The following is a 56631-nucleotide window of genomic DNA, read 5'->3' as shown; positions in this document are numbered from 1 at the left end:
ATCTCCGTCATGGGGCTGCAGCTCGGCTATCTTCTCGGCGGCTCGATCCTGATCGAGACAGTCTTTTCCTGGCCCGGCACCGGTTTCCTGCTGAACGGCGCGATCTTTACCCGTGACCTGCCGATCCTGCAGGGCACTATCCTCGTGCTCGCGATGTTCTTCGTCGTCGTAAACCTCGTCGTCGACGTGCTGCAAAGCGCCATCGACCCGCGCATCCAGAGGAGCTGAGCATGGCCGCCATCACTGCCGAAATCACCCCAGCCCCGATCGCCGTGCCGAAATCACCCGGTTTCTGGAGCGGTGTTCTCCGCCGTCTCTGTCGTGATCCGATAGCGCTGACGGCTCTGGCCATTCTGGTCGTCATCGTCGCAATCGCGATCCTTGCGCCCTATATCGCCCCCTACGACCCCACCAAGGGCAGCGTCATCCGGCGTCTGAAGCCGATCGGCACCTCCGGTTACCCGCTCGGCACGGATGAATTAGGGCGAGACATGCTCTCTCGCCTCATCTACGGCGCCCGCCTTTCGCTGATCATGGGCGTGATCCCGGTTCCGATCGCCTTCGTCATCGGCTCGATCATCGGCATCGTCGCCGGTTATGCCGGCGGCATCGCCAACACGCTGATCATGCGCACGGTCGATGTCTTCTACGCCTTCCCCTCTGTCCTGCTTGCCGTCGCGCTTTCCGGTGCTCTCGGTTCCGGCCTGACAAATGCGCTCGTCTCGCTCACCGTCGTCTTCATCCCGCAGATCGCCCGTGTCGCCGAAAGCGTCACGACCCAGATCCGCAACCTCGACTATGTCGATGCCGCGCGGGCATCGGGCGCGCCGGCGATGACGATCATCCGCGTGCATGTGCTCGGCAACGTGCTCGGACCAATCTTCGTCTTCGCCACCAGCCTCATCTCGGTGTCGATGATCCTCGCTTCCGGTCTCTCCTTCCTCGGCCTTGGCGTGCGTCCGCCGGATGCCGAATGGGGCCTGATGCTGAACACGCTGCGCACCGCGATCTACAACAATCCGACAGTCGCGGCCCTTCCCGGCGTGATGATCTTCGTCACCTCGATCTGCTTCAATCTTTTCTCGGACGGCCTGCGTCAGGCAATGGATGTGAAGTCATGAGAACAGTCTCGGAAACCACCATTCCCGACCTGCCGATTGGTGAACGCGGCGGCCCCGCCCAGCCACTGATATCGGCGCGCGGTCTGATCAAGCATTTCCCGGTCAAAGGCTCGGGCTTTCTGCAGCCGAAGAAGGTCGTGCGCGCCGTCGATGGCGTCGATTTCGACATATTGAAGGGCGAAACACTTGGTGTCGTGGGAGAGAGCGGCTGCGGCAAATCCACCACGGCGCGACTATTGATGCAGCTCATCATCCCCGACCAGGGCGACATCGTGTTCGACGGCGAGAAAGTGGGAGGCGCGCTGCCGCTCGCCCAATACCGCCGGCAGGTGCAGATGGTCTTCCAGGATAGCTATGCCTCGCTCAACCCGCGCCTGACGATCGAGGAATCCATCGCCTTTGCCCCGCGCGTCCACGGCGTACCGCAGGCCAAGGCGATTGCACGCGCTCACGATCTGCTCCATCGGGTCGGGCTGGAGCCTGTTCGCTTCGCAGGCCGCTATCCGCATGAGCTTTCCGGCGGCCAGCGTCAACGCGTCAACATTGCCCGCGCGCTGGCGCTCGAACCGCGGCTGGTCATTCTCGACGAAGCCGTCTCCGCCCTCGACAAATCGGTGGAGGCACAGGTCCTCAACCTGCTTCTGGATCTCAAGCGCGATTTCGGCCTGACCTACCTGTTCATCTCTCACGATCTCAACGTCGTACGATTCATGTGCGACCGGGTGATGGTCATGTATCTCGGCAAGGTGGCCGAGGTCGGCACGCGCGATGCAATCTACGACAACACGAAACACCCCTATTCCGCTGCCCTCCTCGCCTCCATGCCGAAGATGGATCCCGCCGAGCGTACCGAGGAGCCGCCACTTTCCGGTGATCCGCCGAACCCGATCGATCCGCCATCCGGCTGCCGTTTTCATACCCGCTGCAGCATGGCAGAGAGCGTCTGCTCCACCATCGCCCCGCCACTTGCCCTTGTCTCGGGAGAACAGCAGGCGGCCTGTCTGATGTCGGTTCCCGGCTCCGGGCACAGTCATGCTCCCAAACCTGCACCCGAACTCATGGAGGCCTGAGATGAGCGACGAACAAACCGTCATCGACATCCGAGATCTCTCCGTCACCTTTCATCGCGGCCGCAAGCCGGTAAAGGCCGTCAACGGCGTCAGCCTTTCGGTCAAGGCCGGTGAAGTCGTGGCACTTCTCGGCGAATCCGGTTCAGGCAAGAGTGTCACCATGCGCTCGCTGCTTCGTCTCCACCCAAAAGGCACCGATATCACCGGCGACATGGCTGTTGCCGGCCGTGATGTGATGGGATTGTCGGCACGCGAACTCGGCGAATTGCGCGGCGCCACCGTCTCGATGGTGTTCCAGGAACCGCGCCTTGCGCTCGATCCGGTCTATACGATCGGCCAGCAGATCGAAGAAACCATCATGCGACATGAGAAAGTGTCGCGGCAGGTAGCATCCGAGCGCGCACTCGCGCTGTTCCAGAAGGTGCGCATCCCCTCACCCGAACGGCGGTTGAAGAACTATCCACACGAAATGTCGGGCGGGATGCTGCAGCGCTCGATGATCGCCATGGCACTTGCCTGCAATCCGAAAGTGCTGCTCGCCGACGAACCGACGACGGCGCTCGATGCGACGGTGCAGATCCAGATCCTCCTCCTAATCCGCGAATTGCAGAAGGAATACGGGCTCTCGGTCATCTTCGTCACCCACGATATCGGTGTCGCCGCTGAAGTCGCGGACAGGATCGCCGTCATGTATGCCGGCCGTATCGTCGAGGAGGGGAAGGTCGGCGACATCATCCGCGACCCGAAGCACCCCTATACAAAAGGCCTGCTCGGCGCCCGTGTCGAACTCGCCCACGGCCGCGACCGGCTTGTGACCATTCCCGGTTCGCCACCGGATCTCGCCAACATGCCGACTGGCTGCGCTTTCGCCGCACGCTGCCCGGAAGCCTTCGATGCCTGCCGGCAGGATGTTCCGGGCCTTATTGCGGCTGAAGCGGCGAGAAAGGTTGCCTGCCTCCATTATGCCGACAGCATATAAAGAAAAAAGTGCAGAGATGCGCGCAACGAATGGGTGCCGGAGCGGCACTCCCAGCCAGTGCCCTATGACATGAAGACGATTGCCCTCATAAACCCCAATACCTCTCAGGCCACCACAGCGATGATGGTCGACATCATCAGGCGATATCTGCCACCTGAATTTTCGGTCGCAGGCCTCACTGCAACCATCGGCGTGCCGATGATCCTGGATGAGAATGCACTATCGGCATCGGCTAACGGCGTTATCGAGATGGGCATCAAGGCTGTGGCCGATAACCAGATTTCAGGCATTGTCATCGGCGCTTTCGGCGATCCGGGCATCGAGGTACTGCGAACATCGGTCGCCGTTCCGGTCGTCGGCCTTTGCGAAGCAAGCCTGCTCGAGGCCTCGCGGGACGGCAGGCGTTTCGGCATCGCCACCGTGACACCCGATCTCGTCTCAAGCTTCGCCGCCAAGGCGGAAAGCCTCGGCCTCTCGCCGCTCTTTACCGGTACGCGACTGACCCCAGGGGATCCGCTGCGCCTCGCTGGAGACCCGGCCCGCCTGCACGAGGCACTGGCCATCGCGACCCGCGAGTCGATCGAAAGAGATCGCGCGGAAGCCGTCATCATCGGCGGCGGCCCGCTCGGCCAGGCAGCGGAGAGCCTGCGCGATCTTTTTACCGTGCCGATCATTGCGCCATTGGCATCGGCGGCATCGATGCTGATGAGAGAGATCGCGACCAGGCGGGTTGTCGGGTTGGAGACGGCCGGATAAGCAGGAAATCGCGGTCTACTCGCCGCGAATGACAGACCGGGAGGCGAACCTGCCCAAGGAAAAATCCTTTCTCTTTCGTGTCCGACAGGCACTGCCGGAGCTTCGTCCAGCCGAGCGGCGGGTAGGAGAGTTTGTCTGCGATTTTCCCGGCGAGCTTGCCAGTTACTCAGCGCAAGAGCTTGCCGCCCTCGCACATGTCTCGAAAGCCACCGTGACACGCTTCATCCAGCGGATCGGCTACGAGACCTATGAGGAGGCCCGCCGTCATGCGCGGCAGGAAAAGCATACGGGCTCGCGGCTATTCCTGACAACATCGGCAGACGCCGCCGCCGTCCAATCGCTCAATTCGCATGTATCGCAGGGCGTCGCCAATATCGAGGCGACCTTCCTATCGATCTCCGACAGCCAGATCGAAGCGGCGGCCTCTGCCATGCTGAAGGCCCGCAAGGTCTGGGTGATCGGCTACCGGGTCAGCCAATCCTTCGCCTCCTATCTGCAATGGCAATTGACGCAGGTGATCGAGAATATCGTTGCCATTCCGGGCGCCGGCCAGACGATGGGCGAACATCTCGTCAGTCTCGGCAAGGACGACCTCGTTGTCTTCTTCGCTCTCAGGCGGCGCGTCGTCCAGTCGGACACAATCCTGCAGCAAGTTCAGAAATCCGGTGCCAGGCTGATCTTCATAACAGATGAAGGCGCGCCCTTCGAGAAGTCGGCCAGCTGGCATTTCCATTGCCAGACACTGGCACCCGGTCCGCTGTTCAACCATACGGCCGTGATGGCGCTTTGCCACGCGCTGATCACCCGATGCCTGGAACAGGCCGGAACCGAGGGGCGCAAGCGGCTTCGCAGCATCGAGACCTTCAATGAAAGCCTCGATGAGCTGTAGCCGTCAGTCCAGCATGACCATCTGCGATGCCACCTGTTCCTCGAAGAATTTCGAGAACGAAGCGATGCGTGGCGGCAGCGCCTGATAGGGTGGGTAATAGAGTGTCAGCCATAGATCCGGTGGCGCCCAGCCCTTGAACACATGGACGAGACGACCGGCCCGCAGATGCTCGGCGATATGGAAACCTGGAAGCATGGCGACACCGGCACCATCGGCTGCCATATCCGCCAGCACTTCGCCATTGTTGGCACTGAAGGCGCGGCCGGCCGAGATCGTCATGCTCGATCCGCCATCAGACAGAACCCAGGTTTCGCGGCGGCTTTCGCCGCTATAGGCGAGGCAATCGTCCGGCGACAGCTCGCCCGGATGCTGCATGCCGACATAGCGGCTGCCGGGGGCGGCGACCAGAATGCGCGGGACGACGCGGATCTTGCGCCAGATAGTGAACTTATCGGACGGCTGTGAGGAAATGCGGATCGCCAGATCGTAGTCATCGTCGACGATGTTGACCAATCCGTCCGACAGCGAGATCTCGAAGCTCATCTTCGGATAGCGTTCCTTGAACCCCGACAGGATCGGCGGCAGCACTGCCTTGCCGAACCATGTGGGCGCACTGATCCTCAAGCGCCCCTGATCCGCCTTGTGGGCGTTCATCACATCTTTGCGGGCATCTTCCAGCGCAGCGATCGCCGGCTGGATCTGGGCCGCGAACACCGCACCATCGGTGGTCAACGACACCTGGCGTGTGGTGCGGACGAAAAGCTGGACACCGAGATCGGCCTCAAGTGCTGCGATCGCACGCGTCACTGCGGCCGGCGTCATGTCGAGTTCGCGGGCCACCTGGGCAAAGTTGCGCTTCTCGGCGGCCAGAAGAAAGGTTTTCAGGACTTTATAGTCGTTCATCTCGATTATTTCAAAAACAGCAATTCAATCAAAATTAATATTGCAATTCCGTAAGATGATCAAGCGGCATACATCTTCGCCATCAACTACGGACAAACGCCGACAGAAAGGCCAAAGAGATGATCAAGGATATCAAAGGACTGCACCACGTCACATCGATGGCATCGGATGCACGCCAGAACAACCGGTTCTTCACCGACACGCTCGGCCTGCGCCGCGTCAAGCAGACGGTCAACTTCGACGACCCGAGTGTCTACCACCTGTACTACGGCGACGAAAACGGCTCGGCGGGCACCGTGATGACGTATTTCCCCTTCGAGCAGATGATGCGCGGCCGGGCCGGCGTCGGAGAAGTGGGCGAGACGCAGTTCTCCGTTCCCAAGGGCACACTTGCCTTCTGGCGTGAACGGCTTGTCGCACAGAATGCCGCCGGGCTGCAGGAAGATACTGTTTTCGGTGCCAAGCGTCTGCGCTTCAACGGCCCTGACGGTGATGGCTTTGCCTTGATCGAGAGCGCCGACGATGAGCGCCTCCCCTGGACCGGCAACGGCATTTCGGCAGATACCGCCATCCGCGGCTTCTCCGGCGCCCGCCTGAACCTGCATGATACGGCCGCAACCGAGGAATTGCTGGGTTTCATGGGCTACCAGAAGGCAGAGAAGGAAGGTGACGTCACTCGCTTCATCATCCCCGGTGGCAATGGTGCCGACACGATCGATCTTGCCGCGCTACCGCAGACGCCTTTTGCCCGTCAGGGTGCAGGCTCTGTCCACCACATCGCCTTTGCCGTCGAAAACCGCGAAAAGCAGTTGGAGGTCCGTAAGGCGCTGATGGATACGGGCTATCAGGTGACGCCGGTGATCGACCGCGACTATTTCTGGGCGATCTATTTCCGCACCCCAGGCGGCGTGTTGTTCGAGATCGCCACCAATGAACCTGGCTTCAATCGCGACGAGGATACCGCCCATCTCGGCGAGGTGTTGAAGCTGCCGACCCGCTACGAGCCATTCCGCGACAGGATTGAAGCAAATCTCGAACCGCTGGCAGCCTGAAGAGGGGCGACCCGTCGCAGGCCACAAACAGAAAAGGAACGCCGTGGATCTCGAAAATCACGGCGTTTCTAGTGCCTGTTCAGCGTGCGACCATATCTGTGCGCGATGTGTGCGTTGAACGCGAGCGCGACATGGATCAGAAGCCGGTCCCGAACGTCGTCCGCCATGTCGAAGAGCGGCATCAATGCGGCCCCAATGTTGCGGATGGTGCGATCTTCCGCACCTCGACAAACCATCAGATCATCGACACGCGGCTCGCCGGCCTCATCGGCCAGTTCCGCCAGATGCGCCGCCGGAATATGGAAAACGAGCGCCTCGAACCTGCCGCGAATGGCAATTGCCGCCCCCTGCCGCAGGCTGATCAGACAGATTGACCCCTTCGGATATGTCTTGAGCGCAGCAGGCGGCCGGTCAGGCCAGATATCCTGATGTTCGACATCGATCAGATAAAGCACGACCAGAAATGCATCGTCTGGCGGCAGAGACACGGGGCGATCCCCTTCGTCGTAGTGGCCCCAGAGATGGGTAATCGCAAGTTCGGCACGACGAAGCGGTCTGATGACCAGAGACCGGGCATTATCCGTGCCGAAATATTCTGCCATTCTATCGCCGGTGGCGAATCCGTCACTCACATATGTCTCACTTGTTCCCCGAGGTTCGGCCTTCGGCACTGCGCACTTTGTTAGCTAGATAGGGTCCCTCCAGCATTTTGGGAGCTACGCATAAATATTCAGGCTGCAATCTCTGCCTCGCCTGGCTTACGTCATCGCGCGGTGAACAACGCTGTTCCACATGTCTCTCTGAACTTGAATGGCAAGTCCAACTTTTTGGCATGGCGTAAATGATCGAATTGGGCAAACATATGCCGAAAGATCCGATGGCCATCTCCTCGAGTAGAATGCCGCCCTTGAACGGTTGAAAGAGAAAGTAGCCCGCCTTGATCCGTAAATCTATCCTTCAGACGATATCTTCAGCGGATCCGAGCACAGACAGTTTCGGATGCCCATTCGACAAACTGTACAAAGACCAGAGCCTGCATGGCGCCGATATAAGTTTCTTCCGTAAGGGCAGCCGGGAGAACGCAATCGAGCAGATAATCACACCGGCCAGCGACCGTGGCTTTGCCGTCGGCCTCTCGACGCAACCGGGCCACAGCCGCCGCATCTTTCATGAACATCACGCCACAACCCACGTGTTCGCCAAGGATTCACTTTACATCCGTGACCTGTCCGAGCCTTACAAGGCGGACATTACCAGCCCATTCGATTTCCTGCTGCTTGAGATCTCACCGGCATCGCTCCGCCGCATAGCACAGGAAGCGGATCTGGCTGGCGTAGCGACGCTTGAAACGAGGACTGCATCGCCCGACCCGGTACTTGCAAATCTGGTGCGGGCGTTGATCCCGGCACTCGAAAAGCCCAAGGAAGCAAGCCAGCTATTCATCGATCAGCTGGCTACGGCGATCGGCACGCATCTCGTCCAAAATTATGGTGGCGCTTCAGTCTCGCAGTCTCTGCGTCCGCGCAAGCTGTCGAGGCAGCATGAAATGCTAGCCAAGAACCTGCTCACTGAAAATCTCGACGGCGAGATATCGATTCTCGACGTCGCCCGCGCCTGCAACCTGTCACGCGGATACTTCATCCATGCCTTCCGTGAAACCACAGGCATGACACCCTATAAGTGGCTTCTCGGCGAACGGGTTGCTCGCGCGCAGGAATTGCTGAAGGCTTCGAGAACGCCACTTTCGGAAGTGGCAATTGCCTGCGGATTTGCCGACCAGAGCCATTTCACCCGGGTGTTCACCAGCTTCGTCGGCGTATCCCCCGGTAATTGGCGCCGCATGGCCTGACAGCCAAGCTTAAGTATACGCATAGGACCGGAGATCCGAAGCTTCGCCGGACTGATCCCATTTGCCGTGTGCTGAGGGTCGGCGGTATCTTGTAATTTATCAAGTCCCACCTGCATTCCTTTCAAACAATCGGACTTTAAGACAAGACCCACGGGGACAATTAAGCGATTTTCCGCACACCGAAACGGGTGGGAAAGGCGACGGCATAACGGTGACACAAGGCATTGCTGCACGCCAATTATTTCAAATTTCGCAATTCAATCGAAATTAATATTGCAATTCTTGCGAATTCCAAATCGTTCTAGATTTCCTTTCAGCAGCCAAGACGAACAGAAATGAACGGCCGCTAAACCCAGAAGACCCGGCCCAGGCCACCTGAAAGCAACACTTCCCGACGCGCGTCGCTCCCCCGGCGCACGACCGACAAACCATGCCCAATCAATCCCACCGCCTCAGCGGTGCACCCCATCCGAAAAAGGAACGCCAAATGTCGAAGCTCGAAGTCCTGACCCCGAAGAACAGCCAGCTTATCTTCATCGACCAGCAGCCGCAGATGGCCATGGGCGTCCAGTCGATCGATCGCCAGACGCTCAAGAACAACGTCGTCGGCCTCGCCAAGGGAGCGAAGATCTTCAGCGTGCCGACCACGATCACCACCGTTGAAACACTTTCCTTCTCCGGCCACACCTTCCCGGAACTGCTTGCTGTCTTCCCGGAAAACGACATTCTCGAACGCACTTCGATGAATTCCTGGGACGACCAGAATGTCCGCGATGCCCTGGACAAAAACGTGGCCGAAGGCCGGAGGAAGATCGTGGTCTCGGGTCTGTGGACGGAAGTCTGCAATACGACCTTCTCGCTGTCTGCCCTGCAGGACAGGCCCGACTATGAGATCTACATGGTTGCCGATGCCTCTGGCGGCACCTCTTCCGACGCCCATAAATACGCGATGGACCGCATGATCCAGGCTGGCGTCATTCCCGTCACCTGGCAGCAGGTCCTGCTTGAATGGCAGCGCGACTGGGCCCGCAAGGAAACCTATGACGCCGTCACCTCGCTCGCCAAGGAACATTCCGGCGCCTACGGCATGGGTATCGACTATGCCTATACGATGGTTCATGGCGCTGCCGAGCGCGTTGCCCATGGCAAGCGCATCGGCCCGAACCCGGCCAAGTAAACCTCCAGAAAATCCATGGCCCGCTTCGACAAGCGTCTGAATGTCGTCGTCGGAGCGGCGTCTCCCCCTTTGAGGACTAAAGCAATGAAACTCTATCTTCTGTCCCTGGGCGCCGGTCTTCTGGTCGGCATCGTCTACAGCCTGCTCAATGTCCGCTCGCCGGCACCGCCCGTCGTCGCGCTTGTCGGCCTGCTTGGTATCCTGGTCGGCGAGCAGATCATTCCGCTGGCAAAATCCTTCTGGAGCAAGGAGCCGGCTGCGATCTCCTGGATCAACCAGATCAAGCCGCACATGTTCGGCCATATGCCGAAAGGCATCTCGACCACCACCGATCTGGCCGCAGCCAAGCAGTCGTCGACGAAGACCGACGGCTGATGAAAGGGAGCGGGAGCATTGAGCCGCCCCCGCCTCCATCTTCCAGTATCACCCAAAACTTTTCCGTCGTCTGGAGCAAGACCATGACCGCCGACATCATCCTTCACCACGGGCTGATCACCACGCTCGACCGCACCAACCCTAATGCCACCGCAGTCGCCATCAAGGATGGAGCCTTTCTCGAAGTCGGCACCGATGCCGAAGTCATGGCCCTTGCCGGTCCCGACACGAAGATCGTCGATCTCAAAGGCAAGCGCGTTCTTCCCGGACTGATCGACAACCACACCCACGTCGTGCGCGGCGGCCTCAACTACAATATGGAGCTGCGCTGGGATGGCGTTCGCTCGCTGGCCGATGCCATGGATATGTTGAAGCGCCAGGTGGCGATCACGCCCGCGCCGCAATGGGTGCGCGTGGTCGGCGGCTTTACCGAGCACCAGTTCGTCGAAAAGCGCCTGCCGACGATCGAGGAAATCAATGCGGTCGCCCCTGACACGCCGGTCTTCCTGTTGCATCTCTATGACCGTGCGCTTTTGAACGGCGCCGCCCTGCGCGCCGTCGGCTACACCCGCGACACGCCGAACCCGCCGGGCGGCGAGATCACCCGCGATGCCAATGGCAATCCGACCGGCATGCTTCTCGCCAAGCCCAATGCCGGCATCCTCTATTCGACGCTTGCCAAGGGCCCGAAGCTGCCCTTCGACTATCAGGTCAATTCCACCCGCCATTTCATGCGCGAACTCAATCGTCTCGGCATTACCGGTGTCATAGATGCCGGTGGCGGTTTCCAGAATTATCCGGACGACTACGAGGTCATCCAGAGGCTCTCGGACGAGAACCAGCTTACCGTGCGCCTCGCCTACAATCTGTTCACCCAGAAGCCCAAGGCCGAGAAAGAGGACTTCCTCAACTGGACGTCGTCGGTCAAATACAAGCAGGGCAACGATTACTTCCGCCATAACGGTGCCGGCGAAATGCTCGTCTTCTCCGCCGCAGATTTTGAAGACTTTCGCCAGCCACGGCCGGAAATGGCACCGGAGATGGAGGGTGAACTGGAAAAGGTGGTGAGGGTTCTGGCGGAAAACCGCTGGCCCTGGCGCATGCACACCACCTACGACGAAACGATCTCCCGTTCGCTCGACGTCTTCGAAAAGGTCAATAAAGACATTCCGCTTGAGGGCCTGAACTGGTTCTTCGACCATGCCGAGACCATTTCGGAACGCTCGATCGACCGCATTGCAGCGCTTGGCGGCGGCATCGCCACCCAGCACCGCATGGCCTATCAGGGCGAATATTTCGTCGAGCGCTATGGCCATGGCGTGGCCGAGGCCACGCCTCCGATCCGTCGCATGCTCGACAAGGGCGTCAACGTCTCGGCCGGTACGGATGCCACGCGCGTTGCCTCTTACAATCCCTGGGTCTCGCTCGCCTGGATGGTGACCGGCAAGACGGTCGGTGGCATGCAGCTTTACCCGCGCGCCAACTGCCTCGACCGCGAGACGGCACTTCGCATGTGGACCGAGAAGGTCACCTGGTTCTCCAATGAGGAAGGCAAGAAGGGCCGGATCGAAAAGGGCCAGTTCGCCGATCTCGTCGTGCCGGACAAGGACTTCTTCAAATGCGCCGAGGATGAGATCACCTTCCTCACGTCCGAACTGACCATGGTCGGCGGCAAGATCGTCTATGGCGCCGGTGATTTTGCCAGCCTTGACGACAGCGATATTCCGCCGGCCATGCCTGACTGGTCGCCGGTGCGCAAATTCGGCGGCTACGCCGCCTGGGGCGAGCCGGAGGGCGCCGGACGTCACTCCCTGCGCCGCACCGCAATTGCATCCTGCGGATGTGCCAGCGATTGCGGCGTGCACGGCCATGACCATGCCGGCGCCTGGACATCGAAACTGCCGATATCGGATCTGAAGGGTTTCTTCGGCGCGCTCGGCTGCTCCTGCTGGGCCGTGTGAACCAATCGATATTCACTGCTTCCGAGGGCAACGCCAGGCGTTGCCCTTCGACATCTGATTTCACGCTCATATAATTTCGCTTTATGCAATTAATTCGAAATTATTGATGCAATTGTTGGCGACAATCATTCCGACCAATATCGCTCCATCAACCGCGACCTACACCGCCACATCCGGCGGCCAACATTGAAAGGAGCAGACATGACCGACCAAGCGTCTTCAAGACGGACGGCAGGCACATTGCTTGCAGATATCGTCACGGCACCCGCTACTCGTGCCACCGCTCTCGTGGCGCTCTGCGCTGCCTATATCCAGGGGCCGATCACCAAGATCGCAGACTTTCCCGGTGCGATCGCCGAAATGAACCATTTCTGCCTGCATCCCGCGCCTGTCTTTGCGGCCACAGTCATCGCTTTCGAACTGATCGCCTCAGCGATGGTGATCACCGGCTTCCTGCGTTCCGTCGGTGCCTTGGCGCTGGCCGGCTTCACGCTTCTCGCCACGCTTGTCGCGCTGCGCTTCTGGGAGCTTGCGCCAGGCATGGAACGGATGATGGCGGAGAACGCCTTCTTCGAACATCTCGGCCTCGCTGGCGCTTTCGTGCTTGTCGCCGCCATCGATCTCACCAAGGGAGCAGGCAAATGACCGCCGAAAAAGCCACTTCCAGATTGTCGGGCGGTAGTTTCGCCCCGCTCGCCCAGCCCGTCTTTGCCGTCCTGTGGGGGGCCACCGTGCTCGGCAATACCGGCTCCTTCATGCGTGACGTCGCCAGTTCCTGGCTGATGACCGACCTGTCGGCCTCCCCGACCGCTGTTGCACTGGTCCAGGCGGCCGGCACGCTGCCGATCTTCCTGCTCGCCATTCCGGCGGGTGTGTTGACCGATATCCTCGATCGCCGGAAATTCCTCATCGCCGTGCAGATCCTGCTGGCCGCAGTCAGCGTCACCTTCATGGTGCTCTCCCATACGGGGATGCTTTCGGTCAGCGCCCTGATCGGACTGACGTTCCTCGGCGGCATTGGTGCCGCACTGATGGGCCCGACATGGCAGGCGATCGTGCCTGAACTCGTGCCTCGCCAGGATGTCAAAAGTGCCGTGGCACTCAACTCGCTCGGCATCAACATCGCCCGTTCCATCGGACCCGCCGCCGGCGGCCTGCTGCTCGCCGCCTTCGGCGCCGGCATTACCTATGGCGCCGATGTCGCAAGCTATCTCGTCGTCATCGCAGCCCTTGTCTGGTGGCCACGCGCTAAGAATGCCGATGACGCGCTGGCCGAAGGGTTTCTCGGCGCCTTCCGTGCTGGGTTGCGCTATACCCGCGCCAGCCGTCCGCTGCATGTCGTGCTGGTTCGCGCCGCGATCTTCTTTGCCTTTGCGAGTGCAGTCTGGGCGCTCCTTCCGCTCGTCGCCCGTCAGTCACTCGGCGGTGACGCAGGCTTCTACGGCATCCTGCTCGGCGCAGTCGGTGCAGGCGCCATAGCCGGTGCCCTGGTCATGCCGAAGCTTCGTGCGCGTTTCGATGCGGACGGCCTGCTGCTGGGTGCCGCCATCGTCACCGCGCTGGTCATGGCCGCCCTTTCGCTCGCACCGCCGAAATGGCTTGCGATCGTCACCCTTCTGTTCCTCGGTGGCGCCTGGATCACAGCACTCACCACGCTTAACGGCGCAGCTCAGGCAATTCTGCCCAACTGGGTGCGCGGTCGCGGCCTTGCCGTCTATCTCACCGTCTTCAACGGAGCGATGACAGCCGGCAGCATCGGCTGGGGTGCAGTTGGCGAAGCTGCCGGCGTCTCCGGTACGCTTCTGATTGGCGCCGCAGGTCTTCTGGTTGCCGGCTTCATCATGCATCGCCTGAAACTGCCTTCCGGCGAAGCCGATCTGGTCCCCTCCAACCATTGGCCGGAACCGCTTGTTGCCGAACCTGTCGCCCATGACCGCGGTCCGGTGCTGATCCTCATCGAATATCACGTCGAAAAGCATCACCGCACAGCCTTCCTCCATGCACTCGATACGTTGTCGCAGGAACGTCGCCGTGACGGCGCTTATGGCTGGGGCGTAACCGAGGATTCCGCCGATCCGGAAAAGATCGTCGAGTGGTTCATGGTCGAATCCTGGGCCGAGCATCTGCGCCAGCACAAGCGCGTCTCCAATGCCGATGCAGATCTTCAGGGCAAGGTTCTGGCCTATCATTCCGGCGAAGAAAAGCCGGTGGTGCGCCACTTCCTGACGATCAACCGGCCGGACGCCGCCTGATCGCTCCACTTTCGGGAGGGCGGCACACCGCCCTTCCATAATTTCAATTATCGCAATTAAATCGAAACAATTGATGCAATTGTCGATTATGATGCTTTTCGACAATATCTGGGCATCAGAGACACATACCGTCGCGCCATCCCGAGACGGAGACACCGGAGCCCACAATGACCGACACGATCCTCCCCCTCACCCGCCGCGGCGCGCTCCTCACCGGCGCGGCAGCCGCTGCAAGCCTTGCGCTTTCTACCCCGTTCACCACCGCAGCCGATGCTGCATCCACCAAGCACCCCACCGAAGGAAACAAGACCATGAGCTACGTAACCACCAAGGACGGCGTTGAAATTTTCTACAAGGACTGGGGCCCTAAGGATGCCCAGCCGATCATGTTCCATCACGGCTGGCCGCTGTCGTCCGACGACTGGGATGCCCAGATGCTCTATTTCCTCTCCAAGGGCTATCGCGTCATCGCCCATGACCGCCGTGGCCATGGCCGCTCCGCACAAGTCTCCGAGGGCCACGACATGGATCACTATGCCGCCGACGCCTTTGCCGTCGTCGAGCACCTGAACCTTAAGAATGTCGTCCATATCGGCCACTCGACCGGTGGCGGCGAGGTTGCCCGTTATGTCGCCAAGCACGGCCAGCCGTCAGGTCGTGTCGCCAAGGCCGTTCTCGTCTCTGCCGTTCCGCCGATTATGCTGAAGACCGCTTCCAATCCGGGTGGCCTGCCGATCGAGGTGTTTGACGGCCTGCGCGCCGCTCTTGCCGCCAACCGCGCCCAGTTCTTCCTCGACCTTCCCACCGGCCCGTTCTACGGCTTCAACCGCGACGGTGCCAAGATCTCCCAGGGCGTGATCCAGAATTGGTGGCGCCAGGGCATGATCGGCAGCGCCAAGGCTCATTACGAAGGCATCAAGGCGTTTTCCGAGACCGACCAGACGGAAGACCTGAAGGCGATCACCGTACCGGTTCTCGTCATGCATGGTGATGACGACCAGATCGTGCCGATCGACGACGCCGGCAGGCTCTCGGTCAAGCTGGTCAAGAACGGCACGTTGAAGGTCTATCCGGGCTACCCCCACGGCATGCTCACCACCCACGCCGACGTGATCAACCCCGACCTGCTGGCCTTCATCAAGGCCTGAGGCTCGCGAAGAGACTGATTTGAGGATGCGGCGAGCGATCGCCGCATTCTTTTTTCGTATCCATTAGCCTCGACCCGTATGGTGCACCCAATGTGGCGGCAAGGCTGTGCGAACAGCCTTTGCGGCCTCAAGACCGGGCGGAGAGCTTCTCGAAAAGTGGCGCGGTAACCAGCTTGAACATCGCCGGATCGCCGTAGGCGCGGGCTGACAGCATGGCACCATGAACCGTCGCCATGAATATCTGCGCCTCCACATCCGGCTTGTGAAGCAGCCGTAAGGTTCCTTGCTGGTCGCCCTGCTCCATCGCCGAGGTGATCCAGGACGACAAAAGCCGAAAGTAGGCCTTCACTTCAGCGGCAACCTCCGGCGGCAAGACGGGAACCTCGCTGGCCAGAAGCGCGCAGACGCAGAACGGTCTGCTGCCATCCTCGATACAAGCTTCCCAATGGCCGACATAAAGACGAAGCTGCTCGACAGGATCCGGTGCAGTCCGTCGCATATGGGCAATGCCGGCCTCGGCATCCTGGCAATAGCGGTTGACGAGCGTGCGCACCAGTTCTGCCTTCGCCGGAAAATGGTGATGGATGCTTGCCTTGCGTATGCCGACCACGTCAGCGATATCGGCATAGCTGAAGCCGTTATAACCGCCGGCAACGATCAGCGACCGGGCGCAGGCGAGGATTTGATCAGAGGTGGAAGCCAAATTATCCATGACGCATGCCTACCATCTAGTAGGATCGTCCGTCAATCAGGCCAGCGCTAAGCTGGCTACGAGCGGCAGTCACCGTCTCTCCACCGACATCAGGATGACGCCAGCGATGACGTGGCAAATCAACTCGTCCGGAGAGCGCGGGAACCGTCCCCCATGGCGCCTGCCTCCCTGAAGAAAGAAAGCCCGGTATCGCCATCGGCCCGGCTCCCTGCTATGCCTGCCTGCGCCAAATCAACGACCGCTTGCGGATAGATTCGATGAGTTACAAAGCACAGCTCAAGAAGGCGATCGATATCGCCATGCAGGCCCACGAAGGACAGTCGAGCAAAACCGGTGGTCCATTCATCGACCATGTGCGGCGCGTGGCCGAGCATGTGACGGGTGAGGACGAGACGCTCGTCGCCTGGCTCCATGATGTCGTGGAAAAGGGGCCGGGCTGGACCTTCGAAAAGCTTCGCGAAGAAGGGTTTTCAGAACACGTCATCGATGCCGTCGACGCGATGAGCAAGCGTGATGGGGAAGATTATTTCGATTTCGTTCGCCGCTCCATCGAAAATCCCCTAGCAAGGCCGGTCAAATATGCGGATCTGACCGACAATCTCGGGCAGATGCGGCAGATGGGCAGTGACGGTGGCAAGTTTGCCGAGGGCTTGCGTATTCTTAGCCAGCGCTATCCGCACGAAGGCTTGGTCTGAAGCGGAACCTTGCGCCCCGCCTCTCGTTGCGACGCGATAACCACGTCCAACATCAAAGGTGGCGCATGGAATTTACCTCACGCGTAGCACTTGTAACCGGGGCGGGATCCGGCATCGGACGAGCCTCAGCCCTCAAGTTGGGCGCTTCCGGAGCTGTCGTCGGAATTCTCGGGCATACTCTGGATGAGCTTCAAAAGACGGCCGGCGACATCGAAGCAGCAGGCGGGCGGGCCATTGTCCTCAAGGCGGATATTGGTGACGAGGCTTCGATGCGCAAAGCAGTCGATCACCTCGTGCAGGTGGCAGGAAGGCTCGATATCGTCATCGCCAACGCCGGCATCAACGGCGTCTGGGCACCGATCGATGATCTGAAGCCGCATGAATGGGATCAAACGGTCAGGGTCAATCTACGCGGCACCTATCTCACATTACATGCCAGCGTGCCGCATCTGAAAAGACAGGGCGGATCGGTGGTCGTCGTCTCCTCGATCAACGGTAACCGTACATTCAACACACCGGGTGCGACGGCCTATGTAGCCACCAAGGCGGCACAGGTTGCGATCGTTCAGCAACTTGCTCTGGAACTCGGCAAGTTCGGGGTCCGCGTCAACGCCGTCTGCCCCGGCGCAATCGAGACCAACATCAACGACAACACGACAATACGCGAGGCAAGCGAGACGGCAGTCCCCGTCGAATTTCCGGCCGGTGACATCCCCATCACCGGCGGCAAGGCAGGACGGAGCGAAGACGTTGCTTCAGTCGTTCTGTTTCTCGCCTCGGACCAATCTCGCCACGTGACCGGCACGCCGATTTATGTGGACGGCGGGCAAGGGCTTCTTCGGTAGAGGTGGCGATCATTCTGGAACCTGTTCGCGCTGGACGCGTTGTCGGGAGCAATTCAACGAGGATTTACAGAATGAAAAATATCATCGCCGCATCGGTCGTTTCGCTCGCCGCTCTTCTGTCCGCGGCAACTGCATCGCAGGCTGCAAGCGTCGTCGTCACCACCGAAACGCATCCCGCCATGCGCCACCATGTCGACGATCGCTACTACGGGCATCCCCGCCACCATGCCTGCCGTGTCGAACGGGTGAAGACCTACCGTCACGGAAAGGTTTTCATCAAGGAAACGAAGGTCTGCCATTAAATTCCACATGCGCGGCCTCGATGATATCGGGGCCGCAATTCCATCCGGCCGAAAGGTCGGTCTCACGGACGAAATATGCTCCCGCAAGGAGACCGCATTACAACCTATGCAAAATGCGGGGAGCAGCTTTGCCGATCGTCAAGGATTGAAAGCATATGGTTCGCATGCTAATTAATGCAGCGAATAACCTTAGTGTGCTAACTATGCCTTATAGCGATCAATCTGCTTCCGAATTCCTGGAAGAGCTGACCAAGGTCAGCCGCAAGATCCGGACAGCCTTTAACAAGAAGGTCACAGCCCACGGGCTGACCTATCCCCGCGCGCGCGCATTGTTTCGCCTTGCAAGACGGCAGAACATGACGCAGACGGAACTGGCCTGCGAACTTGAAGTCGAGCAGGCAACCATGGTCAGGCTGCTCGACCGCATGGAAGAACACGGGTTGATCGAACGCCGCCAGGACGCCAGCGACCGGCGTGTCAAGCTCATCGCTCTGACCGAGCATGGCCAGGAGCAGGCCGCCTTCGTCCGGCAGTTGGCCGACCAGATCCGTCGGCAATTCTTTGAAGGGGTGAACGTGAACGCCCTGCAGCAAGGCATCGCCCTGCTCCAAACGATATCGTCGAACGTTGCGGGCCTGGAGGATGCCGATGTCTCCGAGTGACGGCACGGCCAAGGCTGACATCGCGGCTGTGCACAAGGTGGACGCGGCAGCATCCGCCCCCTCTCCGCCGCCGACAGCGCCACCCGCTTTTGTCCCAAAACCGCTCCCCTTGAACCTTCTCTATGCCTTGACCTCGGTCGTGGCCGCCGTGATGCAGGGGCTCGGCACATCCCTCATTTCATTGAACCTGCAGCAGATCGCCGGTCCGCTGGAGGCCACACAGAATGAAGCCGCATGGCTGATGGCTGCTTATCTCTTTCCCAATGCCAGCCTCGGTCTTTTCCTGTTCAAGGTGCGCACCCAATACGGCATCCGGAAATTCGCTGAGCTGGCAATCATTCCGTTCGTCATCGTCAGCCTGCTTCATCTCTGGGTCAACGATTTGAGCCTCAGCATCGTTCTGCGCTTTCTTGCCGGCGCAGCCGCCGCCCCCATCTCGTCGATATCCTTTCTTTATATGCTTGAGATATTCCCGCCGGAGAAAAAGCTTAATATCGGCATCTGCCTCGCACTGATCGGCTTGTCGCTTCCCACACCGGTTGCCGGACTGATCTCGCCGCAACTTCTCGACTTTCACGGCCTGCAGGGTCTTTACGTTGTCGAGATGGGGCTGGCACTGGTCGTGTTCTGTCTCATTTACATGTTGCCATTGACGTCGCCTCCCCGCGCCAAGGTCATCTCGTCAATGGACTATGTGAGTTACGCATTGCTGGCCGCCTCGATGGGCTGCCTGGCAATATTCTTCACCATGGGCCGCCTTTACTGGTGGCTGGAAGTCAACTGGCTCGCCTGGGTACTGATCTGCGGCATTGTCACGGGCACGCTATGCATCATGCTCGAACTCAACCGCAAGAACAATCTGATCGACGTGCGCTGGATAGGCTCGTGGGAAATCGTACATTTCGCCGGCGTTCTGCTGGTGTTTCGTATGTTGCTGACCGAACAGTCGACCGGCGCCATCAACTTCTTCAAGCAGCTCGGTCTGCTGAACGAACAGATGGCGGGGCTGTATTGGCTGATCCTCGCTGCCAGCGTCGTTGCCGGCCTGCTTTGCGCCACCGTGATGAAACCCGGACGCGAGGCAGCCATCCACCTCGCCGCGCTGGTGCTGATCGCCATCGGCTCGCTTATGGACAGCTACTCGACCGTACTCACTCGTCCCGAGCAGATGTATATCAGCCAGTCGCTCTTCGCCTTTGGCAGCGGGCTTTTTCTTCCGCCGGCCATGGCGGTCGGCTTCGCCGCCGCCTTGAAGAAGGGGCTGACCTATATCATCAGCTTCATCGCCGTGTTTCTTTTCACCCAGAAGGTCGGCGCCTTCATCGGCAGCGCGCTGTTCGGCAGCTTCGTGACCTGGCGAGAGCAATACCACTCCGCCATCCTGACCTCGAGGCTCTTGCCGACCGATCCGTTGGTAAACCTGCGCATCAGCCAGTACACGGCGGCCTATGCCCATTCCAGTGCCGACACGGCACTGCAAAAGGTCCAGGGCACCACCACCTTTGCCAAGCAGGTGCAGCAGCAGGCCTATGTGCTGGCCTATAACGATGCCTTCTTCGCAACATTCCTGTGTGCGGTCGCAGCCATCGCGCTGCTTCTGCTCCACGTTCTCTGGAAGAATCGAGATCGGTTTATGGGCGCCGCAAACAGCCCTCAGACAGCCTGAACCCTGCAGCCGGCCACACGGATAGACAGAAAAGACAATGAAACCCGTATTTCGCTCAATCGCAACTTATGTCACGGCGGCCGTCGGCATCGCAGGCGTTCTCATCGTACTTTATGCATGGGACCTACCGCCGTTCAGCGGATCGGTAGAGACGACCAATGACGCTTATGTCCGCGGTCAGGTGACCTTGATCAGCCCCCAGCTTGCGGGCTATCTCGTCGAAGTTCCGGTGCAGGATTACCAGAAGGTCAAGACCGGCGATCTGATCGCCCGCATCGATGACCGCATCTATGTGCAGAAACTCGCGCAGGCCAAGGCAGGTCAGGAAACAGCCGAGGCATCACTGGCCAATTCCGAGCAAAGCCGCAAGTCCGCGGAAGCCAAGATATTCTCGGCGAAAGCTGCGGTCGAAAGCGCACAGGCCGCCTTCGACGCCGCCAAGACCGCCTATAACCGCACGCAGTCACTGCTGAAGGGCAATGTTTCCACCCAGAGCGACTTCGAAAAGGCCCAGGCGACCTACGACCAGGCCCAGGCTGCCGTGCATCAGGCACAGGCCGAGGAACTGGTGGCAGAGCAAGATCTGAACACCATTGTCGTCAATCGCCGCTCGCTCGAAGCAACGGTCGATAGCGCCAAGGCTTCGGTCGCCCTGGCCGATATTGACCTGCAGAACACCCGCATCACCGCACCTCAGGACGGGCATCTCGGTGAAGTCAGCGGCCGGCTTGGCCAATATGTTTCCATCGGCACGCAGATCGCGTCGCTGGTGCCCGACTATGTATGGGTCGTGGCGAATTACAAGGAAGCCCAGCTCGACGGCATGAAGCCGGGGCAAAAGGTAACGTTCACGGTCGATGCACTTGGGCACCAGAGTTTCAACGGCCGCATCGAACGTTTCGCGCCAGCGACCGGCTCCGAGTTCGCCGTCATAAAATCAGACAATGCGACCGGCAATTTCACCAAGGTCGCCCAGAGAATTCCGGTCCGGATCGCGATAGAGCCGAACCAGCCGCTCATCGACAAGCTTGTTCCCGGCATGTCGGTGATTGCTCGCGTAGACCTCGCGCAGCAAAGCGACACGGCAACGGCACAGACAGACTGACATTGATCAGCCTGCCTGTATCACGACCCGGACGGAATACGCCCCGCGCCCGTTCAGCGTCCCCGGCGCGGGGCGTTTTCGAAACTTAATAGCGTGATCGGCAATAAACCTGTCGCCTGCCAAGACTGGCCGGCAGCCGCTCCATCTTTGCGGCAGATCCAGAAGGAGACTTGCCAGCCTTCTGCGCTCCGCTAGCGCTCTGCCACCGCGCGGCCAGACCATCCGGTCCGAGACACCCATTCGTGCCAGCCGCTCTCGCTGCCATTGAAGACGTTGAGATCGATCCGGCCGTCCACGCCCTGCGACAGGCCCGAGCCTGAATATTGCCAGAATAGCCATTTGCGGTCGGGATAAACCTTCGCGGGATGGGCCGCGACAGATCTCAACCAGAAGGGATAGTTACGGAATTGTCCCTGCAGATGGTCGGCATAGAAGTCGGGCGATGTGTAGATCACCGGGCGCTGACCATAATAGCGTTCCAGCTTGTCCATGAAGACCTGCATCTTCTCCAGCACGCGCTCTGTCGAAAGCCGCATCTTGCAGTCTGACTGGTGATTATATTCCACGTCGATCACCGGCGGGAGCGCATCGGGATCACGTGGCACGTTGCGAATGAACCAATCAGCCTGCTCGCCGGCGGTACGGCACCAATAGAAGAAGTGATAAGCGCCGCGCCGGATGCCCGCATTGCTCGCACCGCGCCAATTGGCCATGAACATCGGGTCAACGTGGTCGCCACCATCGGTCGCCTTGATATAGGCAAAATTGGCACCCTGCGTCCTCAGCGTCGGCCAATCGATATTGGCCTGCCAACGGGAGACGTCCACTCCATGGACGGCGAACTGGCGTGGAGCAACCCTGCCGAAATTGATCGGCTTTGCATCGCGGAAACGATGGCCGTAGATCTTCAGGCGATCGGCACGGCTGCGACGCAGCGGCAAGTCCGCCGGCAGCGGTTGCGCGGCTGGCCGCAACATGGCGACAGGTCGCTCGGAAGGAACGGGCATGCCGACCGTCGTTGCCATGCCGTCAAATGCATGCGTCTCGCTTGTCTGCTTGTTCCACGCGAGTTCACGCGGATCATCGACCGGAGAAGGTGGAACGATAGCCGCCACGGGCGTCGGATCTATTCCGGGAGCTGTCGGCATCGGACCGGCCGGTGCGGTGGACCGAGGCATATCGGCCGGCGGCTGAACGCGCGCCGCCTTCACGGATGCCGGGGGCACTGTCAATGCCGTCTCCGTGCTGGAGCTCGATGTGCAGCCGGACACGCCGAGACAGGCGATCAAGATTGCCGAAGCGGCAGCAGAAACACGCATGTGAACCCGTACGCAATACACTCGCTTCCGCTGTGTCGACCTGTTCCAGGACGTAAGACGGAACGTTACTAACAGGACCTTACCGCCAAATCCTAAATGCAATCTTTACGGGACGCTTGTCCCGAGCGGCGAATAAAATCGGCATTCCGCCAGGAAACCGGATATCCGGCGAGCACACACGCCCAGCGCCCTGTCCACAGATATTCAGAAATAGCCGCCTTCCAATCTCATCGGTGACTACGAATGATAACACCATCGTAAGAAGTTCTGTCGGATAGTAGGGGCATTCCGCTTAAGCCAGTTTCGAAGGGCGTCTTCACCTCAATGCGCTTCATCCAGTTCAGGCTCGTCGGCCCGGCTCTCATCGCTGTTGCGGTGCTGATCGGCGGCATGGCGACTATCCCCTATGTGGGCATTGCCCAAATCGATGCAGGCCTGCGCCAACGCGAGGAAAACCTCGTCAGGCACAATATCGATCTATGGATCAATGATATCGAATTCTCGCTGACCGCGTGGACGATCTGGGACGAGTCCATCGCCAAGATCGACAATGCCTTCGATTTCGATTGGACGGACCGCAACATCGGCGCCTCGCTTATCGGCACATCGCGCACCCGTTTCGTTGCGATCCTCGATCACACCGACAAGCTGATCTATTGGCGCACGGATGACAGCGTCAAGAACCGGGGCTTCTTCGACAGAGGCGCCGACGCGATTGTCGCCGATGCATCCACGCTGGTCAGCGATGTCCGCTCCCGTGAGCTTGGGCGCACCATTGTGGGCATTCCGAAACCGGTCAGCATCAGCCGCATCGAAGTGCTGGGCGACGATGCGGTGCTGATGACCGCAACGCTGTTCCAGCCCGATTTCGGCACGGCAAAGCCGAAGGGTGAGCGGGCACCTATCCTGATCACCGCGATGCCCATAACAGGGAGCCTGCAGGATTTCTTCGGCACCCGTTTCCTGCTCGATGACGCACGCGTCAGTTCTCTTGAGTCCGTGACGCCTGATCGGGCCTATGCCGAAATTGCAGTCGGGCAGGATGGAGAGAAGAAAGTTCTCTCGTGGCGCCCTCCAACGCCGGCATCCGATCTGCTGTATCGGTCGCTGCCCCTGCTGGTCACGGTCGGCGCGGCCCTCCTTGCCGCAGGCATCTTTACACTGCGGATGTCACGCAACACGGCACGTGCACTCGTTGCCCGCGAAAGGCGGATGCGCCATGCAGCAACGCACGACTTCCTGACCGGCCTTGCCAACCGATCTCTGCTGGAAACAGAGTTCCGCGAATTGAGCCGCAAAGGACCGCTTGTCGTGGCCTGCCTCGATCTCGACGGCTTCAAGGAGGTCAACGACACCTATGGCCACGCCGTCGGCGACGAACTACTGAAAGCTGTTGCCTCACGGCTGCGCGACAAAGCGCGAGTGACAGACCGCCTTTTCCGTCTCGGCGGCGATGAATTTGCCATGCTGATGCCGGATATGTCGGCAGACCGCGCCGATGCAATCTGCCAAAGGCTGTCCAGATCGCTTGCCAAGCCGATGGATTTGTCGAAGGGGGAGATCTCGATCGCCGCCTCTTTTGGCCTCAAGAGCGTAGAGAGCACCGACATTTCCTGCGACACCGCCTTCAAGGCCGCCGATGCTGCGCTCTACCATGCCAAATCCTTTGGCCGCGGCAGCGTCGTCGTGTCGGGTTCGTTTGTTCCCGCCTCCCAGTTGGCACCGCGACCTGCAAGACGCAAGCGGGCCTGACGGTTCAGGCTCGCAAGAGCCGCAACGCATTGATCGTCACCAGCACGGTGGCGCCGGTATCTGCAAGGATTGCCGGCCACAGTCCCGTGATGCCGATGATGGTCGTCACCAGGAATACCGCCTTCAGACCGAGAGCAATCGCAATGTTCTGATGGATATTCCGCATCGTCCGCCTGGAGAGATCGATCATGCCGGCGATGTCCGATACGCGACCATGGAGCACTGCGGCATCGGCCGTCTCCAGCGCCACGTCGGTACCACCGCCCATGGCGACCCCGACATCGGCAGCTGCAAGAGCCGGCGCGTCGTTGATCCCGTCACCAACCTTGCCGACGACGAAGCCTTCACGCTGCAGCTCTCCGACGATGCGCTGCTTGTCTTCCGGCATCAGTTCGGCGCGTACCTCTATGCCGAGATCTGCCCCGATCGCCGCTGCCGTGCGAGCATTGTCTCCCGTCAGCATCACGGTCTTCACACCGGCGTCGGCGAGTGCCTGCAGTCCAGCCTTTGCGTCGGCACGCGGCTCATCACGCATGGCGATTGCTCCGGCCAAAAGGCCATCGACAACCAACACGGAGACGGTCTTGCCCTCGTCGTTCAGGCCCGCGAGGCGACGCGCATGCGCCATCGGCAAGGCTACGCGCTCTGCAGCAGCCTTTGGCGAACCGAGAAACAACTCGGCTCCCTCGACGACAGCGGCAACGCCTTTGCCGCCAATCGCTCTCGTATCCGTTGCGACCGGAATATCGACCTCTTCCTCGTCCGCCTTGGCCAACACCGCAAGCGCGAGCGGGTGGCTCGACCCCGTCTCGAGTGCTGCCGAAAGACGGAGGACATCCTCGGCATTGCGACCGAACGCGATGACGTCCGTCACCTGCGGTTTTCCCGATGTCAGTGTGCCGGTCTTGTCCAGCGCGACCGCCGTAAGCTTGCCGAGCATTTCCAGCACAGCACCACCCTTCAAAAGCAGACCGCGCCGCGCACCTGCCGAGAGGGAGGCAGCGATGGCCGCCGGGGTCGAGATCACCAGAGCACAGGGGCAGCCGATCAGCAGGATAGCCAGCCCCTTGTAGATCCACTCGCTCCAGTCCGCACCTGCGATAAGCGGTGGGAGGATCGCAACGAGGGCCGCCACAGCCACGACACCCGGTGTGTAGTATCGGGAGAAGCGATCGATAAAGCGTTCCGTCGGCGCTTTCTTCTCCTGTGCTTCCTCGACCAGCCGCACGACACGAGCGATCGTGTTGTCTTGAGCTGCAGCCGTCACCTTCACGCGCAAGGCTGCGTCGCCATTGATCGTACCGGCAAAAACCTTTCCCCCCTCGCCCTTGCGAACAGGTGTGCTTTCGCCTGTCACCGGCGCCTCGTCGATTGCGCTGTCGCCCGACAGGATAAGGCCATCGGCCGAAATCCGGTCGCCCGGACGCACGAGGATGATCGTATCGACCGTCAGTTCCTCAGCCGGTACCTCACGGGTCTTGCCGCCCTCTTCCAGCAGGGCGGTTTTGGGCACCAGCGCGGTCAGGCCCTGGATACTTGCCCGCGCCCTGCCGGCAGCAACGCCCTCCAGCAGCTCGCCGACCAGGAACAGAAATACGACTGCGGCAGCCTCCTCTGCAGCATTGATGACCACGGCGCCGACAGCCGCGATCGTCATCAGCATCTCGATCGAGAATGGCGTACCGGCAAGCGCTGCCATGATCGCCCGGCGCGCGATCGGCACAAGGCCGATCAGAATCGCGACAATGAAAAGATAGCTCTCATACGCCGGCAAAAGATGGCCGAGCCCATAGGCCAGAGCAAATGCAAGTCCAGCGGCAATCGTCAACCGACCCTTTTGCGATTTCCACCAGGGACCCTCCATTGCTCCATGGTCATGGCCATGCAACCCCTCGATCTCCTCGGCATCGCGATCAGCATGGCTGTGACCCGCGTGATCGTGGCTGCCATCATGGTGGTGTGCATGGTCGTGCCTCCCTCCATGTGAGCCGCTGTGGTCATGCTGGTGATGATCATGAACGCAGCCGGGGCCATGTTCGTGGTGATGATTATGTGTATAGGCCTGCGGCACCGTAGCCTTGCGCCCCAATGCCCTCAGCGTATAGCCGAGACCCGCAATCTTCTTTTCAACGGCACCGAAATCCGTGCTGCCGTCGTGATCGACCGTCATTGTTGCGGCCGACACTGACACAGCCACGTCTCTCACACCCGGCATACGGCGGACCGCCGTATCGATCTTGGCAGCACAGCTGGCGCAATCCATGCCGCCAACCTTGTAGCGCACTTGGTTTGAGCTCTGATCTTGGGTTACATCAGGGGACATTTCACTCTCCGCCTTTCGCATCGAGTCTTTTCTTTAAGACCTCTAGTCACTAGAGCTGCAAGACCCAGAGGAAGAAAAATCGCAGGCCGACCATTACGCATGTGGAGCACAAGGCAAACGGGCTTGCCGCCGGCGATAGGCAAAAATAGACTTGCCGCAAGACCCGGCTCAGCCGGTCAATCGTTTCTGCGAGAGGTACCCATCCCGTGAACGTGTCTCTTTTCCTTCGTATCACTGCGATTGCCGCAATCACCGCGATCGCAACCTCCGTGACGGCTCAGGCCCAAACGAAGACAATCACCATTTCCTGGTGGGGGTATAATGGCGAAAAGATGAACGCCAACATCATCGAGCCGTTCAAGAAGATCTGCGGCTGCGACATCGTTTTCGAGACCGGCAACAACGCCGACAGGCTGAACAAATTGAAGCTGCGCGATGGAAAGGGCGTCGACGTCATCTATCTCTCGGACAGCTTTTCGCAGCAGGGCATCGAGGATGGGATGTTCTCCGAAATCGACCCCGCCAAGATCCCGAACCTCTCCGAAATCTATGAACTCGGACGTCAGCCGCAGGGCAAGTTCGGCCCGGCCTATACGATCGGCCGCGTCGGCATCGTCTATGACAGCGCCACCGTCAAACCACCGATAACCTCATGGAACGGGCTCTGGCGGGAGGATCTCGAGAAATCGGTCTCGCTGCCGGGCATCACCACGACTGCCGGCCCGATGGTGGTGGTACAGGCAGGCAAACATGCCGAAAGCGATGCCTTCGAGGATAGCGAGAGCGCCTTCGCGGCGATCGAGGAGCTGAAACCCAATGTCGTGAAGAACTACAATACCGGCTCGGAACTGGTAAACCTGATCTCCACCGGCGAAGTGCGTGTGGCGCTGGCCCAGGATTTCACCCTCGCCTCCATGCAGGCGGCGGTTCCGACCATGGTCTGGGCCAAGCTCAAGGAAGGCGACATCGCGACACTCAACACCGTGAACATCCCCAAGGGTTCCCAGAACGTCGACCTCGCCTACCAGTTCATCAATTTCATCCTATCTAAAGACGTTCAGCAAAAGGAAGCCGAACAGGGTGTAGATGCGCCGATCAATACCAAGGTGCAACTGACCCCGGAACAGGCGAAGATCTGGACCTATGGCCCCGAACAGGTGGGCAGCCTGTCGCTCTTAGACTACCACAAGATGAACGAGGCCAAGGCTGACTGGATCGACCAGTGGAACGAGTTGTTCTCACAATGAAGTCGTGATGTGATCCGATGAACAGGTTCGCCAAATGGGGACTGACGCTGCCCGCCACGCTGCTGGTCATCCTGGCGCTGGTGGTGCCGGTACTGATCACCATTGCAAGCACGTTCGGCGAGCCGAGGGGCGTATTCTCCACCTACAGCGCCTTCTTCAACAGCGGTTTCCGCACCGGCATACTCTATCGAACACTCCGTATCGCGCTCATGACCACCGCGCTCTCTTTGATCGTCGGCTTCCTGACCGCTTATGTGATCGCCCAGATGCCGGCGCGGCTGAAGTCGATCGCCATCATTGCGGCGGTCTTTCCGTTGCTCACCGGCGTCGTCGTGCGCTCCTTCGCCTGGCTGATCATTCTCGGCAAGAATGGCATCATCAACAATTTGTTGATCTCCCTCGGCATTACGACAGAGCCCCTTTCAATGCTCTATACCGAAGGCTCCGTCATTGTCGCGATGGTCTATCTCTTCGTGCCGTTGATGATCCTCACCCTGACCGGTGTACTCGAAGCCATTCCGCGCGATGTGGTCGAGGCATCCGCTTCGCTCGGAGCCAAGCCGTTTGCGACCTTCCTGCAGGTCATCCTGCCACTTGCCGTTCCGGGCCTGATCGTCGGCGCCGTCCTCGTTTTCACCGGCAGCTTTACTTCCTACGCCACGCCGCAGCTTCTGGGCGGAGAGCGGCAGATGATGATGGGCACCCTGCTCTATCAGCGTGCCATGGTCACGTTCGACTGGGTCGGCGCTTCGACGATTGCGGCAATCATGGTGGTTATCACGATCGCGGTCGTCTCGATCATGAGCCGCATGGCCCGCCGTCTCAATCCGATGACCGTATGATGGAGGCGGTGTGACACCCATGGCAGGCCGCATCCATCCGCTCCTTGGCGCTTTCGCCGCCCTTGTATTCGTCTTTCTTCTGGCTCCGCTCGTCATCATTATCGGTGCCTCGCTCAGCGATACGAGCTACCTCACCTTCCCCCCGCGAGGCCTGACGCTTCGCTGGTTCTCCAATATTTTCGAAATATCGGCCTTTGCGACGACGGCAATCACCAGCCTGCAGGTGGCAATCCTCGGCACCGCGCTGTCTCTGCTCATCGGCATTCCGGCCGCCTATGCATTGTCACGTTATCGCATCGGGCTGCCAAGATGGCTCGGTACTCTGTTCGTCCTGCCGATCCTCGTGCCGGAAATCGTTTTCGGTTTCTCACTGTTGAAGTCGATCACGATCGGGCTCGGCCTGCCGATCTTTGCGAGCCTCGTCCTCGGGCACGCGCTGCTGGTACTGCCCTATTCGGTGCGGGTGGTCGGTGCGAGCCTCGCCTCCTTCGATTTTTCCGTCGAGGAGGCCGCGATCAGTCTCGGTTGTCCACCGCTGAAGACCTTTCTCACGGTCGTCCTGCCGAATATTCGTGCCGGCGTGCTTGCCGCCTTCATCCTCGCCTTCATCACCTCGATCAACGACGTATCGATTTCGGTCTTCCTGACCGGCCCCGGCATTTCCACCCTGCCGATCCAGATTCTCGCCCATATGGAACAGTTCTTCGACCCGACGATCGCCTCGGTCTCCGTCTTGCTGATGCTGGTGACCGTAGGCGTCATGGCCATCGTCGAAATGACGCTCGGCCTCACCTTCCTGACGAAATAACCGATTGGCTTGATCCCGCGTGACCGTATCGCTGACCATCGAAAATCTCTCCGCCCACTATGGCCAGAACCAGGTCCTCGACGACCTGTCGCTCTCCGTCAAAGCCGGCGAGCTCGTCTCGCTGCTCGGCTCCTCCGGCTGCGGCAAGACGACGACGCTGCGGATCGTGGCAGGCTTCCTGCAACCGACATCAGGCCATGTCAGGCTGGGGGACAGGAACCTGACCGCCCTGCCGGCCCATGCCCGCGATATCGGCCTCGTCTTCCAGAATTACGCGCTTTTTCCCCACCTGACGGTGCTGGACAATGTCGCTTTCGGCCTGAAACAGCGCGGCATCAAAAAGCCCGATCGGGTGGCGCGCGCACTGGCGATGCTGGACCGGGTCGGGCTCGGCCCCGTCGCCAAGCGCCTGCCCTCGGCCTTATCTGGCGGACAGAAGCAGCGCGTGGCGCTGGCGCGCGCCCTCGTCATCGAGCCGCCGCTGCTGATGTTCGACGAGCCGCTGTCCAATCTCGATGCAAGGCTGAGGATCGACATGCGCATCGAGATCCGCCAGCTCCAGAAGGCGAACGGCACCACGTCGCTTTACGTCACGCATGATCAGGAGGAGGCATTCTCGATATCCGACCGTGTCGCGATCATGAATGCCGGCCGCATCATGCAGCTGGACACGCCGGAAGTGCTCTACCGAAAGCCGGCCAATGCCTTCGTTGCCGGCTTCGTCGGGTTCGAAAACCTCATTCCGATGAAGGCGATCGCCCGCAACGGCACGGTCGTGACCGCTGAGATGGCAGGTGGAGCGCGGCTGGACCTGTCACAGGATAGTTTCGGCGCGATTGGCGACAGCTTCTTGCTCGCGACCCGCCCTGACGGCCTGATAGTCCGCCAATCGGGCAGCGGCATCCCGGCAATACTCGGCACCCGTACCTATCTCGGCCGGGCCTACCAGTATAGATGCGTGACGGCCGCGGGAGATCTCGCCGCCCATAGTGCATTGTCCGAACCTCTGGAGCCGGGATCGCACACCGTGCTTGTACCCGTGCCCGAGCAGTGCTGCATTCTTTCTGCGAAGGCTTGATGCAATCTGTTCGTGAGTTGATCAACTCAAAGACGCGTCGAAACGGAATATCTCGCTAGGGCTGAACTTGCGTCGCGCAAGCTTCGATTACTATCACCCGCCCGTCTTTGCGAAGATGAAGACATGAGGCCACCCCGCTGGCCTGAGGCCTGCCGGTTTGTCTCATAAGATGGGAGAAAACATGGTCTATGAGTGGGATGCTCGAAAGGCGCGCCGGGCACGGTTCGTCAGGGTCGCTATCGTCTGCCTTGCAGTGACGGTCGCTTTCCTGCCGCTGTCCTACCTCACCCTGGGGTGAAGCTCGGCATCTTTTGCAACCGCCTCCCCTATTTGGGTGACGATTCGCTTAAGTAACTATGCTGTCATGAGGACGGAGTTCTCTTGGAGTTCCGATCTGACTTTCCAGCCTTATAGCCCCTCGTTTCCCTGCGAGGGGCTTTCTTTTTGGCAACAAGGCTCGTAGCCACCGTTGCCAATGCTTGACCCTCCATAATATGCGCATATAGTCTGCGCATATTATGGAGGCATCCATGCCGGTGACATCTCGGAAAGCAGCCAACCTCTCACTGGACAGCGAACTTCTTGCCGAGGCGCGGGCGCTGGATATCAACCTTTCGCGTGCCGCCGAAGATGGCATAGCCCAGGCCGTAAGGACGGAGCGCGAACGCCGCTGGCTCGAGGATAATGCCGGCGCAATAGAGGCGCATAACGACTATGTAGCCAGGCACGGCCTGCCGCTCGCAAAGCACCGGATGTTTTGATGGCGCGTTTCGCGGTGCATGAACTCGGCAGCGGGCTGGTTCTGGATATCCAGAGCAACCTGCTCGACGGACTTCATACAAGGGTGGTCGTACCGCTCATCGCCGAGCATGACATCAAGCGCGCGGCAGAGCGCCTGAACCCTCGCTTTGAAATTGCCGGCACCACATTCGTGATGATGACCGAGTTTTTGGCTGCGGTCCCCGCCGCAGAGCTGGGCGCCATGGTCACAAGCCTTGCCCGCCACGCAGACGAGATCACCGCCGCCACTGATTTCCTCTTCCAAGGCTTCTGAGGCGGTTGCCTCCGCCTTGGCGTGCCGCCAGGTACAAATTCTGCGGCCGCCTATCCCAGCACGAAATGCCGATCGCCGACCGGCTTCATCACCGCCTCAGTGGGTGTCGGATTGGCGTTGACATCAAATTCAATCGGCCGGCGATTACGCTCGACCTTCGGATCGGGAACAGGGATCGCGGAGAGAAGCGCCCGGGTATAGGGATGCTGCGGGTTCTCGAAGATCGCTTCGCAGGGACCGATCTCGACGATGCGACCGCGAAGCATAACCGCCACCCGATGGCAGAGATATCGGATCATCGACAGGTCGTGGGCGATGAACAGATAGGCCAGGCCCAACTCGTCCTGCAGATCCTGAAACAGGTTGACGATCTGCGCCTGGATGGAAACGTCGAGCGCAGTGATCGGCTCGTCAGCAACGATGAAGGCCGGATCAAGCGCGATCCCGCGGGCGATACAAACACGCTGACGCTGGCCGCCGGAGAATTCATGCGGATAGCGGGTCATGAAGGCGGGATCGAGACCCACCTTGCGAAACAAAGCCGCCACCCGGTCATTGCGCTCAGATCTGTTCGCGCCGGAGCCATGCACGATCAGCGGTTCGCCGACGAATTCGCCTACCGTCATCCGCGGATTGAGCGAGGAATATGGATCCTGGAAGATGATCTGCATGTCGCGCCGATAGGGCTTCAACAGTGCCTTGGAGAGGCCGGTAAGGTTTTTCCCCTTGAAGATAATATCTCCGCTGGTCGGCTCCTCCAGTTGCAGCAGGACGCGTCCGGTCGTGCTCTTTCCCGATCCGGATTCGCCAACGAGCCCAAGCGTCTCACCGGGGAAGATCTCGAAACTGACGTTATCGACCGCTTTCAGCGGGGGAACGCCCCCCCCGAACAAACTTTTCCCTCCACCAAAGGACTTGCACAGGCGGTCGACGGTTACGAGGGGGTTTTGCGGCGTCATTTCTATCGTCATGCCGACGCATCCTCCTGCTTCGTCAACTCCTCGCGAAGGTCGTACCAGACGGCCGCCTTGTGGCCCGGCACGCTGCCTTCCACCTGTTTGAGAGGTGGCGTCTCACGCCGGCAGCGCTCGGTGGCAAAGGTGTTACGCGGCGCAAACGGATCGCCGACCGGTTTCTGGGTAAGGTTGGGCGGGTTTCCCGGGATCTGATAAAGGCGCTGCACGCCACGCTTTCCGCCATGCGGAAGAGATTTCAGCAGCCCCCAGGTATAGGCACTGCGCGGATCCTCGAACACCGCATCCACCGGGCCGCGCTCCATGATCCTGCCGCCATACATAACCTGGATCGTATCGGCGAGGCCTGCGACGACGCCCATGTCATGGGTGATCCAGATAACCGTCGTGCCGATCTTCTTCTTCAAGTCGCGCACGAGATCGAGGATCTGTGCCTGCACCGTCACGTCAAGTGCCGTCGTCGCCTCGTCGGCGATCAGCAGTTTCGGATTGCAGGAAATACCGATTGCGATCATCACCCGCTGGCGCATGCCGCCGGAAAACTCGTGTGGATATTGACCGATACGGGCGCGCGCATTGGCGATGCCGACAAGCTCCAACAACTCGACGACACGTTCACGCGCTTGCGCCTTGGACAGATTGAAATGCCGTCGCAGAGGCTCGGCAATCTGCCGTTCGATGGTCAAGACCGGATTGAGCGACGTCATCGGATCCTGAAAGACGAAACCGATTTCTTTCCCGCGCAAATCATAGAGTTCCCGCTGGGGTAGCTTCAGGAGGTCTCGCCCCTTGAAATAGACTTCGCCGCTGACGATACGGCCCGGCGGCCGAGCGATCAGCCCGACCATGGACAGCGCGTGGACGCTCTTGCCCGAGCCGGACTCACCAACGATCCCCAGCGTTTCGCCTTCCTCGATCGTATAGGACACATCGTTGACCGCATGGACGGTGCCGGCGGGCGTATCGAAGACGACGGTGAGATTGCGGATATCGAGAAGCGGTGTCATGGCGTCAGATCTCCGAAAAACCGGTGGGAGACGGCGCAGAAACTCGTGACAATCATCGCGCGGTCCTCAGTTTCGGGTCAAAATAATCGCGGAGCCAGTCGCCGAGCAGGTTGACGCTCAGCACCGTCAGCAGAATGGCGAGGCCGGGGAAGGTGACGATCCACCAGGCGGTCGTGATATAGACACGACCGTCCGCCAGCATCCGGCCCCAGCTCGGGCTTGGCGGCTGCACCCCGAGACCGAGGAAGGAAAGTGCGGCATCCATGATGATGATGCGTGCAAGCTCCAAGGTAGCGATGACCAGAACCGGGGTCATGACATTGGGCAGGAGATGCTTGATCATGATCCGCCATGTGCCGGCGCCGATCGCATGGGCCGAGAGGATGAACTCGCGCTCGCGCAGCGTCAGCACCTGACCGCGGATGATGCGCGCGTAGCGCAGCCAGCTGGTCAGGGCCAGGACGACGACGAGATTCTGGCCCGATGCACCGACGGCGGCAACGACCAGCAATGCAAGCAGCATCAGCGGCAGTGCGAGCTGGATATCGACGATGCGCATCAATATCCGGTCGACGATGCCGCGATAGTAGCCGGCAACGATGCCGAGCAGCGTCCCGACCGCGCCGCCGAGTATCACGGCGCCGGCCGCGATCAGCAGCGTCGTCCGGCTGCCGAAAAGGATCCGCGACAGGACATCGCGACCGAGTTCGTCCGTTCCGAGCGGATGGGCACCGGGTGACAGAAGACCCGTCCAGGTCGGCGCCACCATGCGCGCGGTCAGGCTCGATCGCGTCGGCGAAGGAAGCCCGAGATAGGGTGCGAGGGCCGCACCGGCGATGAAGACCAGGACCAGCAAGAAGCCGAAGAGACCGGCACGGCTTTTAAGGAGAGCAGAGAAGAAAGCTTTCATGACCGCGCCTCAACCTCGACGGATACGGGGATCGAGCACGCCGTAAAGCAGATCGACCAGCAGGTTGACGACAACGAAGATGGAGGCAACGACGGCGACACCCGCCTGAATGACCGGAAAATCCTGCGCCTGGATCGCCTGCACGATGACACGACCGACACCCGGCCAGGCAAAGACGGTCTCGATGACGACAGACCCTCCAAGCAGCTCACCTGCGATGATGCCGATCATCGTGACGACCGGGATCAGGGCATTGCGGGCGATATGCCAGAAGAACACCGTGCGCGGCATCAGACCCTTGGCGCGGGCTGTGCGGACGTAATCCTCGCGCATGATGTCGAGAAGCGATGAGCGCAGCAGACGCGCAATCGAAGCTGAAACGAAGACGGAGAGCGTCAGCCCCGGCAGAACGAAGTTCTCCCAACCTCCCGCGCCTCCGGTCGGCAACCAGCCGAGCTGGACGGAGAAAAGAAGGATCAGCATGATGCCGAGCCAGAAGGTCGGCGTCGCCTGGCCAAGCAGGGCAGCGATCATGACGATCAATTCAGCCACCGTGCCACGCATGAGTGCTGCGATTGCCCCTGCAATCGCGCCGATCAGCGTGCCGAAAAGAAGAGCAAGGCCCGCCAGCGAAGCCGTCGCCGGCATGCGCTCGAGCACAACGTCCAGCGCCGGGCGGACATGCTGGAAAGAGGTGCCAAAATCCCCCTTCATCATGGCGAGCAGGGAGTAGACATATTGTTCCGCCAAAGGCCGGTCGAGGCCGAGCGCAGTGCGCAGCGTCTCGATTTCCTGCGCGCCGGCGCCGACCGGCAGGAGCAAAACGGTCGGGTCACCGAGGATGCGGCTGACGAAGAAGACGATCGTCACGACACCCCAGATGGCGACAACGGCTTCCAGCAGTTTGACGACGAGATAACGTGTCATCGACCACCTTCCGTTTGCGCGCCGGCAAGTGCCGGGATCATCGTTCTGCTCAATATCATGCCTATCTCGCCTGCCAGTTCAACGTCACCCCGGCGCATGCGCCCGTCCGGGCGACGGGAATCATCGTCGCAAGTTTCCAGAAGACCATGGGGAAAGACAGTTACGCCACCCATGAAATTAGATCGTTCTCATTTTCGAAATTGCGGCCATAGAGTGCGTTGGCGACAGTCAATCCAGCCTTGTGAAGGGGAACAGGGACGCCTTGCTTTTCCGCCAGCGCGATGACAGGCACGATGCCGAAGGGCACATCCTCGGTGATGAAGCGCGTGTCGAGTGAAACCGGACCGGGCGGCCCCTTGCGCTTTTCATGAACGGCCGCAGCCATCTCGGCCAGGGTCAGGCCCGGCTCGAAGCCGAAGGTCAGGTGATAGTGATCATAGACCGTCCGCACCTTCACTCCGTAAGCTGTGGCAACTGCCAGCCTTTCAGCGTCCAGCGCCTCGACCATCCGGGCAACCGAAGGCGTGATGCCATCATAGTTGGCCCAGTATTCGGCCTTTTCGATGCGGGTGAAGTTGCAGAGCGCGCTGGCAAGGTGGATGGGCGGATTGAGATTGCTGAGTGCGATGGCGGTAATATCATCGACTTGCGTGAAGCGGTCGCCGAACAGGTCGCGGCAGATGCCGATATCCGACGGGCTTCCGGCGGCAGGGAGCGCAGCGGCTTCGAGCCGCGCGCGAATACCGCCGATTGCGATGCTGTGAGGACCGGAGCGCCGCGACATGAGAGCGGTCGTTGCCCAGGCGATGACGTTGGCGTCCGTACCTCGCGCCTTCGTCTGCTCCTTGAGATAGCGGGCACTCAACGACAATTGGGCACTGACGATGAAGGTCTGGCAGCTTTTGGCATAGGGAACGATCGCATCGATAACGGTCTTGTGGCCATAACCGGGTACGGCAATGATCACCACCTCGGCATGGTCGATCAGGACCTGCGGATCGCTCGCGAGAACTGGACGAAACCGCGTCTCCAGCACGCCGGAAACCTCGATATCCGTACCCGAAAGGCCGGTCGCGCTCTTGCCCGAGGGCGACCACAGAACGGGATCATGGCCTTCCTCGACAAGCCAGGCCGCATAGCCAAGCGCGATGCCGCCACATCCAACAATACCAATGCGCATGCCAGTTCCCCTTGTTTTATTGGCATCCGTGCCGATGTCGGCGCGCGGCGATTGCAGCACGCCGACAGGCTTATCAAATATCCAGGCCGTAGATGTCCCGAGCTGCCTTTGCCGAAATGCGCCCTTCGCGCAGATCTTTGCGCACCAGATCGCGATCACGCTCCTTCGGATCGCCATAGCCGCCGCCAGACGATGCGACCATGGCAACCGTCTGGCCGGCACCCACGATGCCGGCACGGCGCTTCAACGGTGCCACGCCTTCGCCGAGTTCGACATTGGTCGTCGTTCCGTCCTGGCCGCCGAACAGGCCCCAGGGTGCGATCACTGCATTGGTGCCGCCGGCGGAAATGGTTGCGGTGTGATCGAGAACCTTGACCTTGCGGCGCAGCGTCATGCCGCCACGGAACTTGCCCGGCCCACCGGAATCCTGCACCAGTTCATAGCGTTCAACCATCACCGGATGCTCGTATTCGAGTGCTTCGATCGGAATATTGGCGGTATTGGTCGTATGGACCTGCACGCCGTCCAATCCGTCGATATGGGCACGTCCTCCCATCGAGCCGCCGCACATTTCGTTATAGACATAGAAGCGGCCAGTACGGGGATGCGTGCCGCTGAAGGTCAGCAGGCCGCCGCCGGTGCAGGCCGCGCAGACCTCTTCGGGGATCGCCTGCGAAAGTGCAGCGAAAATGAGGTCGACGAGACGCTGGCCGGGATCGGTGCGGCTGTAGACCGCGGCCGGCGCAACGGCATTGAACAGCGAGCCTTCGGGAGCCGTGACGTGAATGGCCCGGTGGAAACCGGAATTGGCCGGAATGTCGGGATCGACAAGCGCCTTCACGGCGAAATAGACCGTGGCGAGCGTTGCCGTCATCACCATGTTGATCGGCGCGCGCACCTGGTCGGGATTGCCGGCAAGATCGAAGAAGATCTCGTCGCCCCTGACCTCGATCTTCACCTTGAGGTCCATGACCTCTTCGACAAGGTTGCTGTCGAACCGGCAGCTATGTTCGTAGATGCCATCGGGGATGCGAGCGATGCCGGCGCGGGTCTTGCGGTCGGCATAGTTCAGCACTTCGACGCCGGCCGCAGCAACAATCTCCTTGCCGTATTTCTGGCAGAGCGCCTGATAGCGCTGCACGCCGAGGCGGTTTGCCGCCATCTGGGCACGGAAGTCATTGATACGCTCATGCCGCACCTGGCAGTTCAGCAGGATGAGATCCATGATGTCCTGCTGCAGCACGCCCTTGCGGTAAAGCCGGATCGGCGGGATGCGCAGGCCTTCCTGGAAGATATGCGCGTGGCCGCGATCGACGAAGTCCGAATGGTGGGCGAGGTTCGTCACCCAGGCAACGATCTCGCCCTCGAAGAAGACGGGTTCGAGAAAGACGATATCGTTCAGGTGGGTGCCGCCGCCGGTGTGAGCGTCGTTGCCGACGAAGACATCGCCCGGCTCAACGGTGGAGAGGTCACAGTTCTTCAGGACGTAGTCGGCGATACCGAGCAGCGAGCCGAGGTGTACGGGGATACGCTCCGCCTGCGCAAGCGTGCGCCCCTCCACGTCGAAGATCACCGTGGAGCAATCCTGCCGCTCCTTGATATTGGCCGAATAGGCCGCACGTACGATGGCCTTGCCCATTTCCTCGACGATCGTCTGAAGGGCGCTGCCGATCACTTCCGTCGTAACGGGGTCGACGGCAGGCAGCTTCGTCTCGGGTGAAACAGTCTGGTTCATGGCGCTTACTCGATGATCAGGTTGAGTTGGGTATCGACGGTCGCCGACTGGTTCGGAAGGATGAGCGTCGTGGAATCCATCTGCTCGACCACAGCCGGGCCGGCAATCACATGACCCGGTCCGAGCAGTGTACGGTCATAAAGCGGGCATGGAGTAAAACCGCCGATCTCCGGCAGATAGACGGTACGCTCACCGACGATCGCAGCCTTCACATCTGTCGTCACCGGCGGATAGGAACTGGTTTCCGCCTTCGGCACATGACCGATTGCCTCGATGCGCAGGGTGATGATCTGGATCGGCTCTTCGGCAGCGATATAGCCGTAAAGCTGCATATGGGCACGTTCGAAACCGGCCTTCATCGCGTCGAGCAGTTCCTCACCCTTCAGGCCTTCGGGGCGCTCAATCGTCAGTTCGTAGCCCTGTCCGCCATAGCGCATGTCGATTGCGAGCGTCAGGCGACGGTCTGCGGCCGGAATCTTTTCCTGCTCAAACCATTCGGCGGCGCGTTCGCCGAGCTGGGCAAAACCATCCTCGATGACCGAGAGCGAGGAAGCCGACAGAGGCGCCATGCGGGTCAGTGAAATATTGGTGCGCAGATCGGACTGGAGAAGGCCGAGCGCGCACATGATGCCCGGATGTTTCGGGATCATCAGGCGCGGAATATCCAGTTCCTTGGCAAGGCGGGCCGCATGGATCGGACCGGCGCCACCGAAGGCGAGCATCGTATAGTCACGCGGATCGTAACCCCGTTCGACGGAGATCACGCGGATCGCCTTGGCCATGTTGGCGGTGACGACGCGAATGATGCCCTGGGCCGCATCCATGATGTCGATGCCGAGATCGGCAGCAAGACGCGCGACGGCGCGCTTGGACGCCGCCGCATCGATTGCCATGCGGCCATTGAGAAGATGAGTCTGGTTCAGCACGCCAAGGACGATATTGGCATCGGTCACCGTCGGCTCCTCGTTGCCGAGGCCGTAGCAGACCGGTCCCGGATTGGCACCGGCACTGCGTGGACCGACCTTCAGGAGGCCGTTGTCGACATAGGCGATAGATCCGCCACCCGCACCAACCGTGTGGATGTCGAGCATCGGCACCTTCAACGGATAGCCGTGGACGACGATGTCGTTGGCCATCTGCGGCTTGCCGCCATCGATCAGCGAAACGTCGCTCGACGTTCCGCCCATATCGAACGTGATCAGGTTGTCGCTGCCGGTCGCCCTGCCGATCTCAAGTGCTGCCGTCACGCCTGCCGCCGGGCCGGAGAGCACGGTGCGGACGGGCTGCTTCTTGGCGGTATCGCAGGAGATGACGCCGCCATTGCTCTGCGTCAGATGCGGCTCGGCATGGACACCCGCAGCTTCCAGGCGCGGCGTCAGCCGATCGAGATAGTTGCGCATGATCGGCCCGAGATAGGCATTGACCACGGTTGTCGAGACACGCTCATACTCACGGAATTCAGGCGCGATCTCATGCGAGACGCTGATGAAAGCGTCCGGAATTTCCTCTTCGACCATCTCGCGGATACGCTTCTCGTGACCCGGCTCGACGAAGGAGAATAGGGTGCAGATGGCAATCGCCTTGATGCCGGCATCCTTCAATTCCTTGACCGCCTGGCGCACGTCGTCTTCGTTCAACGGCACGGCGACGGTGCCGTCGAACAAGACACGCTCGCGCACTTCCTTGCGCATGTCGCGGGCGGCCAGCAGCGGCGGCTTGACGGTCTGCAAGGAATAGAGGTCCGGCCTCTTCTGGCGGCCGATCTCCAGCACATCACGGAAACCGTCTGTGGTGATAAGACCGGAAGCGGCACCGCGCCCCTGAATGAGGGCGTTGGTACCGACCGTGGTGCCGTGACCGAAATAGGCGACCGCATCCGGATGAGCGCCGCCTTCCGGCAGCGACTGCAATCCCTGAACGATACCATTGGCAATGCCTTCGGAAGGATCGGCAGGGGTGGAGGAAACCTTCCAGACGAACATCTCCTGCTTTGTCTCGTCGAAAATGCAGACGTCGGTGAATGTGCCGCCGGAATCGACGCCGATGCGATAACGAGAAACTGCGCTTTGTGCCACGATAATACTAACCACCGCTGGATTGAAATTTGAAACAAGATTGGCGCCAATTTTGGATAGTGTCAACGCATCAAATCGCTGATAGGATAAAAACATGAACCGACCCGAGACAATAGGCCGGCGAGCAAGACAGGAAATGACGATGGCTACGACAACTGAAACGGGCGCCGAAAAAGACACGCGGCCATTGATCGAGCAGATCGAGACCGACATCTATAGTGGCAAACTCGCGCCGGGCATGTGGCTGAAACAGATCGATCTGGAAGAGCGCTACCAATGCGCCAGACTGACGCTGCGCCACGCCTTGGAACAGTTACAATCGCGAAAGATCGTTCAGCGCGTGCCCAACCGAGGCTATTATGTTCCACCGGTGGATCAGGAATACGCCAACAACGTCCGCAGCGCCCGCGCACATGTGGAAAAGTCCATCGTAGACGAGCTAATTGCCAACATAACCGGCGAATCGCTGGCGCGCCTCTCCTACCTGGCAAGCGTCTTTTCCGAGACATTGAAGACAGGCACGCTTTCCGATCAGGACGAAGCCAATCTCGCCTTTCACCGCGAATTGCTGACCTCGTGCAGGAACGCCGTCATGGTCGACATCATCTGGGACCTGCGCCGCCGTGTCCCGCTCGCAGCCCAGCGAGCCAGCAACACCCCGGCCGAACTCGAACGCTCGGCACGCGAGCATTTCGAAATGATCGAGTGCCTGCGCACCCGTGATGCCGAACGGTTGCGCCTGGTGACCGAAAAGCATGTCGGCGTGCGACCCATTCAGAACTGATTTTTAGCCGCGGCGCCAATCGCGAAAAATTTTGGTTTGAAATTGGCGCCATTTCGTGTTCTCATTTTCGCAATAATTCAGGGCCGACTGAAACGGCCCAACGAAATGGGAACAGTTTCGAATGCCTACCGTCACGCTCAACGGAGCGACATTTGTCTATGACGATATCGGCGACAGGGATGCCGAAGTGGTGTTCGCCCTTCACGGCGGCCGCGGGATCGGCGACCGCAAGGGAGAGTTCAACGCCTATAAGACACTCTCCGACAGCTATCGCGTGATTGCCTATGACCAGCGAGGATGCGGCGAAACGAGCCTGACGCCGCCCTACACGTTCGAGCAGCTGGCTGACGATCTGGAAGCCTTTCGCCTGCATTTCTGCGGCGACAGGAAGATCATTCTCCAGGGCGGCTCGTTCGGCGGCATGATCGCCCTGACTTACGCAGTGCGCCATCCCCATGGCCTCTCACGTCTCATCTTGAGAGGCACGGCGCCCAGCCATCACAACGAGGACGACGCTTTCGTGACCTTCAGGGAACGTCTGCACAAGGCACCGAGCGCCTCGATCGGCATGCTGGAAAAGCTGTTTTCCGACACGGTGAAGGACGATATGGAGCTGCGGCTGATCTGGCTTGCGCTTCAGCCTCTCTATTACGAGGACTTCGATCCCGACGCGGCACTTGAACGTACCCGCACCATGCATCTGCACGCAGAGACCCATAATGCGCTGTTCGCCGAGCGCATCTATGACGTTCGCGACAGGCTGAAGGACATCGATGTCCCGACGCTGGTGATCTGCGGTGCCAAGGACTGGATCTGCCCGCTGAACCATTCCCGCTATATCGCCGAACACATTCCGAAGGCCGAACTTCTGGAAGTGCCCGATGCTAATCACGCTGTGCATATCGAAGCCAATGCCATGGTTGTTTCCGCCATCCGCGAATTTCTGGCGCGCACCGCGCCGCAAGATCCACACCATTCACCCCAATAAGGAAGTCCGAAATGCGCTTTACCAAGACTGCCCTCGCCCTTTACGGCGCGACATTCCTTTCGATCGCCAGCCTGTCTGCACCGGCATTTTCCCAGACGGATTCGGTAACGATCGCGCTTCGCGTTTCGGTCAATACGCTTGATCCGCATATGAGCGCGTCCGTCGGCTCCGATCTCAGCGTCATCAGCCATATCTATCCCGCGCTTGTCCTGCGCGGACCGGACCTGAAGCTGAAGGGCGACGTGGCCAAGAGCTGGAAGATGGTCGACGCCAATACCTGGCGGTTCGAGCTGGTGGAGGGCGCGCATTTCGCAGATGGCGAGAAGATCGATGCAGCTGCGGTGAAATGGAATATCGACCGCGTTCTCGACAAGAGTGTCGGCGCCCGTATTGCCGGCTGGTTCAGCCTCGTGTCCAGCGCCAACGTCATCAACCCGACCACGCTCGAAGTGAAGACGTCGTCCGCCTACCCGGCATTTGCCGACCAGTTGTCGATGTTCTTCCTTCTGCCGCCGGAATGGGCGAAGACCCACAAGCCAGCGACAGAGACCATGTCCGGCGGCCCCTACATGATCAAGGAAAACGTGCCGGGCGATCACATTACCCTGGTTCAAAACCCCGATTACTGGGGCCAGAAGCCGGCATTCAAGACTGTCAATTTCCGCATCATCCCGGAATCAGCAGCCCGTACCGCAGCACTTGAAGCCGGCGAAGTAGACCTCATCACTGGCGTGCCAACGACCGAAATCAAGGCGATCAACGCGGATGGCCGTGCCAAGGCCGATGCCATTCCCTCGATCCGCACCATGCTCGGCAAATTCAATTTCGAGAAAAAGCCGTTCGACAACCTGAAATTCCGCCAGGCGATCAACTATGCCGTCGACAAGGATGGCATTGTCGCCTCGATCTTCGACGGCAAGGCTACGGTTTCCGATTGCCAGCTGCTGACCCCCGCCTATTTCGGCTATAATCCCGACCTGAAGGCCTATCCTTACGATCCCGACAAGGCGGTCAAGTTGCTGAAGGAATCCGGTGTCGATCTCAAGCAGCAGATCGAAATCGAAATTCCGACAGCGAGCTATCTGCAGGGCGAGGAAGTCACGCAGGTGATTGCATCGCAGTTGCAGGAAGTTGGCCTCAACGTGAAGATCACCGAGATCGATTTCGGCGCCTTCATGAACAAGCAGCTGAAGGAACGCAACCTGGCGCAGATCGCCGTCCAGGGTCTTGCCTGGCCGACCATCGACGCCGACGGCATGCTGACGATGTTTGCTCCGGGCAATGTCTACGACTACTGGCATAATGACGAATTCGGCAAGCTGCTCGACAAGGGCCGTGCGTCGACCGATCCGGAAGAGCGCAAGAAGATTTATGCCGAAGCCACCAAGCTGCAATGCGACCAAGCAGGTGCGCTGTTCCTCTACGCTCAGCCCTCAACCTACGGCATTTCCAAGCACATCACCTGGCAGGCACGCGGTGACGACTGGGTTCGCGCCGTCGACATGAAACCTGCAGACTAAATTCGGTGGCACGGCCTCATAATATCGAGGGGATCGTCGGCGTCACGGCTGGCGTTCCTCCACCCTTCATAGAGATGGTTGCACGGGGCGCATTCAAAATGAGCGGAATGCGCCTGCTGCGCAGTTGAGAAGAGTTGTCCTGATCGGCGATAACCGAACGAACGATTCATATCAGTTCCGCTATCGGCAACCCACGGAATTCCATCATGACGCAGACGACCTCATCGCCGGAACGGCCAGGCCTTGACGCTCTTGAAGAGCGACTTCGCCAAGATCTCGAATTTCTGGAACTTCCCGCCAAGCCGTGGGTGCCTGAACATACGCGGGATGGCATGCCCATTCGCGATGTGGTGGTGATCGGTGCCGGCATGTGCGGGCTGGCGGCAACCGCCAAACTTATCCTGACGGGCATCACCAATATCGTGACCTACGATGCGGCACCCGAAGGACTTGAAGGGCCGTGGGTAACCTTTGCCCGTATGCAGACCCTTCGCTCTCCGAAAGGCCTGACCGGCCCGGCGCTCGGCCTGCCACAGCTGACATTCCGGGCCTGGTTCACGGCGCAATACGGGGCGGATGCCTGGGAAACGCTGGACAAGATCCCCAAGGACCAGTGGATGGACTACCTGATCTGGTATCGCAAGGTGCTGGCGCTGCCGGTCAGGAACAATGTTCGCATGACTGCTGTCGCCTCGGCCGGGGACCTGATCGCAATAGATCTGAAAGGGGCGGAAACAGGGCGGGTTCTTACGCGCCGGCTGGTTCTCGCAACTGGCCGTTCTGGTCTAGGAGGGGGCGATATTCCAGACTTTTTGCGAGGCATCGATCGCAAGTATTGGGCCCATTCCGCAGATGAGGTCGATTTCCATGCACTCAAGGGAAAGCATGTCGCCGTGATCGGTGCCGGTTCGTCTTCGATGGATAATGCGGCGACCGCGCTGGAGTACGGTGCAGGGAATGTCGATCTCCTGATCCGGCGCAAGGAGATGCCGCGCATCAACAAGATGACCGGCGTCAGCAGTCAGGGCGTCGTCCTCGGCATGCATCACCTGCCAGATGCGTGGAAATGGAAATTCGCTGATTATGGTGCTGCCACGCAGGTCCCGCCGCCTCGATCGTCGACACTACGTGTTTCACAACATCCGAATGCACGGTTCTTGCTCGATTGCGGAATTGTTGCCGTTCATGAGGAATCGCAAGGCTTGATCGTCGAGACAACCCAGGGCGCGATGCATTACGACTTCATCATCGCCGGAACGGGCTTTTCCAACAATTTTGACGGACGCCCGGAGTTCGAAGCGCTGGCGCCTCACATTCGCACCTGGAAAGATGGCCGATATCACCCGGACATGGGGCCAGCGCGGGGAAACCTATTGGAGGCGCCGGACCTTGGGCCAGCCTTCGAATTCCTGGAGCGCGTTCCCGGATCGTGCCCAATGCTCAGCCATATCCATTGCTTCAACGATGCGGCCATGCTGACCCATGGCAAGGTTTCCGGAGATATCCCGGCGGTCAGCACCGGTGCAGACCGTCTCGTGCGCGGCATCACAGCATCGCTATTTGCCGAGGATGTCGAAGCCCATTTCGCAAAGCTCGTCGCATTCAACACGCCTGAACTCCAGGGTGACGAGTGGACAGATTCCACACCTTTGCTGCATAGGGAGACGGCGCCGTGACCGATACCATAGACAACATGGACAGGCTCGCCGGCCTTTCCCCGGACGATGCTGTCTTCAAGGCCCGGCGTTTCCGGCCGGAATTCGTAGACGGCGCGGAAATGTGCCGCGTCTCGGTGCTGGAGCCGCAGAATGACCAGGGCCTTGCGGTCGATCTCAGGCTGGCACTGGCAATTCGCATGGCACGGCTGAACGCCGATGAAGCCCTTACGGCCGACTACCAGTCCCAATTTCAAAGCCTCGACGCGGCACCGGATATTACAGCATTGGCAGGAGGAGCCACAGATCTGGCCGAGCCGCTCGCCACGATTGCCCGACATGTCGATCTGGTCACGCTCGAGCCCATCAAGGCCGAGGCGAGCGATATCACCAGGCTCAAGGCAGCGGGCCTCAGCAATCCGCAGATCGTCGCGCTCTCCGAACTGATCGCCTTCGTCAATTTCCAGACGCGCGTGGCGGCGGGTCTCAGGCTGATGAGGTCGGCATGATTTCCTCAGTCCGCCTCAAGCCATTGACCTGGCACCCCCATATCGAGCCGGTCGAGCTTTCCGAAGCCACGCCGGAACAGCTCGAAGCAATGAAGGTGACGCCGTCCGCCAAGAAAGTTTCCGAATATGTGCGCACGCTGGCGCATGATCCGGAAAGCTATGTGGCTCGCACAGTGCTTTTCAATGCAATCATGTATGTCGAAGGCGGCCTCGACCGACCGGCCCGTGAACTCGGTGCCCTGGGCGCATCGATGGTCAATGGCTGCAAATATTGCGCAGTCGTCCATGCGCGCCGCCATGCAGAACTGACCAAGAGCGACGCGGTGGTCACCGCTCTCTATCTCGACCGGCCGGAAACGCTCGATGAAAGGGATAAGGCGATCTACAATTTCGCCCACCGACTGTCGGTTACGCCGTCAAAGGCAACGCAAGAGGATATTGTGGCGCTCAGGGCGGTCGGTCTGAGCGACGAGGAAATCATCGATCTCATTCATGCCGTATCGATATTCGGCTGGGCAAACCGGCTGATGCATGTTCTGGGACACGCCGACAGCGGGAAATAGCGGGGCGGATTACCTGTACGATGAGTTGAGCTACCCGCTCACCGCCCGCAAAGGAAACCGTGCGCGCGTCAGAGGCTTCGGCGAACAAATGGCTTCGCCGGGCCGTAAGTGGCATCACTCCGCCGCCATGTCGTCCATCGCAACGCCGAACAGATCATGCGCCTGTTCGGCGGTGTACCGTCCGAATCGGACGTCCTCGGCCACTGCGGCCCGATCACGCGCCTTCGGATCGCCGTAGCCACCGCCACCCGGTGTTCCGACCCTCACCCGATCGCCCGGCAGAAGCGGGATATCCTGCGCCTTGGACAGATGCTCCGGTACGAGCGTCTCACCGCCCTTGAAGACGGTCACGGAATTCGGCATGCCGTCTTTGCCGCCGAGCGCACCGGGCGGACCAAAGCGGCCGTGATCCATGACGAAACTTGCTGTCGCATGGCCGCGCAGAAGCTCGACCTCGTAATCGAGCCCGAAACCACCACGATGCCGACCGGCACCGCCCGAGCCCTCCCGCAACGCATAACGGTGATAGAGAACCGGGAACTGCTGTTCCATAATCTCCACCGGCGGCGCCTTGGAAATGCCGATCGTTGAGCAGCCGTTCGACAGCCCGTCATTGTCGATATTACCGCCGTAGCCGCCACCGGAAATCTGATACATGACAAAGCCGCGATTGCGGTCGGGGTCGAAACCGCCGAGCGCAAAATTGCCGGACGTCCCGGCCGGCGCCGCCGTGACTCGATCCGGCAAAGCCTCGACCAATGCCCGGAACACCGCCTCGGCAATGCGCTGGGACACTTCGGCGGCACAACCGGACACCGGCCGCGGATATTGCGCATCGAGGAACGTGCCTTCCGGCCTGATCACCGTCAGCGGCTCGAAAGCACCGGCCGAGATAGGCACATCGGGGAATATATGGCGCATGGCGAGATAGACCGACGACATGGTTGTCGCCAGAACCGAATTCATCGGCCCCATGCAGGGTTTCGAAGAGCCTGAAAAATCGAATTCCAGCGCACCGTCCTGTGCCGTGATCGCCAGCCGGATTTCGAGCGGCTCATCGATGACCCCGTCGCTGTCGACATAGGCGACCGAGTTGTAGACGCCGTCCGGGATCAGCCTTGCATAGGCGCGCATCTGATCAGCCGCCCTGACCCTAAGTTCGGCGATTGCCTCACACACCGTAACGTCGCCATACCGGTCGAGAATCCGTGCAAGCCGCTGTTCGCCGACCAGTAGAGCCGCAGCCTGGGCCTTCACATCTCCGATACGCTGTTCGGAAACACGGATATTGGAGCAGATGATCGAATAGATTTCCTGATCAAGCACGCCCTGCTTGAAAAGCCGGACCGGCGGGAGCCGCAATCCTTCCTGCTCGACTGCCGTCGCCGAGGCAGAAAATCCGCCTGGAACGGCGCCACCGGTATCCGGCCAGTGGCCGGTATTGGACAACCAGCAGAAAATTACGCCCTCGCGATAGACCGGCATGGCGAAGCGCACATCCATCAGGTGCGTGCCGCCGAGATAAGGATCATTGACGATGTAGATGTCGCCAGCCTTTGGCTCGGCAACCTTGCCCGCCTTGATCATCTCGATCAGCGTGCGGGTGGAATATTGCATCGTACCGACAAAGACCGGCAGGCCGGCCGCCCCTTGAGCGATCAGCGAACCGTCCTCGGCCGAATAGATACCGTCCGAGCGGTCATTGGCTTCGGCGATGACCGGTGAGAAGGCCGCACGCGAAAAGGTCAGGTCCATCTCGTCACAGACCTGCTGCAGGCCCGACTGGATGACCGAAAGGGTAATCGGATCGATCGTCATTCTGCGGCTCCCGAACGTTCAGCGGCTCCAAGCGTGATGATGATGTTGCCGTCGTGGTCCTGCACACCCACATCGCCCGGCTCGATGATGATCGTCGTATCCATCTGCTCGATGATGGCGGGACCACTGACGACGGCATCGGCAGGAAGATGGTCGCGCCAATAGATTGGAGTTTCCATCCACTGACCGAACCAGACGTTACGGCTACCCGTGCGAGCTTCGGCCAGCGTGGACTTGCGCCCGGCGCCATCGATCAACAGCGACAGATCGATCTCGGCGCGGCGGCCGATGACCGACGTGTTGACGTTGACGAGGCTCGCACGGATGTCTGAAAGTTCAACCCGGAAGCGCTGGAAATAGACCTCCTCGAAACGTGCCTGCAATTCGTCGATCGTCGGCGACGGCGAGGTAAGCGGCACGCGCAACAGATGCGTCTGGCCGACGAACTGCATGTCGACCGACCAGATTTCCCGCACTTCACGGATCGCCACGGCTTCCTTGTCGATCAACCGTCGTCCCTCGGTGGACTGCTTATCGAACAGCGCATGAACCGCTGCAATATCAACGGAGTGAAGCGGCCGGTTGACCGTATTGACGAAGTCGTGGCGAAGATCGGCAACAACGCAGCCCAACGCATTGGTGATGCCCGGACGCGCCGGGGTCAGGACCCTTGGGATGCCAAGTTCGCGGGCAATTGCAGTCGAATGGAGAGGACCGGCACCGCCAAAGGCAAACAGCGCGAAATCCCGCGGGTCCTCGCCGAGGCTGACGGAGACCATGCGCACGGCATCCGCCATGCGCGTATTGGCGATACGGATGACGGCGGCGGCGGCCTCGATCGCCCCGACGCCGAGCGCCCGCCCCAGCTTCTCTTCAAATATGGCCGAGATGCTCTCCATCGTCGGGCCACCCGGCACGGAATTCAACCGTGCCGGATTGAGCCGTCCGAGTAGCATGTTGGCGTCGGAAATGGTCGGCAGCACGCCGCCTCGGCCATAACAGATCGGCCCCGGCGTCGCTCCGGCACTCTCCGGTCCGACCTGAAGCAGACCGGCCGGCGTGATACGGGCAATCGATCCGCCGCCCGCCCCGACCGTGCGCACATCGACCATCGGCACATGGATCGGCATCGCATATTCGATCTCGATCTCGTTCGACACCGCGGGCTCCGCATTGCGGATCAGGGCGACATCGGTCGAGGTGCCCCCCATATCGTAGGTGATGAGGTTCGGAATGCCGGCGCGGCGGCCGGTATAGGCCGCCGCCATGACACCGGAGGCAGGGCCGGACATCACCGTCTTGGCTGCTTCCGCGGCCACGTGCCGAGCGGACACCATGCCGCCGTTGCCGTTCATCACCAGCACATCATGCCGATAGCCGCGCCCCGCAAGTTGGTCGGCCAGTCGCTCGACATAACGGCGCAGCAGCGGCTGGACGGATGCGTTGACTGCCGCCGTCACGCCGCGCTCGAATTCCCGGCTCTCCGACAAAAGCGTGTGACCGATCGTGACATTGGCGTTCGACCAGATCTCTGCGGCAATCTCTCCAGCCCGGATCTCGTGGGCGGGATTGGCATAGGAATGCAGAAAATGAATGACCAGCGCCTCGCAGCCCTTGGCGATCAGCTCCTGCATCGCAGCACGCAAAGCGTCCTCGTCGAGCGGCGTCAGAACGTTGCCACGGGCATCCATCCGTTCTGGAACTTCCAACCGCAGATCGCGGGGAATGATCGGAACGAAATGGCCCTTCATCCCGTAGGCTTGCGGCCGCGTGCGCCGGCCAAGCTCCAGCACGTCGCGAAACCCCATCGTGGTGATCAGCCCGGTCCTGCAGAGATTGCGCTCCAGAACCGCGTTGGTCGTCGTCGTCGTGCCATGGACAATGAGGTCCAGCGCAGCCAGCTCGGCTTCGGCGGCATCGAGCGCATTCAGCACGCCGGTTGCCTGATTATCGAGCGTCGTCGGCGTCTTCGCCAACCGAACAGTGCCGTGCTCGGAATCGAACAGCACAAGATCGGTAAAGGTGCCACCGACATCGATACCCGCCACCTGCGACTGGCGGCCTGCCTTTTCAGCTAAATCCCGTTGCACGACCGTTCCCATTATTTATTAGTATACGAATGAATTTGCGTTGACGACATGAGGCTGTCAAGCGATCTGCCGACCGATCAACGCAACCCATCTTTGCCGACGACATCCTCTTTCGCCAGCCCGCCGATACGCGGATGCGGCCGACCGCTATCCGTCACGGCCACCGCTACGACAATTTCGTTCGCACGGGGTGCATCACTGACCTTCACCACCATGCCATCGAAATGCGAGCGCACGAATGCCGCGTGCCTGTGGCCGAGAGGGATATTAAAGGCCATACCCATCGGACCGCGCGCCTTGGAGGATGGAATGAGCGCCGCGCCACCGCCCAGCGCGTCACGCACCGGCTTGCCCATTGCCGGATGCAAGAGCGCGGCAGCATGTTCAAGCTCGCCATCTTCCCCCACCAGTGCCCCCTTGCCATAGCTTTCGGCCTGCGATGGCTCGATACCGAGGGCCTCAATGCATCTGGCCGTCAGGATACCGCCCAATTCCGCGCCCTGATCGATCAATTCGGAGAGATCCTTCTCGTAACGACCGGCAAACGGATTGCGGATGACGGCCATCGCTGCCGCACGCCGCGTTGGTGGCGAAACCGGTTCGCCGGCCTCCCTCAGCACTTCCTCCAGCACCACGGTGATCTTGCGGATTTCGGCGCTCACCGCAGTCCGTCCTCACCCTTGATGTCCTCGGCCTTGAGGCCCCCGACGCGTGCGTGGACGCGGGCGCCGGTGGTCATCACCAGAGCCAGGACGATTTCGCCAGCGCGCGGCGCGTCGGGAATACCGACTTCCATCGCATCGAAATGGCTGCGAACATAGGAGGCATTGATATGGGTGACCGGAACATCGAGACGCGTGCCAGGTCCGCCTACCTTCTTGGTCGAAGGTACGATCGCCTTGGCGTCCCCTAAAACTTCCCGCATCGAATATCCGCCCGGCACGTGCCAGAGCGCTCCGTGCTCAAGCTCGCCGGCCTGGCCGACAATGGCGCCCTTGCCATAGCCTTCAATGACGGCGGCACCGCCCAGCGCTTCCGCCAGGCGCTTTGCCATCGACACGCCGAGTGGCTCAAGATCCTTCATGAAACCGGCAATGTCCTCGTGATAGCTGCCGGCAAACGGATTTTCGATCACCGCCAGCATGACGCCCTTCTTCAGCGGCACATCGGCGGGCTTGCCGCCTTCATGAAAGATCTCTTCGACGGTTAGCGCATATTTGCGGACAACGGGTTCAGGCATGGGGGCAATGCTCCGCTTGTGTGTGTCATAAAGTGATTGTCAAGATTGCGCGGGCCGGAGGCAAGCCGACCCTCGCCGCCAAGAAAAAGGGCTGCGCGATGAATGAAGCCCCGAGCGATGAAGCCTTCCGCCTCGTCAAGGCCGGCCGCCAGAGCGACATCGACGTCTTCGGCGAGAAGTGGTCCACATCCAGTCACCACTAGCCGCTCCCCGAGATCGCTGTCGTCAACGACATCGACCGCACGGCATCGCGTGATCGACGGATGATCCGGCAGATCGACGGCGTTGGCGATGAGGGTCGCTGCGGCGTCTGCAGACGCGGCGTTGGCAGCAATCACGGTGACTGAATCGGCAATGCCCATAGAAAGGCTTCGTCCCCCGCGGCCGCTTGTGGCGATACCGCGGCTTTCGTCGCCATGGCTGACGAGAACGTCGCCAAGGGCGACATTATCCTCCCGCGCCATGCGGATCCGGTATTCCGCGCCGGGATCAAGATGCAGGGCGATATCACCGCCGTTGTTGACATAGATGCGCGACGGGCGGTCGCCGGCAGGAAAGACCTGAAGCATTGCAGCGAGGATCTCGTCTGCGACAGAACCCGCGACTGCAGCCATGGGCGTGATGAAATGGCTGTCGGCAAAAGGCAGGACGGCTGCAAACATCCGACGCGCTGTCACTCCATTGGGCACCTGTCCTCCGCGCATTGCCGGCTGTTTCAGCAATGGCAGTTCAGACACCAACTCTTCGAGGATCGTCGCGAACCGAGCGTGAGCGGCTTTGTAGGCCGCGCCTCGATGATCACGGGCACGCGCCGAAAGACTGTCCACCCCGATGACGAGATCGATCGGGCCGTGCTGCAGGTGCAGCCTGCCGCCAGCATCTCCATCGAGATAAAAGGCCTTTGCGCCTGTCACAGCCACCTCCCTGCTCGTCTCAGCCGTCCCAGCGAAAATTGCGAACATCGGTCGGCCATGCACCAGACGAGACGGGGCCGATCTTGCGCTCGGCCAGGGCCACAGCCTGTTCGATCGGTACGACGGCCTCCATATGCCCGCCCAGCGCCTCGTAATCCGACAGACGCATTGTGAACTCGATCGGAGCGACCAGCGCCGGTGTCGGAACATAGCCGAAGGAATTGGTCGGCATGTCCATCACATCGGCCATTACCGTAATACCGCCGCCCGGCCAGACATAGGCCTGCGCTCCGCCGCAGGACACATGGGTCAGCGCATCCTTGACCGAGCGGGTCAGCCGCACCGGATTGTTGGTGACGCCGGCCCTGAGGCTTCCCCCAGCACCGCCGATGAAAAGCACGGACGCCAGCGCCGGTTCGCAATTTTCCTCAATCACCTCCACCGACTGCTGCAACGCCGGCGGAAGTACCGTCTGCAGAACCGGCTGCAGATTGCCGTCGAGAATGTAATAGCCGTATTGCTCGCCGGTGGTGGACACCATCAGCATGCGAAGGCCGGGATAGGCGGTCTTCGCATCGAAATCGCCGAGGATGGAAAGCGGATCCGTGATGTTCGTGCCGCCCCAGCCTGTTCCGGGTTCAGCCACCTGGAAATAACGACCGGGCGTCGAGCGGCGGCCCTTGATCCTGATGCCGGTCGGCGGAATGTCGAGCAATTTGCCGGCCTGATGTTCAGAAAGCACGCCGGTAATGTGGTCGTCGACAACGACGACCTCGTCGACATGGCCGAGCCACTGGCGGGCGAACATGCCGATCGTCGCCGAACCACAGCCGACGCGCATGCGGTATTCCTGCTCGCCGTTGATGATGGGGGCCTTGCCGGCTGCGACGACCAATGTGGACCCTCCGTCGATGGTCATCTCGACGGATTCGCGATTACAGAGCCTTAAGAGGCTGTCGCATGTGACTCGCCCCTCTTTCTTGGAGCCACCGGTCAGGTGATGCACGCCACCAAGCGACAGCATCTGCGACCCGTATTCGCTGGTCATGACATGGCCGATCGGCTCGCCATCGACCCTGACGGGCGCCGATTCCGGGCCAAGGAACCGGTCGGTGTCGATCTTCACCTTGACGCCGCAATAGCTGAATATGCCCTCGGTCACGACGGTGACCATGTCGACGCCGTTTTCCCTGCGGGAGACGATGAAGGGAGCCGGCTTGTAGTCCGGATAGGTCGTTCCCGCCCCGACGGCAGTGACGAAATCGTGGCGCGACTGGACGATCTCGCCATCCCAGTCCCCTGCACCGCCGGCCGGCAGGAAGGGAACAACCTTGCCGCCCTCGGCTTCGCTCGCTTCGATGATCGTCAGCGGATCGACCCGGATCAGATCGCCGGCAACATTCGCATACCGATCGCAGGCGCCCGAGCGGCCATCGGCGATGTAGCACATCACCGGACAGGCATCGCAGCGGATCTTGCCGTTCAGCGTGCTTTCGACCTGTTGCTTGACCAAGGAAATCTCCTTCCCGAGGACCGGCGCATCAGATGGATCCATCGGATGCAGCGCGGTAGAAACGCGTTATGATCGAGATGATTTTCGTTCGTATACAAATGAGTATCGATTGACTTCCCCGCCCTGTCAAGCCGACCTTCGCTCGCTCTCATTGTCGCATGCAGCATATGCCCAGCCGTGACGGACAGCCACCGCTCATTTTCCACATCGCCTGCCAAGCCAGCGACTTCAGTCCTCCAGATTGACAATTCCAGGTGGCGGGCTAAACCCCTTTCGATGAACGAAGCCGCAGATCAGGCACGGCCGCAGCGCGATACGTCAGGAATTCGAAACGATGGATGACAAACGATCCGATACGACCGACTATGAGGTCGACCAGCAGATCGGCTTTTTCCTGCGCCAGGCGAACCAGCGGCACGTTGCCATTTTCAACTCGCTGATCGGCGACAAGCTGACCACGACACAATGGGCGGCCTTGACCAAACTCCGCCAGATCGAACCGTGTTCCCAGAACCAGCTTGGCCGGGAAACGGCCATGGATGTCGCGACCATCAAGGGCGTCGTCGACCGTATGGTCAAACGCGGCTTCATCCGCACCGCCCCTGACCCGAATGACGGCCGCCGACTTGTGCTGAAGCTCACCGAGCCCGGCCACGCCATCATCGCGGCAAACCTTTCCGCTGCCGTCACGGCAACCGAGAACACGCTCAACCCTCTGACATCGGCTGAGCGCATGATGTTCATCGAACTGCTGCGCAAGATCACCTGACATTATCCGACACCGACATAGCGGGACAGCAGTGAAGGGTCGTCCTTCAGCGCCTGAACCGGCAGGATCGCCTGCGCCTTGCCGTTTTCGACGAAGCAAACACGATCGGCGACGGATAGAACCGCCTCGACGCGCTGCTCGACGAGCAATATGGCCTTGCCGCGGTCGCGCAGCGTCACCACCACATCGCGGATGGTGGCGATCATCGACGGCATCAGCCCTTCCGTCGGCTCATCCAGCAGGATGACCGACGGATCGACGCACATGGCGCGCGCGGTTGCGAGCATCTGCTGCTCACCGCCGGACAGCGTGCCCGACACCTGAGAAAGCCGCTCCTGAAGCCGCGGAAAAAGAGCCAGTGCTTCGTCCAGTACGTGACGGGGGCTGTTGCGCGTCATCAGGCCGATTTCCAGGTTTTCGCGCACCGTCAACTCGGAAAACAGACGTCGTCCTTGCGGCACATAACCGATGCCGCGACGGGGAACTTCGTGAGCAGGCAGTCCCGATATCTCCTTGCCATCGAAACGGATGCTGCCGCCCTTTGCACGCGCCAGCCCCATGATGGCGCGCAGCGTCGTCGTCTTGCCCGCGCCATTGCGCCCCAGAAGGCAGAGCACCTCCCCCTTGTTCAAGCTCAGCGACATGCCTTTGAGGGTCTGGCTATTGCCATGATAGACGTCGAGATTGTCGATCTCCAACATGTCAGCCAGTCCCCAGATAGGCGGCCTGGACGGCCGAATTGGCACGAATATCGGCGGGCGGTCCCTCCGCGAGAATTTCGCCGTAATTGAGCACCGTGATCGTATCGGCAAGCTGCATCACGACCGGCATGTTATGCTCGATCAGGAGTACGGTTGCCGATCGAGCTATACCCTTCACCAACCGGCAGAAATTGTCGATCTCGCCATCTGAAAGCCCCTGCGTCGGTTCATCGAGGATCAGGAGTTTCGGTTCCAGCGCCAGCCCCATGGCCACTTCGAGCAATCGCTGATGGCCGTAGGACATGGTGCCAGCCTTGTCCCCCAAACGGTCCGTCAAACCCACGCGGTCGAGTGCCGCGATTGCCTTTTTGGCGATGGCCGCACTGCTGGAACCGGATTTGCGTTGCAACGTGCTCTGGGCAGACAGGGCAACGTTGTCGAACACGCTGAGCATCGGATAGATGCTGGTGATCTGGAACGTATAGGCGATGCCATCGCGCACGCGCTTGTGGGCGGGCCTGCCGGTAATGTCCTTTCCGAGGAATTCGATCGAGCCGCCACTCGGCGATATGCGGCCGGAAAGCAGCGAGACGAAAGTGGTCTTGCCCGCGCCGTTCGGGCCGATCAACGCGCGGATCTCTCCCTCGCGGATGGAAAAATCGACGTCGTTGACCGCCTTCAATCCACCGAACCGACGGCTGAGCCCCTTGGTCGAAAGCAGCGTCACGGGAGCCATGGCAACCACCTTTCGCGGATCGTTCCGAGAATGCCCTTCGGGAAGAAGAGGACGAGCAGCACCAGCGCCACCCCGGTGACG

Annotated in this window: 55 protein-coding genes (2 of these 55 running past the window's edge); 34 read left to right on the top strand and 21 right to left on the bottom strand. The window is 60.4% G+C overall.

Features of this window, described 5'->3' with window-relative positions; all coding sequences use genetic code 11:
* From NCHU2750_RS23725 to NCHU2750_RS23700, 6 genes are all read left to right on the top strand, one after another.
* Nucleotides 1-228: the end of an ABC transporter permease gene (locus tag NCHU2750_RS23725; protein ID WP_119944209.1), read on the top strand. The gene continues 726 nt to the left of window position 1, outside the view; the window shows 228 of its 954 coding nt (coding positions 727-954); its start codon lies beyond the left edge, outside the window; it ends in the stop codon at nt 226-228.
* Between the two features lie 2 nt (nt 229-230).
* A complete protein-coding gene (locus NCHU2750_RS23720) occupies nt 231-1121 on the top strand; it encodes an ABC transporter permease (protein ID WP_119944208.1) in 891 nt (296 codons plus the stop codon).
* Nucleotides 1118-2191 (top strand): ABC transporter ATP-binding protein, encoded by a 1074-nt coding sequence (locus NCHU2750_RS23715; protein WP_119944207.1) that lies wholly within the window; start codon nt 1118-1120, stop codon nt 2189-2191. Before NCHU2750_RS23720 ends, NCHU2750_RS23715 begins: the two co-directional genes overlap by 4 nt.
* A 1-nt stretch (nt 2192) precedes the next feature.
* Complete coding sequence (locus tag NCHU2750_RS23710; protein ID WP_119944206.1) at nt 2193-3170, top strand: ABC transporter ATP-binding protein; 978 nt, start codon at nt 2193-2195, stop codon at nt 3168-3170.
* Between the two features lie 69 nt (nt 3171-3239).
* Nucleotides 3240-3926, top strand: coding sequence for an aspartate/glutamate racemase family protein (locus tag NCHU2750_RS23705; RefSeq protein ID WP_119944205.1), 687 nt, complete (start codon nt 3240-3242; stop codon nt 3924-3926).
* A 28-nt stretch (nt 3927-3954) separates the two neighbouring features.
* Entirely contained in the window at nt 3955-4815 is an 861-nt protein-coding gene (locus NCHU2750_RS23700; RefSeq protein WP_119944204.1) for a MurR/RpiR family transcriptional regulator, read from the top strand.
* A 3-nt stretch (nt 4816-4818) separates the two neighbouring features.
* On the opposite strand, the gene NCHU2750_RS23695 is transcribed toward NCHU2750_RS23700, so the two are convergent.
* Nucleotides 4819-5718 (bottom strand): LysR family transcriptional regulator, encoded by a 900-nt coding sequence (locus NCHU2750_RS23695; protein ID WP_119944203.1) that lies wholly within the window; start codon nt 5716-5718, stop codon nt 4819-4821.
* Between the two features lie 119 nt (nt 5719-5837).
* Here NCHU2750_RS23695 and NCHU2750_RS23690 point away from each other — a divergent pair, with 119 nt between their 5' ends.
* The gene (locus NCHU2750_RS23690; protein ID WP_119944202.1) at nt 5838-6770 is read left to right on the top strand and encodes a VOC family protein; all 933 of its coding nucleotides are present in this window, start codon (nt 5838-5840) and stop codon (nt 6768-6770) included.
* 68 nt (nt 6771-6838) lie between these two features.
* Here NCHU2750_RS23690 and NCHU2750_RS23685 read toward each other — a convergent pair whose 3' ends face one another.
* Nucleotides 6839-7402, bottom strand: a complete 564-nt coding sequence (locus tag NCHU2750_RS23685; RefSeq protein ID WP_162939766.1) for a hypothetical protein — start codon at nt 7400-7402, stop codon at nt 6839-6841.
* 305 nt (nt 7403-7707) lie between these two features.
* On the opposite strand from NCHU2750_RS23685, the gene NCHU2750_RS23680 reads away from it, so the two are divergent.
* The 7 genes from NCHU2750_RS23680 to NCHU2750_RS23650 all read left to right on the top strand — a co-directional run bounded on the left by NCHU2750_RS23680 (nt 7708) and on the right by NCHU2750_RS23650 (nt 15532).
* A complete protein-coding gene (locus tag NCHU2750_RS23680) occupies nt 7708-8619 on the top strand; it encodes a helix-turn-helix domain-containing protein (RefSeq protein ID WP_502703867.1) in 912 nt (303 codons plus the stop codon).
* A 487-nt stretch (nt 8620-9106) separates the two neighbouring features.
* Complete coding sequence (locus NCHU2750_RS23675) at nt 9107-9796, top strand: hydrolase (protein WP_119944200.1); 690 nt, start codon at nt 9107-9109, stop codon at nt 9794-9796.
* A gap of 84 nt (nt 9797-9880) precedes the next feature.
* The gene (locus tag NCHU2750_RS23670) at nt 9881-10171 is read left to right on the top strand and encodes a XapX domain-containing protein (RefSeq protein WP_119944199.1); all 291 of its coding nucleotides are present in this window, start codon (nt 9881-9883) and stop codon (nt 10169-10171) included.
* Nucleotides 10172-10254: 83 nt separating this feature from the next.
* Nucleotides 10255-12132, top strand: coding sequence for an amidohydrolase (locus tag NCHU2750_RS23665; protein ID WP_119944198.1), 1878 nt, complete (start codon nt 10255-10257; stop codon nt 12130-12132).
* Between the two features lie 201 nt (nt 12133-12333).
* On the top strand, nt 12334-12777 hold the full coding sequence (locus NCHU2750_RS23660) for a DoxX family protein (protein ID WP_119944197.1): 444 nt from the start codon (nt 12334-12336) through the stop codon (nt 12775-12777).
* On the top strand, nt 12774-14384 hold the full coding sequence (locus NCHU2750_RS23655; RefSeq protein ID WP_119944196.1) for an MFS transporter: 1611 nt from the start codon (nt 12774-12776) through the stop codon (nt 14382-14384). The genes NCHU2750_RS23660 and NCHU2750_RS23655 overlap by 4 nt, the downstream gene beginning before the upstream one ends.
* A gap of 167 nt (nt 14385-14551) precedes the next feature.
* Entirely contained in the window at nt 14552-15532 is a 981-nt protein-coding gene (locus NCHU2750_RS23650) for an alpha/beta fold hydrolase (protein ID WP_119944195.1), read from the top strand.
* A gap of 127 nt (nt 15533-15659) precedes the next feature.
* On the opposite strand, the gene NCHU2750_RS23645 is transcribed toward NCHU2750_RS23650, so the two are convergent.
* The gene (locus NCHU2750_RS23645; RefSeq protein WP_119944194.1) at nt 15660-16244 is read right to left on the bottom strand and encodes a TetR/AcrR family transcriptional regulator; all 585 of its coding nucleotides are present in this window, start codon (nt 16242-16244) and stop codon (nt 15660-15662) included.
* Nucleotides 16245-16501: 257 nt separating this feature from the next.
* Between NCHU2750_RS23645 and NCHU2750_RS23640 the strand changes: the two genes are divergently transcribed.
* From NCHU2750_RS23640 to NCHU2750_RS23615, 6 genes are all read left to right on the top strand, one after another.
* Entirely contained in the window at nt 16502-16939 is a 438-nt protein-coding gene (locus NCHU2750_RS23640; protein ID WP_119944193.1) for an HD domain-containing protein, read from the top strand.
* Nucleotides 16940-17004: 65 nt separating this feature from the next.
* Nucleotides 17005-17784 carry an SDR family oxidoreductase gene (locus tag NCHU2750_RS23635; protein WP_119944192.1) on the top strand — a complete coding sequence of 260 codons (780 nt, stop codon included), beginning with the start codon at nt 17005-17007 and terminating at the stop codon, nt 17782-17784.
* A gap of 71 nt (nt 17785-17855) precedes the next feature.
* Nucleotides 17856-18086, top strand: a complete 231-nt coding sequence (locus NCHU2750_RS23630) for a hypothetical protein (protein WP_119944191.1) — start codon at nt 17856-17858, stop codon at nt 18084-18086.
* Between the two features lie 155 nt (nt 18087-18241).
* Complete coding sequence (locus NCHU2750_RS23625; protein ID WP_119944190.1) at nt 18242-18748, top strand: MarR family winged helix-turn-helix transcriptional regulator; 507 nt, start codon at nt 18242-18244, stop codon at nt 18746-18748.
* Entirely contained in the window at nt 18735-20414 is a 1680-nt protein-coding gene (locus tag NCHU2750_RS23620; RefSeq protein ID WP_119944189.1) for an MFS transporter, read from the top strand. The genes NCHU2750_RS23625 and NCHU2750_RS23620 overlap by 14 nt, the downstream gene beginning before the upstream one ends.
* Nucleotides 20415-20451: 37 nt before the next feature.
* A complete protein-coding gene (locus NCHU2750_RS23615) occupies nt 20452-21519 on the top strand; it encodes an HlyD family secretion protein (RefSeq protein WP_119944188.1) in 1068 nt (355 codons plus the stop codon).
* Nucleotides 21520-21710: 191 nt separating this feature from the next.
* On the opposite strand, the gene NCHU2750_RS23610 is transcribed toward NCHU2750_RS23615, so the two are convergent.
* Entirely contained in the window at nt 21711-22838 is a 1128-nt protein-coding gene (locus NCHU2750_RS23610) for a glycoside hydrolase family 25 protein (RefSeq protein ID WP_119944187.1), read from the bottom strand.
* A 324-nt stretch (nt 22839-23162) separates the two neighbouring features.
* On the opposite strand from NCHU2750_RS23610, the gene NCHU2750_RS23605 reads away from it, so the two are divergent.
* On the top strand, nt 23163-24590 hold the full coding sequence (locus NCHU2750_RS23605; protein WP_119944186.1) for a sensor domain-containing diguanylate cyclase: 1428 nt from the start codon (nt 23163-23165) through the stop codon (nt 24588-24590).
* A gap of 4 nt (nt 24591-24594) precedes the next feature.
* Here the strand turns inward: NCHU2750_RS23605 and NCHU2750_RS23600 are convergent, their stop codons facing one another.
* Entirely contained in the window at nt 24595-26913 is a 2319-nt protein-coding gene (locus NCHU2750_RS23600; RefSeq protein ID WP_119944185.1) for a heavy metal translocating P-type ATPase, read from the bottom strand.
* Between the two features lie 230 nt (nt 26914-27143).
* On the opposite strand from NCHU2750_RS23600, the gene NCHU2750_RS23595 reads away from it, so the two are divergent.
* From NCHU2750_RS23595 to NCHU2750_RS23570, 6 genes are all read left to right on the top strand, one after another.
* Nucleotides 27144-28160: an ABC transporter substrate-binding protein gene (locus tag NCHU2750_RS23595; RefSeq protein ID WP_502703873.1), complete on the top strand. Its 1017-nt coding sequence runs from the start codon at nt 27144-27146 to the stop codon at nt 28158-28160.
* Nucleotides 28161-28177: 17 nt separating this feature from the next.
* Nucleotides 28178-29002, top strand: coding sequence for an ABC transporter permease (locus NCHU2750_RS23590; RefSeq protein ID WP_119944183.1), 825 nt, complete (start codon nt 28178-28180; stop codon nt 29000-29002).
* 19 nt (nt 29003-29021) lie between these two features.
* Nucleotides 29022-29810 (top strand): ABC transporter permease, encoded by a 789-nt coding sequence (locus NCHU2750_RS23585; protein ID WP_119944182.1) that lies wholly within the window; start codon nt 29022-29024, stop codon nt 29808-29810.
* Nucleotides 29811-29829: 19 nt separating this feature from the next.
* Nucleotides 29830-30888, top strand: a complete 1059-nt coding sequence (locus NCHU2750_RS23580; protein WP_119944181.1) for an ABC transporter ATP-binding protein — start codon at nt 29830-29832, stop codon at nt 30886-30888.
* A 530-nt stretch (nt 30889-31418) separates the two neighbouring features.
* A complete protein-coding gene (locus NCHU2750_RS23575; protein ID WP_119944180.1) occupies nt 31419-31649 on the top strand; it encodes a type II toxin-antitoxin system CcdA family antitoxin in 231 nt (76 codons plus the stop codon).
* On the top strand, nt 31649-31942 hold the full coding sequence (locus tag NCHU2750_RS23570; RefSeq protein ID WP_119944179.1) for a CcdB family protein: 294 nt from the start codon (nt 31649-31651) through the stop codon (nt 31940-31942). Before NCHU2750_RS23575 ends, NCHU2750_RS23570 begins: the two co-directional genes overlap by 1 nt.
* A 50-nt stretch (nt 31943-31992) precedes the next feature.
* On the opposite strand, the gene NCHU2750_RS23565 is transcribed toward NCHU2750_RS23570, so the two are convergent.
* From NCHU2750_RS23565 to NCHU2750_RS23535, 7 genes are all read right to left on the bottom strand, one after another.
* Entirely contained in the window at nt 31993-32913 is a 921-nt protein-coding gene (locus tag NCHU2750_RS23565) for an ABC transporter ATP-binding protein (protein WP_502703866.1), read from the bottom strand.
* The gene (locus NCHU2750_RS23560; RefSeq protein ID WP_119944178.1) at nt 32910-33923 is read right to left on the bottom strand and encodes an ABC transporter ATP-binding protein; all 1014 of its coding nucleotides are present in this window, start codon (nt 33921-33923) and stop codon (nt 32910-32912) included. Before NCHU2750_RS23560 ends, NCHU2750_RS23565 begins: the two co-directional genes overlap by 4 nt.
* Nucleotides 33924-33975: 52 nt before the next feature.
* Nucleotides 33976-34833 (bottom strand): ABC transporter permease, encoded by an 858-nt coding sequence (locus NCHU2750_RS23555; RefSeq protein WP_119944177.1) that lies wholly within the window; start codon nt 34831-34833, stop codon nt 33976-33978.
* A 9-nt stretch (nt 34834-34842) separates the two neighbouring features.
* The gene (locus NCHU2750_RS23550; protein ID WP_119944176.1) at nt 34843-35760 is read right to left on the bottom strand and encodes an ABC transporter permease; all 918 of its coding nucleotides are present in this window, start codon (nt 35758-35760) and stop codon (nt 34843-34845) included.
* Nucleotides 35761-35920: 160 nt separating this feature from the next.
* Entirely contained in the window at nt 35921-36940 is a 1020-nt protein-coding gene (locus tag NCHU2750_RS23545; protein ID WP_162939765.1) for an NAD/NADP octopine/nopaline dehydrogenase family protein, read from the bottom strand.
* A 73-nt stretch (nt 36941-37013) separates the two neighbouring features.
* Nucleotides 37014-38675 (bottom strand): hydantoinase B/oxoprolinase family protein, encoded by a 1662-nt coding sequence (locus NCHU2750_RS23540; protein ID WP_119944174.1) that lies wholly within the window; start codon nt 38673-38675, stop codon nt 37014-37016.
* Nucleotides 38676-38680: 5 nt separating this feature from the next.
* Nucleotides 38681-40750 (bottom strand): hydantoinase/oxoprolinase family protein, encoded by a 2070-nt coding sequence (locus NCHU2750_RS23535; protein WP_245480455.1) that lies wholly within the window; start codon nt 40748-40750, stop codon nt 38681-38683.
* A gap of 142 nt (nt 40751-40892) precedes the next feature.
* Here NCHU2750_RS23535 and NCHU2750_RS23530 point away from each other — a divergent pair, with 142 nt between their 5' ends.
* The 6 genes from NCHU2750_RS23530 (at nt 40893) to NCHU2750_RS23505 (ending at nt 46769) form a co-directional block, all read left to right on the top strand.
* Complete coding sequence (locus NCHU2750_RS23530; RefSeq protein ID WP_162939764.1) at nt 40893-41534, top strand: GntR family transcriptional regulator; 642 nt, start codon at nt 40893-40895, stop codon at nt 41532-41534.
* Nucleotides 41535-41655: 121 nt separating this feature from the next.
* Nucleotides 41656-42522, top strand: a complete 867-nt coding sequence (locus tag NCHU2750_RS23525; RefSeq protein WP_119944171.1) for an alpha/beta fold hydrolase — start codon at nt 41656-41658, stop codon at nt 42520-42522.
* An 11-nt stretch (nt 42523-42533) separates the two neighbouring features.
* The gene (locus tag NCHU2750_RS23520) at nt 42534-44042 is read left to right on the top strand and encodes an ABC transporter substrate-binding protein (RefSeq protein ID WP_119944170.1); all 1509 of its coding nucleotides are present in this window, start codon (nt 42534-42536) and stop codon (nt 44040-44042) included.
* A gap of 206 nt (nt 44043-44248) precedes the next feature.
* Nucleotides 44249-45718 carry an NAD(P)-binding domain-containing protein gene (locus NCHU2750_RS23515; RefSeq protein ID WP_119944169.1) on the top strand — a complete coding sequence of 490 codons (1470 nt, stop codon included), beginning with the start codon at nt 44249-44251 and terminating at the stop codon, nt 45716-45718.
* A gap of 17 nt (nt 45719-45735) precedes the next feature.
* Nucleotides 45736-46206 (top strand): CMD domain-containing protein, encoded by a 471-nt coding sequence (locus NCHU2750_RS23510; RefSeq protein ID WP_119944355.1) that lies wholly within the window; start codon nt 45736-45738, stop codon nt 46204-46206.
* Nucleotides 46203-46769, top strand: a complete 567-nt coding sequence (locus tag NCHU2750_RS23505; protein WP_119944168.1) for a peroxidase-related enzyme — start codon at nt 46203-46205, stop codon at nt 46767-46769. Before NCHU2750_RS23510 ends, NCHU2750_RS23505 begins: the two co-directional genes overlap by 4 nt.
* 114 nt (nt 46770-46883) lie before the next feature.
* Here NCHU2750_RS23505 and NCHU2750_RS23500 read toward each other — a convergent pair whose 3' ends face one another.
* The 6 genes from NCHU2750_RS23500 to NCHU2750_RS23475 form a co-directional block, all read right to left on the bottom strand.
* Nucleotides 46884-48587: a hydantoinase B/oxoprolinase family protein gene (locus NCHU2750_RS23500; protein WP_119944167.1), complete on the bottom strand. Its 1704-nt coding sequence runs from the start codon at nt 48585-48587 to the stop codon at nt 46884-46886.
* On the bottom strand, nt 48584-50689 hold the full coding sequence (locus tag NCHU2750_RS23495; RefSeq protein WP_119944166.1) for a hydantoinase/oxoprolinase family protein: 2106 nt from the start codon (nt 50687-50689) through the stop codon (nt 48584-48586). The genes NCHU2750_RS23500 and NCHU2750_RS23495 overlap by 4 nt, the downstream gene beginning before the upstream one ends.
* A 65-nt stretch (nt 50690-50754) precedes the next feature.
* A complete protein-coding gene (locus tag NCHU2750_RS23490) occupies nt 50755-51339 on the bottom strand; it encodes an amino acid synthesis family protein (protein ID WP_119944165.1) in 585 nt (194 codons plus the stop codon).
* Nucleotides 51336-51917, bottom strand: coding sequence for an amino acid synthesis family protein (locus NCHU2750_RS23485; RefSeq protein ID WP_119944164.1), 582 nt, complete (start codon nt 51915-51917; stop codon nt 51336-51338). Before NCHU2750_RS23485 ends, NCHU2750_RS23490 begins: the two co-directional genes overlap by 4 nt.
* On the bottom strand, nt 51884-52831 hold the full coding sequence (locus tag NCHU2750_RS23480; RefSeq protein ID WP_119944163.1) for a UPF0280 family protein: 948 nt from the start codon (nt 52829-52831) through the stop codon (nt 51884-51886). The genes NCHU2750_RS23485 and NCHU2750_RS23480 overlap by 34 nt, the downstream gene beginning before the upstream one ends.
* 19 nt (nt 52832-52850) lie before the next feature.
* On the bottom strand, nt 52851-54281 hold the full coding sequence (locus tag NCHU2750_RS23475) for a 6-hydroxynicotinate reductase (RefSeq protein WP_245480484.1): 1431 nt from the start codon (nt 54279-54281) through the stop codon (nt 52851-52853).
* Between the two features lie 397 nt (nt 54282-54678).
* Here NCHU2750_RS23475 and NCHU2750_RS23470 point away from each other — a divergent pair, with 397 nt between their 5' ends.
* Nucleotides 54679-55113: a MarR family winged helix-turn-helix transcriptional regulator gene (locus NCHU2750_RS23470; RefSeq protein WP_119944162.1), complete on the top strand. Its 435-nt coding sequence runs from the start codon at nt 54679-54681 to the stop codon at nt 55111-55113.
* A gap of 2 nt (nt 55114-55115) precedes the next feature.
* On the opposite strand, the gene NCHU2750_RS23465 is transcribed toward NCHU2750_RS23470, so the two are convergent.
* The 3 genes in view from NCHU2750_RS23465 to NCHU2750_RS23455 are tightly spaced (at most 1 nt apart) and all read right to left on the bottom strand, a layout consistent with a single transcriptional unit that may run on beyond the window.
* Nucleotides 55116-55814: an ABC transporter ATP-binding protein gene (locus tag NCHU2750_RS23465; RefSeq protein ID WP_119944161.1), complete on the bottom strand. Its 699-nt coding sequence runs from the start codon at nt 55812-55814 to the stop codon at nt 55116-55118.
* A gap of 1 nt (nt 55815) precedes the next feature.
* Nucleotides 55816-56550 carry an ABC transporter ATP-binding protein gene (locus NCHU2750_RS23460; RefSeq protein ID WP_119944160.1) on the bottom strand — a complete coding sequence of 245 codons (735 nt, stop codon included), beginning with the start codon at nt 56548-56550 and terminating at the stop codon, nt 55816-55818.
* Nucleotides 56538-56631: the 3' portion of a branched-chain amino acid ABC transporter permease gene (locus NCHU2750_RS23455; RefSeq protein WP_119944159.1), read on the bottom strand. The gene runs 869 nt beyond the window's last position; the window shows 94 of its 963 coding nt (coding positions 870-963); its start codon lies beyond the right edge, outside the window — the gene reads right to left on this strand; its stop codon occupies nt 56538-56540. Before NCHU2750_RS23455 ends, NCHU2750_RS23460 begins: the two co-directional genes overlap by 13 nt.

Origin of the sequence: Neorhizobium sp. NCHU2750 (genome assembly GCF_003597675.1) — a bacterium.
GTDB lineage: Bacteria > Pseudomonadota > Alphaproteobacteria > Rhizobiales > Rhizobiaceae > Neorhizobium.
The sequence above is the reverse complement of the archived record's forward strand: the minus strand, read 5'-3'. Positions and strand labels throughout refer to the sequence as shown.

Bases quoted from the DNA above. Each gene is read 5' to 3' on its own strand.
- NCHU2750_RS23720 (WP_119944208.1), top strand. From the start codon at position 231: ATGGCCGCCATCACTGCCGAAATCACCCCAGCCCCGATCGCCGTGCCG.
- NCHU2750_RS23715 (WP_119944207.1), top strand. From the start codon at position 1,118: ATGAGAACAGTCTCGGAAACCACCATTCCCGACCTGCCGATTGGTGAA.
- NCHU2750_RS23710 (WP_119944206.1), top strand. From the start codon at position 2,193: ATGAGCGACGAACAAACCGTCATCGACATCCGAGATCTCTCCGTCACC.
- NCHU2750_RS23705 (WP_119944205.1), top strand. From the start codon at position 3,240: ATGAAGACGATTGCCCTCATAAACCCCAATACCTCTCAGGCCACCACA.
- NCHU2750_RS23700 (WP_119944204.1), top strand. From the start codon at position 3,955: ATGACAGACCGGGAGGCGAACCTGCCCAAGGAAAAATCCTTTCTCTTT.
- NCHU2750_RS23695 (WP_119944203.1), bottom strand. From the start codon at position 5,718: ATGAACGACTATAAAGTCCTGAAAACCTTTCTTCTGGCCGCCGAGAAG.
- NCHU2750_RS23690 (WP_119944202.1), top strand. From the start codon at position 5,838: ATGATCAAGGATATCAAAGGACTGCACCACGTCACATCGATGGCATCG.
- NCHU2750_RS23675 (WP_119944200.1), top strand. From the start codon at position 9,107: ATGTCGAAGCTCGAAGTCCTGACCCCGAAGAACAGCCAGCTTATCTTC.
- NCHU2750_RS23670 (WP_119944199.1), top strand. From the start codon at position 9,881: ATGAAACTCTATCTTCTGTCCCTGGGCGCCGGTCTTCTGGTCGGCATC.
- NCHU2750_RS23665 (WP_119944198.1), top strand. From the start codon at position 10,255: ATGACCGCCGACATCATCCTTCACCACGGGCTGATCACCACGCTCGAC.
- NCHU2750_RS23660 (WP_119944197.1), top strand. From the start codon at position 12,334: ATGACCGACCAAGCGTCTTCAAGACGGACGGCAGGCACATTGCTTGCA.
- NCHU2750_RS23655 (WP_119944196.1), top strand. From the start codon at position 12,774: ATGACCGCCGAAAAAGCCACTTCCAGATTGTCGGGCGGTAGTTTCGCC.
- NCHU2750_RS23650 (WP_119944195.1), top strand. From the start codon at position 14,552: ATGACCGACACGATCCTCCCCCTCACCCGCCGCGGCGCGCTCCTCACC.
- NCHU2750_RS23645 (WP_119944194.1), bottom strand. From the start codon at position 16,244: ATGGATAATTTGGCTTCCACCTCTGATCAAATCCTCGCCTGCGCCCGG.
- NCHU2750_RS23640 (WP_119944193.1), top strand. From the start codon at position 16,502: ATGAGTTACAAAGCACAGCTCAAGAAGGCGATCGATATCGCCATGCAG.
- NCHU2750_RS23635 (WP_119944192.1), top strand. From the start codon at position 17,005: ATGGAATTTACCTCACGCGTAGCACTTGTAACCGGGGCGGGATCCGGC.
- NCHU2750_RS23630 (WP_119944191.1), top strand. From the start codon at position 17,856: ATGAAAAATATCATCGCCGCATCGGTCGTTTCGCTCGCCGCTCTTCTG.
- NCHU2750_RS23625 (WP_119944190.1), top strand. From the start codon at position 18,242: ATGGTTCGCATGCTAATTAATGCAGCGAATAACCTTAGTGTGCTAACT.
- NCHU2750_RS23620 (WP_119944189.1), top strand. From the start codon at position 18,735: ATGTCTCCGAGTGACGGCACGGCCAAGGCTGACATCGCGGCTGTGCAC.
- NCHU2750_RS23615 (WP_119944188.1), top strand. From the start codon at position 20,452: ATGAAACCCGTATTTCGCTCAATCGCAACTTATGTCACGGCGGCCGTC.
- NCHU2750_RS23610 (WP_119944187.1), bottom strand. From the start codon at position 22,838: ATGCGTGTTTCTGCTGCCGCTTCGGCAATCTTGATCGCCTGTCTCGGC.
- NCHU2750_RS23605 (WP_119944186.1), top strand. From the start codon at position 23,163: ATGCGCTTCATCCAGTTCAGGCTCGTCGGCCCGGCTCTCATCGCTGTT.
- NCHU2750_RS23600 (WP_119944185.1), bottom strand. From the start codon at position 26,913: ATGTCCCCTGATGTAACCCAAGATCAGAGCTCAAACCAAGTGCGCTAC.
- NCHU2750_RS23590 (WP_119944183.1), top strand. From the start codon at position 28,178: ATGAACAGGTTCGCCAAATGGGGACTGACGCTGCCCGCCACGCTGCTG.
- NCHU2750_RS23585 (WP_119944182.1), top strand. From the start codon at position 29,022: ATGGCAGGCCGCATCCATCCGCTCCTTGGCGCTTTCGCCGCCCTTGTA.
- NCHU2750_RS23575 (WP_119944180.1), top strand. From the start codon at position 31,419: ATGCCGGTGACATCTCGGAAAGCAGCCAACCTCTCACTGGACAGCGAA.
- NCHU2750_RS23570 (WP_119944179.1), top strand. From the start codon at position 31,649: ATGGCGCGTTTCGCGGTGCATGAACTCGGCAGCGGGCTGGTTCTGGAT.
- NCHU2750_RS23565 (WP_502703866.1), bottom strand. From the start codon at position 32,913: ATGACGATAGAAATGACGCCGCAAAACCCCCTCGTAACCGTCGACCGC.
- NCHU2750_RS23560 (WP_119944178.1), bottom strand. From the start codon at position 33,923: ATGACACCGCTTCTCGATATCCGCAATCTCACCGTCGTCTTCGATACG.
- NCHU2750_RS23555 (WP_119944177.1), bottom strand. From the start codon at position 34,833: ATGAAAGCTTTCTTCTCTGCTCTCCTTAAAAGCCGTGCCGGTCTCTTC.
- NCHU2750_RS23550 (WP_119944176.1), bottom strand. From the start codon at position 35,760: ATGACACGTTATCTCGTCGTCAAACTGCTGGAAGCCGTTGTCGCCATC.
- NCHU2750_RS23545 (WP_162939765.1), bottom strand. From the start codon at position 36,940: ATGCGCATTGGTATTGTTGGATGTGGCGGCATCGCGCTTGGCTATGCG.
- NCHU2750_RS23540 (WP_119944174.1), bottom strand. From the start codon at position 38,675: ATGAACCAGACTGTTTCACCCGAGACGAAGCTGCCTGCCGTCGACCCC.
- NCHU2750_RS23530 (WP_162939764.1), top strand. From the start codon at position 40,893: ATGGCTACGACAACTGAAACGGGCGCCGAAAAAGACACGCGGCCATTG.
- NCHU2750_RS23525 (WP_119944171.1), top strand. From the start codon at position 41,656: ATGCCTACCGTCACGCTCAACGGAGCGACATTTGTCTATGACGATATC.
- NCHU2750_RS23520 (WP_119944170.1), top strand. From the start codon at position 42,534: ATGCGCTTTACCAAGACTGCCCTCGCCCTTTACGGCGCGACATTCCTT.
- NCHU2750_RS23515 (WP_119944169.1), top strand. From the start codon at position 44,249: ATGACGCAGACGACCTCATCGCCGGAACGGCCAGGCCTTGACGCTCTT.
- NCHU2750_RS23510 (WP_119944355.1), top strand. From the start codon at position 45,736: ATGGACAGGCTCGCCGGCCTTTCCCCGGACGATGCTGTCTTCAAGGCC.
- NCHU2750_RS23505 (WP_119944168.1), top strand. From the start codon at position 46,203: ATGATTTCCTCAGTCCGCCTCAAGCCATTGACCTGGCACCCCCATATC.
- NCHU2750_RS23500 (WP_119944167.1), bottom strand. From the start codon at position 48,587: ATGACGATCGATCCGATTACCCTTTCGGTCATCCAGTCGGGCCTGCAG.
- NCHU2750_RS23495 (WP_119944166.1), bottom strand. From the start codon at position 50,689: ATGGGAACGGTCGTGCAACGGGATTTAGCTGAAAAGGCAGGCCGCCAG.
- NCHU2750_RS23485 (WP_119944164.1), bottom strand. From the start codon at position 51,917: ATGCCTGAACCCGTTGTCCGCAAATATGCGCTAACCGTCGAAGAGATC.
- NCHU2750_RS23475 (WP_245480484.1), bottom strand. From the start codon at position 54,281: ATGTGCTACATCGCCGATGGCCGCTCGGGCGCCTGCGATCGGTATGCG.
- NCHU2750_RS23470 (WP_119944162.1), top strand. From the start codon at position 54,679: ATGGATGACAAACGATCCGATACGACCGACTATGAGGTCGACCAGCAG.
- NCHU2750_RS23465 (WP_119944161.1), bottom strand. From the start codon at position 55,814: ATGTTGGAGATCGACAATCTCGACGTCTATCATGGCAATAGCCAGACC.
- NCHU2750_RS23460 (WP_119944160.1), bottom strand. From the start codon at position 56,550: ATGGCTCCCGTGACGCTGCTTTCGACCAAGGGGCTCAGCCGTCGGTTC.